Here is a 57,671-nt window from a genome sequence, read left to right as displayed (position 1 = left end):
AAGGCCGTGCTGGTGCTGGGCATCGACGCCATCGGCCATCTGGCGCTGGGACTCAAACTGATCGAGGAGCTGTCGCAGGCGTCGCCCGACTCCGTCAGCGCCCACGTGGAAATGGAAAAGGCCGTGCTGGCCGGGATGGTGGCGCAGCAGGTGGCCACCAGCGCCGGCAGCCTGCAAGCCGAGCAAGCCGTCGTCTGCTCCATGCTGCACACGCTGGGACGCATGATGGTGACGTTCTACATGACGGACTTCTGGGCGCGCATGCAGGCGCATGCGGGTCCCGGCAACGAGGCGGCCGCCGCGCGCGAAATCCTCGGCCTGTCGCTGCCGGAAGTGGGCTATGCCACGGCCGCCCACTGGGGCTTGCCGCAGCACCTCATCAACGGCATGCGTCCGATGGACCCGTCGCCCGACAACGCGCCCCTCAGCGGCGCCGACTGGATGGCAGGCCTGTCGACGATGGCGGCGCGCTGCGCCGACTCGCTGTGGCATGACGATGCGGCCGGCACGGCGCAGGTGCACGCGCTGATCGACGACTATGCGGGCACCCTGGGCATCACAGCCACCGACCTGGTGGTGGCGGTAGACAAGGCGAAAATGATGGCGGCGGCCGACCTGTCGATCGCGCCCCTGTCAAAACCGGCCGAACGGCGCGCGCGCCAGCTGGCCTCGACGCGCATGCGCGCCGAGGGCAACCGCGTATTGATCGGCGGTCTGGCCGACCTGCGCAGCGCCATCGGCAGCGCCAACCCGGGCCAGATGGTCTCGATGGCGCTCGAAACGCTGCACCAGGGCTTTGACTTTTCGCGCTCGGTGGCGTTCGTGCGCAACCACAGGGATCATTTGTACTCGGCACGCATCAGCATGGGCGAAGGCATGGCCGACCTGCAGGACCTGATGGTGTTTGGCGACGCGTATGAGCCGAACGTGTTCCACGCGGCCCTCAATAGCGACCGCGTGATCTTCATCGACAATGCGCGCGACCCGAAATTTGCCGCCAAGCTGCCGCAATGGTGGAAAGCGACCCTGTCGGAAGCGCGCAGCTTCGTCGTGCTGCCCCTGTCGGCCAACGGCCACCCCACGGGATTTTTGTACGGCGACTGGGACGACAGCTTCCCGCCAATCCAGCTGAACCAGACGGAATTCAACCTGATCAACGATATCCGGGCGTTATTGGTGCAGTCGGTGGAGATGCGCCATCAACTGGAGTTGGTGGCGAACAAGGTAGCGTGACAGAAAACGCCAACGATGTTGTCGGATTACGCGGGGCGATGCCCCGCTAATCCGACCTACACATGGCGTGGGTCGTATGTCGGATTAGGGCCGAAGGCCCGTAATCCGACAACATTCAACTTACTTCAACTTCGGCGTCGAAACAGACACATCACCGCACTGCGCGCGGTGCATCAGGGCGTGGTCGATCAGTACCAGCGCCAGCATGGCTTCGGCGATCGGCGTGGCGCGGATGCCCACGCAAGGGTCGTGCCGGCCGAAGGTTTCCACCATCACGGGATTACCCTCCTTATCGATCGAGCGGCGCGGCGTGCGGATCGACGAGGTCGGCTTGATGGCGATCGAGACTTTGACATCCTGTCCCGTCGAGATGCCACCGAGCACGCCGCCCGCGTTATTGCCAATAAAACCTTCCGGCGTCAGCTCGTCGCCGTGTTCGGAACCCTTTTGCGCCACGGAGTCGAAGCCGGCGCCAATTTCCACGCCCTTGACGGCATTGATACCCATCATGGCGTAAGCGATGTCGGCGTCGAGCTTGTCGTAGATGGGCTGGCCCAGGCCCAACGGTACGTTTTGCGCAATCACGTCGATACGCGCACCGATGGAATCGCCGTCGCGGCGCAATTGATCCATCGCTTCTTCCATGCGCGCGATCAGGTCCGCGTCGCCGCTGGCGGCAAAGAACGGGTTCGCATGCACGTGTTCCCAGGACTGGAATGGCACGGCAATGTCGCCCAACTGGCTCATGCAACCCTTGAAGGTGGTGCCGTACTGCTGCAGCAGCCACTTCTTGGCGATGGCCGCCGCGCCCACCACGGGCGCCGTCAGGCGCGCCGAGGAACGCCCGCCGCCGCGCGGGTCGCGCACGCCGTATTTATGCCAGTAGGTGTAGTCGGCGTGGCCGGGGCGGAAGCTTTCCGCGATATTGCCGTAATCCTTGCTGCGCTGGTCTTCATTGCGGATCAACAGCGCGATGGGCGTACCCGTCGTCACGCCCTGGTACACGCCCGAGAGAATTTCCACCGTATCCGATTCCTGGCGCTGCGTCACGTGACGCGACGTGCCCGGTTTGCGGCGGTCCAGCTCGGGCTGGATATCGGCTTCCGACAGGACCAATCCCGGCGGACAGCCATCGATCACGCAGCCGATGGCCGGGCCATGCGATTCGCCGAAAGTGGTAACAGTAAACAGTTTGCCAAAAGAATTGCCGGACATAATAGGAAGTGTGAAAGACTGGAAAACTCAATTCTACCAGCCTGCGGGGCCTGCCATGCCGCTAATGCCGCAGCAAGGCCCGATATTCCCGCCCGCTTATCAGCATTTTTAAATCCCGCCTATTTTTTCATATAAAAATACCAAATATGAGTTGCAATCATGCAATACAAGAAATATTGCTCTGCAGAATAGGCTTAAAAAAACATTTTGCTTATTAAATAGCTATATACTTGGACGAAAGTGCGTGGTTGCCAAACCCGATTTGGGCTGCGCCGAGAGCACGTCAAAAAATGCCCAGGGCTAGGCGTCGTTGCCGAAGACAGTACGCAAGTACGGCAAGGCAACGCAACAACGCCATGGGCTTTTTGTGACGCGCTCGTAAAAATATCGAGTCATCCTGGAGAAGCTATACATGCCCGCACCGATCATCCCCCTTGACAGCAACAAGGACGATCACGACGACCTGGTATTCCTCGATGAGCAACCAGCGGCGCCGCTGGCCGTCGCACCGCGCAGCGTCTGGCGGGTGATGATCATCGACGACGATGAAGACGTCCACTCCACCACCACTTTCGCCCTGGGCAACCTGGAAATGCAGCACCGTCCGCTGGAATTCGTGCATGCATATTCGGCCGGCCAGGCGCGCGAACTGCTCAAGCATGAAGACGACATCGCCGTCATCCTGCTCGATGTGGTGATGGAACAGGACGACGCGGGCCTGCACCTGGTGCGCTACATCCGCGAAACCCTCAAAATGACGGATGTGCGCATCATCCTGCGCACGGGCCAGCCAGGCTATGCGCCGGAAATCGACGCCATCCGCGATTTCGACATCAACGACTACAAGACCAAGTCCGAACTGACGCGCATCAAGCTATTTACCACGGTGACGGCAGCCATCCGCTCGTACGAGCAGATACGTTCGATCAGCAACAGCCGGCGCGGCCTGGACCGGATCGTCCACGCCAGCACGCAGCTGATGGCGTTGCACGGCGTGCAAAACTTCTCGGCCGGCGTACTGGCGCAAATCGCCGACCTGCTGGGCATCCGCGCCGACGGCGTGCTGTGCGTGCAGGACTTGCAGGACAGCGGCGCCAGGGAACTGCTCGTCTCGGCCTGCACGGGCAGCTTTTCCAGCCTGCCACACAGCGCCCTGTGCGGCCTGCAAAACCCCCGCGTAATGGCAGCCATCGAGCACACACTGGCGCAGCGGCGCAATGTGTACGCGCACGACTATGCCACCCTGTACTTCGCGGGCAAGGCCAGCCGCGACGCGGCCGCCTACCTGGTCCTGCCACGCCCCCTCACCGCCATCGATGAAAGCCTGCTGGAAGTGTTTTGCAGCAACGTCGCCGTGGGCCTGGACAACGTCGAGCTGGTATCGCACCTGCACAATGCCGCCTTCTACGACCAGTTGTCGAAGCTGCCCAACCGCACGCGCCTGGTGGAAATCCTCGACGCCACCCTGGCCGGCCCCGCGCGCGACGACGCCACCCTGGCGCTGGTCGACCTCGACCACTTTGCCGAGACCAACGACGCCCTGGGGCACCAGTTCGGCGACACCCTGCTGGTCGCCGTGGCGGGCCGCTTGCAAACCCAGCTGGGGCCGCAATTGACGGTGGCACGCCTGGGCGGCGACATCTTTTGCGTGCTGGGCGACTCGTCGCAAGTCAATCCGGCCAACATCCTGGCCCTGTTCCAGGCGCCCTTCAGCATCGATGGCCAGGATGTGCAACTGTCCGCCACCCTGGGCCTGGTGCGGCTGGGCGAACATGCGGGCACAGGCGCCGATGCACTGAAGGATGCCGATATCGCCTTGAAACGGGCAAAAAGCCAGCAGCGCGCCGGCCACTTCTATTTCTCGCGCAGCATGGGCATCGAAATCCGCGAACGGGTGCGCATGATGCACGCGCTGCGCACGGCCTTCAGCCAGGGCCAGCTGTTTGTCGTCTACCAGCCGCAGATCGACCTGACCACGCGCCGCCCCGTGGGCGCCGAAGCGCTGCTGCGCTGGCAGACGCCGGACGGCAAATTCATCTCGCCCGACCGCTTCATCCCGATTGCCGAATATTCGGGCATCATCATCGATCTGGGCGAATGGGTGCTGCGCACCGCTTGTCGCGAACTGGTGCTGCTGCGCGAGCAGGGCCACCGCAACTTCGTCATGTCCGTCAACGTGTCGCAAGTACAGTTCCGCCACCCCCTGTTTTTGGAAATGCTGCGCGCAGCGCTGGAAGAGACGCAGGCACCACCCGAGTTCATCGAGCTGGAAATCACGGAATCGATGGCCATGGAAGAACCGGACATGCTGATCAAGATGTTGTGGCAGATCAAGCAGACGGGCGTCAGCATCGCCATCGACGACTTCGGCACGGGCTTCTCCTCGCTGTCGTACCTGCAGCGGCTGCAAGTCGACCGCCTGAAAATCGACCGTGCCTTCGTCACCGAGATCACCGGTTCCGCGCGCGGCAGCAGCATCGCCGAAATGGTCATCCAGCTGGGCCGCAACCTGGGCCTGACCGTGATCGCCGAAGGCGTGGAAGACGAGCGCCAGGCGCAGATACTGCAGGCGCTGGGCTGCCCGATGGCGCAAGGCTTCCTGTTTGCCCGCCCCATGACAGCCACGGCGCTGGACACCTGGCTGAACAACGAGGCGCTGCAAGGGGCGGCGTAGGCGGCGCCACCCGCTTCTGCAATGCAAAACGCCGGCTGTGCCGGCGTTGTTATTACTGCATTGCGATCAATCAGTCGGTCGTTTCAGCCGGCCAGTCGCGGATATACGCCTTGAGCATCTGGTTTTCAAAGCTTTGCGCTTCGAGCACGGCGCGCGCGACGTCGTAAAAGGAGATGACGCCCAGCAAGGTCTTGGCGTTCATGACGGGCAGGTAGCGCGCGTGCTTTTCCAGCATGATGCGGCGCACTTCATTGACTTCCGTATCCGGGGTGACGGTGATCGGGTGGTCGTCCATGTGCTTGCGCACGGTGCCGCCGCCGATCTGGCCCGCGTTTTCATGCAAAGCGTTCAACACTTCGCGGAAGGTCAGCATGCCGACCAAGTCGCCAAATTCCATGACCACCAGCGAACCGATGTCTTTTTCAGCCATGGTATTGGCCGCGTCAAGCAGGGGCTGGTCAGGCGTGACCGTGTAGAGGATGTTGCCCTTGACTTGGAGAATTTCAGATACTTTCATATTGGCCGTCCTGTCCGCGTGATTAGTATTTTAGTTATTCTAGCCCTTACTGCGACTGTAGCCTATGCCTGCGGAAAAATCCAGCCTTGCGCGCAATCAAATCGAAGGGGATTGCGCGCAACTTTTCATCACGCCCTGCGGCGAAACCAGCCGGCGATCGACAAGCGCTGGCGCGCCGTCGGCAATACCTCGTGCAACATCTCACCCGACAGGAACATGGCCATGCGCCCCGCTTCGGGCGCGATATCCACGCTGGGGCCGCCATCGGGGTACAAACGCAGCGCGCCGCCGTGTTCGGGCAGCCAGTCGTCGTTCAAGTACAGCACGACGGACACGGTGCGCTTGTCGTCGTCGCGGAAACGGTCCAGATGGGCCCGGTAAAAGGCGCCCGGCGCGTACAGGGCGAAATGGCTTTCATACTCGTCCAGCCCCAGGAACAACTCACGGTTGAGTACCTGGCGCAAGGCTTCCATATGTTCCAGATAGCGGTCGCAGGCCTCTGAACGGCCCGCTTCCAGCCATGCGATATGGTCGCCGCGGATATCGGGCTGCAGCAGGGGTGCATGCCCGCTGCCCACGCCGGCGCCTTTCATCTTGCCGCTGAGCATGGATTGCACGCATTCGGCGGCCAGCTGGCGGCTGAGTTCAAGAGAAATGAAATGCTCTTGCATGAGCCAGCCTGCGCGGCACAGGCCGTCGACGATAGATGGTCCGGGCACGGCAAGGGAGCCGTCGAACGATATTGCGGGCATAGAATCTTTCCTGGTGGACATGCATGAGAGTGCGCCTGAAGCCCAGGATTTCGTTCGTTTGCAGCTGCTTCCTGGCGGTGCGGCGCACGCGCGAAGGTCGAACAGCCCGAATATCACTGACACGGCATCGTACCACCGCCACGCGGAGCCGGTCACTTTTTTCGACTTCAAGTGACACGCGCCGCCCGCCAGCACGGCGCCATGCGCCCTGCACGCGAGCCCTTTTACTCAGCGGCAAATCAGGTTACGATCTTGCCACTATAAAACTTGGCGGAGACACCATGAGCGGCCCGAAATACCCCGGTTTCGATACTTTATCCCTGCATGCGGGCGCTGCGCCCGACCCGGCCACGGGCGCGCGCGCCACACCCATCCATTTCACGTCCTCGTTTGCCTTCAAGAGTTCGGAGCATGCGGCCTCGCTGTTCAACATGGAGCGGGCTGGCCACGTGTACTCGCGCATTTCGAATCCCACCAACGCCGTACTGGAAGAGCGCATCGCCGCCCTCGAAGGGGGCGTGGCCGGCATCTCCACAGCCAGCGGCCAGGCCGCCATGCACCTTGGTTTATGTACCATCGCCGGCGCCGGCTCGCACATCGTCGCTTCGCGCGCCCTGTACGGCGGCTCGCACAACCTGCTGGCCTATACCTTGAAACGCTTCGGCATCGAGACGACGTTTGTCGACCCGCGCGACGTGGATGCCTGGCGCGCCGCCATCCGCCCGAATACGAAAGTGCTGTTCGGCGAAACGCTGGGCAATCCCGGCCTCGACGTGCTGAATATTCCGACGATTGCCGCCCTGGCGCACGAACACCAGCTGCCGCTGATGCTCGATTCGACCTTTACCACGCCGTATTTGCTGCGCCCCTTCGAGCATGGCGCCGACCTGGTATTCCACTCGGCCACCAAGTTTTTATGCGGGCACGGCACGGCCGTCGGCGGCTTGCTGGTCGATGGCGGCACCTTCGACTGGCAGACGGCCTACGACAAGACGGGCCGTTTTTCCGAACTGTGCGAACCGTATGACGGCTTTCACGGCATGGTCTTCGCCGAGGAATCGACGGTGGCGCCGTTCGCCCTGCGCGCGCGGCGCGAAGGCTTGCGCGATTTCGGCGCCGTCATGAGCCCGCACAATGCCTTCGCCATCCTGCAAGGCATCGAAACCCTGGGCTTGCGCATGGACCGCCACGTGGCCAATACGCGCAAAATCATCGACTTTTTGCTGGCCAATCCGGCCGTGGATGCCGTGTCCTACCCCGAACTGCCATCGCACCCCGATTACGCACTGGCGAAAACCCTGCTGCCGAAAGGCGCGGGCGGCGTCTTCACCTTCCGCCTGCGCGGCGACCGCGCGGCGGGACAGCGCTTTGTCGACAGCCTCAAGATCTTCTCGCACCTGGCCAACGTGGGCGACGCCAAGTCGCTCGTCATCCACCCCGCCTCCACCACGCATTTCCGCGTGCCCGACGATCAGCTGGCGCAGGCCGGCATCACGCAAGGCACCATGCGCTTGTCGGTGGGACTGGAAGACGCGGACGACCTGATCGAAGACCTGGCCCGTGGCCTGAAACTGTCGCAGAAAGGCGCCTGACATGTTATTCACCATCGAGCACACCACGGCCTACTGCTACACGGGTGGCAAACCATTCAACCCGAGCCAGCCCACGGCCGTCTTCATCCACGGCGCGCAGAACGACCATTCCGTGTGGGTCCTGCAAACGCGCTATTTCGCCCACCATGGCTGGAACGTGCTGGCCGTCGACTTGCCCGGCCACGGGCGTAGCCTGGGTGCGGCAAAGGATAATGTCGCAGAACTGGCGCGCTGGATCCTGGCCGTGCTGGATGCGGCTGGCGCGGCCAAGGCCATGCTGATCGGCCACAGCATGGGTTCATTGATCGCGCTGGAAGCGGCATTCCTCGGGCCAGAGCGCGTCAGCCACCTGGCCATGCTCGGTTCGACCTACCCAATGAAAGTCTCGCCGGCGCTACTGGAAGCGGCGCTCAAGGATGAACAGGCGGCCATCGACATGGTCAATATCTGGTCGCACTCGTCGATCGCGCAAAAGCCGTCGTTCCCCGGCCCGGGCTTTTATGCCATGGGTGGCGCGCGGCGCTTGAAACAGCGCATCGCCGCCCTCAACCCCGATCACGTATTTCATACAGATTTTTTTGCCTGCAATGCCTACGCGAACGGCGAAATCGCCGCCGCTTCGGTACACTGCCCGACTTTATTCATTTTCGGCGCGCGCGACATGATGACGCCGCCCAAGTCGACCAAGCTGCTGAAAGCGACAATAGCGCATGGCACGGTGGTGCAGGTCGACAGCGGACACGAATTGATGGCCGAGCAGCCCGACGCCGTGCTCGACGCGCTGTTTGCGTTTGCGCAAACAGCAGCGGCATAAGCACCCGCCACACGGACTTTTTTAGGATAGACGGATGATGTTGTTGCATACCCTGCTTGAAGAATTGACTGGCCGCGGCAGCGGCACGGAAGCGGAGCGGCACGAACGCTATACATGGCTGGAACAGCTGCGCTTCACTAACCCGCTGGCGGACGATGGCGGCCCCATGGCCGGCATTCCGTACTACCAATGGTGCCGGCTGCCGCAGGCGCTCGTCGTGGCGGGCCAGCACACGGACTTGCTGGTCGGCACCACCAGCGCCCAGTACCTGGTCTTCGAGGGCCGCCACGCGGCAGCGTTTGCGGCCGAACTGGGCCTGCAATACGACGCCAACAACCGCATCGACCGCCCCGGTGGCCTCGACGAGCTGCTCGATGCCTATGAAGAAGAGGCCGACGGCAGCTGGACCACCCTGCCGAATGAACCGCCAGCGCCACCGCTGGCCGGCTGGGACGACGTGTACTTCCGCGTGCGCGACCTGAGCGACGGCAGGGCCATCCAGAGCGTGACTACCATCGCCTACGAGAGCAGCCGCTTCCCTGGCTACACCCTGCTGGGCACGACCATGGTGGGCGTCGGCGCCATCGTCCACGACGACGAGACGGCGCAGTATATGCAGCAAATCTTCGCCGACTGGGCCATCCAGCGCGAATGCGCCGATGCCTGTCTGCCAGCATTCGCACCCTGGCCCCATACACCGCGCCAGCTGCCGCCCGAGACGTTCGGCACTGCGTTCGACTTTAGCCGCAACCTCGCTTACCTCGACGCCCTGCTGGCAGCCTATGTCCGCGCGCAGGCGCAAGACGACGGTGGTGATGCCGCCTACTGGGCGTGCGCGGCCGCCAGCACGGCCTATCAGGTGTTCTCGCTGCGCTACACGGCAGGCTTGCCCTTGCCTGACGTGGAAACGGCGCTGGAAGCGGCCGTCGCCGCCTGCGAAACGGCGCGCGCGGCCCTGGCCGAGGCCTACGATGACGACGCCTTGCCGGCCTTTGATTTCGAACAATTGACGGACTATGCGCGCACCCTGCAACTGCTGGGCGCGACCCTGCTGTTCGGCCGCCACGATCTGTCCAAGCGCCTGGCCGCCCTGCAAACGGCCTTCGATGGCGAAGATGGCGTGTACGAGGCGCTGTTGTCCGCCATCGATCCGCAGCGTGCCGCCGTCGACGAGTGGTATTTCGCCGAGCCCTATACCGCCCTGTTCGACTGCCTGGACGCAGACGATCCCGCGCAGCAGCTCGAGCACCTGCGGCAATACCTGGCCAGCTGGCATGGCGCGCTGGTGCACGAAGACTGGTTCAACGGCCATTTGCGCGCGCACGGCATGGGCGGTTTTTACGGCCTGTGGGCCTTCGAGGCGGCCGCCGTGGCCAAGCAGCTTGGGCTCGATCGCGGCGCGCTGGTCCACTGGGTCATGCCACCATCGCCTTGAATACCCCCGTTCACTTTTAGATAAATATCCATGATCAATACCGCAGCCCTGTTCAGCACCGCCGTCTTGCCCGGCCAGGCCGATTTCGACACCGACACGATTACCGGCCTGGCCGAATGGCGGCTGGACATGCCCATGCTGTTCAAGCTGCTCGTCGGCGCCGGCGCGCAAGCTGTCGCCTGGCCCATCTACGGCGATGGCGAAGACTGCGCCTGCGTGCTTGCCGCGCCGATGGCGCAGGTGCAGGCCAGCTGGCAAGCCTTGTCCGCGCTGATGGACAAGCCGCGCGACGCGGCCGCCATCGTCGCGCGCGGCGTCATCAGCACCCTGCTGGCGGGCAGCCAGGCGTGGCTGATCCTCGATTGCGTGCAGATGGTCCCGCACGATATCGGCACACCGGACTACGCGGCCGCGCTCGAGGCCCTGCGCGCCGAGGCGCAAGCCTTGCACTCTGCCCTGCAGCGTGGTGACAGGGAAGCGCTGGCGCCCCTGCTGGCCGCCGGTTCTGCAGCGCCAGCGACCGGCTACTGGTCTGCGTCCGCCAGCGCGCAGCTGGCCGATGTCGAGGAACTCGGCGCGGACGAACTGCCTTTCCTGCAAGGCCTGGAAGTGGTGGGATGGGAGGAAGATGCGCTGTGCTATGAAGTGAGCGCCGCCGGCGAACCGGAGGTCACCGGCCTGGTCACGCCTTATGGCCGCTGGATCGTGCCGCTGTCGCGGCGCTATGTCGACCTGGGCGTTTACTATGCGGACGATGGCTGGATCACCTTTGCCACGGCGGACGCCCCCGATGCACACGGCATGCTGGATCTGAACGGCACAGTGGTGCTGCCGCCTGCCCCCGGCGCCCTGTACGTGATCAGCCCCCACCTGCTGCAGCAGATCGACACGGACGGCGCCAGCCGCTTGTTGCGCCTGCCCGATGGCGCGCTGCTGATCGACAGGGTGGGTAACATGTGCGAGCGCGAAGATGGCTTGATCGACATCGAGCGCCAGACAGACAATGACGACGAACGCAATGTCTGCGGCGTGCTCGACAAGACGGGCAAGGTCGTGGTGCCGCTCGTCTACAGCTCCGTGCAGGATTTCGGCACGAAGAAAAAAATCGCCATCGTCAGCCAGCGCATCGATGGCCGCTTCCTGTTTGGCCTGGTCGATAGCCAGGGCGAGCTGCTGGCGCCATGCCAGTACGAAGCCATCGACTGCGCCACCACCTCGTCGCCGCCCAAGCTGCGCAAGAACCTGATCTTTGCCATCGATGCGCAGGGACTGGCCTGCATGCTGACCCTGGATGGCAAGCAGGCGTTTACGCCACTGTATCCACCCGCCCACCATCTGCGCGGCGTGGCCGTGCAAAGCGATTTTTTATATGTGGTCAAGGATGGCATGGCCTGGAGCATGGATTTCACGGGCCAGCTGCTGGAACAGTTCGACACCGTGGACAACTTCAAGGCGGCCATCACGGCCCAGTTGAGCGAGGCCATGGGCCTGAGCAAGAAAAAGCCCGTCAGGCGCCGCAGCTTTACGCCGGCGCAAATCCTGGCAAAGGCCGAGCGCGAGCAGTTGCACACCATGGCCGCCCTGCTCTTGCAAGGCGATGCGGAACTGGCCGCGCGCTGCGTGGACGTGACGCTGGAAGAACTGGCGGAAGACGACCCGGAAGAAGAATACGAAGGCGACACGCCCGAGGCGGCGTGTTTCTTCCTGCTCTGGTCCACCGCCGCCCATGTGCAGGGCCACGGCACCACCCTGGACTGGAAATCGGTCGATGAAGTGCCGCGCATCGCCCAGCATATCGGCCTGCCCGCGCTGCGGGACTTCCGCTGGACGGAGCGGGAAGATGGCGACGCGATGGCCGAGGGCCTGGCCGCCATCGCCGCCCACCTGGCGCCGCATCAGCTGCGCCTGGTGAACATGCACGGCGGCGAAGACACGTATTACCTGGGCGTGGTGCGCGCGTCCGATGCGGCGGCGTTCAACAAGTTGGCGCTGCAGGCGGCCTTGCGGCCCGTAGTGTACTAAGAGTAAGGGCCGCTCAGTTGCATTTGACGGCCCCGAAATGCTGCGCCAGGGTCAGGCCCAGTCCCTGCTCGACGGCGTTTTCCACCTGCGCCGCCAGGGCGGCCGCCTCGACGGCGGCCTTGATGTCGCGTTCATTGGTGGAGCCGGCCGGATAACCGGAATTGACGCGCATGCCGCCGAAGACGAATAAACGGTAGACATCGGCCAGGCTGATGCGGTTGACATTGCCCAGCAAGACCCAGTGGTCGGAACTGTCGGCCACGCGCTTGCCCCACTGCACGCGCACGGCGCCCTCCACATTGACCCGTCCCACCCAGCCCTGCTGCACCATTTTGTCGAGCAGGGTTTCCATCTCTTCGAAGCCCAGGCGCGTGCTGCGGCGAATTTCAGCCGCGCCCACCAGGGCCGAGTCGGCGCAGTGGCAGGCCTGGTGCAGCACTTTCAAGATGGCGACGGCATCGACGAATTCGCTGCCCGGCGCCGCCTCGTACCACCAGCGCTCGTATTTCACGACGGGCAAGGCGGCCACCAGCAAGGCGCCCACCAGGGTGATCATCCAGCTCAGGTAAATCCACACGAGAAACAGCGGCAAGGCGGCCAGCGCGCCATAGATGCGCGAATAGGTGGGGAACTCCTGGATGAATTCACCGAAACCGCGCTTGGCTACCTCGAACGCCAGCGCTGCCAGCAAGCCGCCCCAGGCCGCGTCGCGCCAGTCCACGTCGCGGTTCGGCACGGCGATGTACAGCAAGGTAAACGCCAGCATGGTCAGGCCGATCGACACTAGCGTATAAAACACGGCGCCGAGGAAAGGCACGGCACCCACCACGCCGCTGGTGGCCATGAAGAGGCGCGACGTCACCGTCAGCGACACGCCCACCAGCAGCGGCCCCAGGGTGACGATGGCCCAGTAGACGAGCAGGCGCTTGGTCCAGCGGCGTTCCTGGCGCACGCGCCAGATGCGGTTGAAGACGCGTTCGATCAAGCCCATCATGCCTACCGAGGTGACGATCAGGGCACCGGCGCCGATGGCCGACAGGCGCGTGGCTTTCGAGGCAAATGTCGTCAGGTAGTCGAGGATGGTGTTCGAAATCCCCTTGGGCATCACGCTTTGCACGAAATAATCTTCCAGCGCGTGGCGGAAGGTATTAAACAGGGGGAAAGTGGTGAAGATGGCCAGGGCCAAGGTGAGCAGCGGCACCAGCGCAAACACGGTGGCGAAGGTCAGGCTGCCGGCCACTTGCGGCAGGCTTTCCTCGCGCACGCGGCGGCGCGCGAACTGCAGCAGGTCGCGCGTTTCGGACCACGTCAGGCCGCGCACAATGTCGGCACCGATGTGCAAGGTGCGCCACAGGTATTGAAAGATGGGGAGTATATATTTTGAAAGCATGTGCAAAATCAGAACGGCGCCATGACAGCAGTCGTATCAGGCTGTAAAGCGCCCTATAATACCAATTATGAAGCCAACCAATCTGATTATTCTCGTATTGTTTTATTCACGCCATGGCGCCACGCGCCAGCTGGCCGAGCTGATAGCCCAGGGAGTGGAAAGCGTGCCTGGCTGCGACGCGCGCCTGCGCACCGTGCCCGCCGTCTCCACGGTGACGGAAGCGACGGCGCCGGAAGTCCCGCCCGATGGCGCTCCTTATGTGGAACTGGAAGACTTACAGGAATGCGCGGGCCTGGCCCTGGGGTCGCCCACGCGCTTCGGCAACATGGCCGCCGCCATGAAGTACTTCTGGGATGGCACGGCCAGCGACTGGCTGGCCGGCAGCCTGTCCGGCAAGCCCGCCTGCGTGTTCACGTCCACGGGCAGCCTGCACGGCGGCCAGGAATCGACCCTGCTGTCGATGATGATCCCCCTCTTCCACCACGGCATGCTGGTCATGGGCTTGCCCTACACGCATCCCGAACTGATGACGACGTCCACGGGCGGCTCGCCGTATGGCGCCACGCACTGGTCAGGCATCGACGGCGACAAGGCGCTCAGCGACGATGAAAAACGCCTGGCCATCGCCCTGGGCCGGCGCCTGGCGGAAAACGCCGCGAAACTGGCAGGCGCATGATGCACGGCACACTGCACAAGTATTTTCACTGGGGCGCCATCGCCAGTCTCGTCACCCTGATCTTCTGGTGCCTGCTGTGGGAAACCGTCGTCGCGCCGCTGCAGCCGGGCGGCTCCTGGGTCGTGCTGAAGGCAGCGCCCCTGTTCATTCCCCTGTACGGCGTCATCAAGCGCGACGTCTACACCCTGCAATGGTCGTCGATGGTAATCCTGCTGTATTTTACAGAGGGCGTGGTGCGCGGCTACAGCGACACGAACGCCACCTCGGCCCTGATGGCCTGGGGCGAGGCGGCCATCGTCTGCATCTATTTTTTCTGCGCCGTGCTGTATCTGCGTCCTTACAAAAAGGCCGCCAAGCGCATGGCCAAAGAGCTGCTGGAAAAAGTGAATAAAGTGAGCATCAAGAAATGAGCGACAAGCAAATGACTGACCAAGCCGACTTCCTCGCCGCCTGCCGCGACCTGCTGGGCGACACCTATGTACTCACCCTGGACGCCGACATGGCGCCCTTCCTCACCGACTGGCGCGACAGGTTTACCGGCAAGGCCCTGGCCGTGCTGCGCCCCGCCACGGTGGAGCAAGTAGCAGGCGTGCTGCGCGCCTGCGCGCTATGGCAGATTCCCGTCGTGCCGCAAGGCGGCAATACGGGCCTGGTGCTGGGCAGCATCCCGGACGCTGCCGGCACGGCCATCGTGCTGTCGCTGGCGCGCCTGAACAGCATCCGCGCGCTCGACCCCGTCAACCGCACCATCACGGTGGACGCGGGCTGCATCCTGCAAACCATCCAGGAAGCGGCCAGCGCCGCCGGCTGTCTGTTCCCCCTGTCGCTGGCGGCCGAGGGCAGTTGCACCATCGGCGGCAACCTGGCGACGAATGCGGGTGGCACGGCCGTGCTGCGCTACGGCAATACGCGCGAGCTGTGCCTGGGCCTGGAAGTGGTCACGCCGCAAGGCGAAATCTGGAGCGGCTTGCGCGGTTTGCGCAAGGACAATACCGGCTACGACTTGCGCGACCTGTACATCGGCGCCGAAGGCACCCTGGGCGTGATCACGGGCGCGGTCATGAAGCTGTATCCGCAGCCGAAAGCCTGCCTCACGGCGCTGGCCGCCATGCCCTCAGCCGCCCACGCCCTGCGCTTATTAAGCCTGATGCAGGACCATTGCGGTGCCAGCCTGACGGGTTTTGAATTGATGTCGCGCTATTGTTTGCAACTGGTGGCGCAGCAGTTCCCCCAGCTGCCGCGCCCATTTACCTCCCCGCATGGCCAGTACGTGTTGCTGGAGCTGTCCAGCAGCCAGTCCGAGGCGCATGCCGTGGAATTGCTGGAAGCGAGCATCGGCGCGGCCCTGGAAGACGAGCTGATCCAGGACGCCGTCGTTGCCAGTTCCGTGGCCCAGTCCGAAGGCCTGTGGCAGCTGCGCGAGCACATTCCGCTGGCGCAGGCGCAGGCGGGCAAGAACATCAAACACGATATCTCGCTGCCGATTTCCCGCATCGCCGATTTCATCGCCGTCACGGACGCGGCCCTGGAAACGGCCTTCCCCGGCTGCCAGTTGGTGTGCTTCGGCCACCTGGGCGACGGCAACCTGCATTACAACGTGGCGCCGCCGCCCGGCATGACGGACACGATTTTTCTGTCCAACCAGGATGCCATCAACCGCATCGTGCACGACCAGGTCCACGGCTTTGGCGGCTCGATATCGGCCGAACACGGCATCGGCACGCTGAAAAAGGACGACCTGGCCCGCTACAAGTCGCCGCTGGAACTGCAGCTGATGCGCGCCATCAAGCAAGCGCTGGACCCGCAGAACATCATGAATCCGGGGAAAATCCTGTGAAATCGCCATCCCTCCTGCTCTGCGCCATGGCCTTGCTGGCCGGCCCCGCCAATGCGCAGGACATCTACAAATGCGTGCAGGATGGCCAGACCAGCTACAGTGCCACTCCCTGCGCGGGTGGCCAACTGCAGATCCTCGAAATCCCCTCGCCTCCGCCTGCCGTCGACAAGGGCGCTGCCACGCGCCAGGAACGTGTGGCCAGCCAGCTGGAGGCGGCACGCAAGAAGCAGGAAAATCTGGCAGACCAGGCGCGCGAACGGGCCGCCAGGCAGAAGGAAACGCATGACAAGCATTGCGCCCAGCTGCGCCTGGAGCAAAAATGGGCGGCGCAGGACGCCGTCGGCGCCGGCGACAAGAACCGCGACGCGGCACAACTGAAAGCGCGGCGCGCTGGCGAACGCCTGGCCGTCGAATGTCTGCATTGAGTGCGCCGCTGGCCAGCCCGGCGACGACGCGCCTGCTGTCGCGCTGGCTGCTGCTGGGCGAATGGCGCGCGCACCCCGTGCGCGCCTTCGTCGCCATCCTGGCCATCGCCATCGGCGTGTCCTTGGGCTTTGCCATCCACCTGATCAACGCGGCCGCCTTCAATGAATTTTCCACGGCCGTCAAAAGCCTGTCCGGCCAGGCCGACGTGCAGGTGGCCGGACGCGAAGCGCTGTTCGACGAAGCCATCTACCCGTGGCTGGCGCAGCGCGACGGCGTGGCCATGGCCTCGCCCGTGCTGGAGCTGCAGGCCGCGGTGGCCGGCAAGACTGACGGCGGCCCGCTGCACATCCTGGCGCTCGACGTCTTCCGCGCCGGCTTCATCTCGCCCGACCTGATCGGCGCGCCCGCCGATGGCCAGCCGTTCGACACGCTGGCCGACGACGCCCTCTTCCTGTCGCCTGCGGCCTTGCGCTGGCTGAATGTGGCGCAAGGCGACAAGATTGCCCTGCAATCGGGCACGGGTACGGTGCCCTTGCGCGTGGCCGGTTCACTGCAGCGCGCGCGCGCCGGCCAGCGCATCGCCGTGATGGATATCGGCGCGGCGCAGTGGCGCTTCAACAAACTGGGCAAGCTGTCGCGCATCGATCTGAAACTGCGCCAGGGCGTCAACCGCGACGCCTTCCAGGCGGATCTCGCGCGCGCACTGGAAGCCCAATACCCGGGGCGTTTCCAGGTGGGTCAGCCGAATGACGAAAACCAGAATAGCCGCAACAATAACCTCAGCCGCGCCTACCGGGTCAACCTGACGGTACTCGCCCTGGTGGCCCTGTTTACGGGCGCCTTTTTGGTATTTTCCACGCAGGCCCTGTCCGTCATCCGCCGCCGCGGCCAGTTCGCGCTGCTGCGCGTGCTGGGCATGGAGCGGGGACAATTGCTGCGCCAGGTGCTGCTGGAAGGCGCCAGCCTGGGCGTGCTCGGCGCCGCGCTCGGCATCGCCGGCGGTTATGCCATGGCCGCTGTCGCCCTGCGCTTCTTCGGCGGCGACCTGGGCGCCGGCTATTTCGCGGGCGTGCAGCCGCAAGTGCAATTCACGCCCGTCGCCGCCTTCGTCTACTTTGCGCTGGGCCTGGGCGTGGCCTTGCTGGGCTGTGCGGCGCCAGCGCTGGAAGCGGCGCGCGCGGCCCCCGCCATCGCCCTGAAATCGGGCAGCGAAGAAGTCGTGACGACGCGCCTGGCGAAAACCTGGCCCGCGCTGGCTTGTCTGCTGCTGGCCGGCGCCTTGACCTTGCTGCCGCCCGTCTTCGAGCTGCCCCTGTTCGGTTATCTGTCCATCGCCCTGCTGCTGATCGGCGCCATCGCCCTGATGCCGCAGCTGGCGTCCGTGGTCTTCCGTTTCCTGCAGCACGCCTGGCTGCGCACGCGGACCAGCGCGCACGCGCCCGTGCGCAGCCTGACCCTGGCCCGCCTGGCGAATGCCTCGGGCCAGGCCGGCATCGCGCTCGGCGGCGTGTTGTCGAGCTTTAGCCTGATGGTGGCGATGGCCATCATGGTGTCGAGTTTCCGCGTCTCCGTCGATGACTGGCTGCTGCAGATCTTGCCGGCCGACGTGTATGCGCGCACGGCCGCCAGCGGCGGGACGGCGGGCCTGAATCCACGCGAACAGGCGAGCATCACCGCCCTGCCCGGCGTGGCCAGGGCGGATTTCCAGCGCCTGCGCTCGCTGTCGCTGGCACCCGACCGACCGAATGTAGTGCTGCTGGCGCGCCCCGTCAACCTGGCCGATCCGGAAAAAAGCATGGTGCTGGTGGGTGACACCCTGCCCGTGCCAGATGGCGCGAAACCCGTGTGGCTGTCCGAGGCGGCGGCCGACCTGTACAGCGTCAAACCTGGCCAGCAGATCGCCCTGCCGCTGGCCGGCGCTCTGCACAAGTTCTTTGTCGCCGGCATCTGGCGCGACTATGCGCGCTCTTCCGGCGCCATCCAGATGCCGCTGGACGACTACCGCGCGCTGACCGGCGACCATGACGTGAGCGATGCGGCCCTGTGGCTGGACAAGGACGCCACGGGCGAGCAGCTGCAGCAGCGCCTGAAGGCCCTGCCGTTTGGCGCCAGCCTGGAAGTGTCGAATCCCTCGGCCATCCGTGCCCTGAGCCTGCAAATCTTCGACCGCAGCTTCGCCGTCACGTATTTACTGGAAGCGATTGCCATCGTCATCGGCCTGTTCGGCGTGGCCGCCACATTTTCCGCGCAGACCCTGGCGCGCGCGCGCGAATTCGGCATGCTGCGCCACGTGGGCGTGACGCGCGGGCAGATTTTGTCCATCCTCGCGCTGGAAGGCGGCGCGCTGACGGCGCTGGGCATCGCCACCGGTTTTGTTCTGGGCCTCTTGATCAGCTTTGTGCTGGTCTTCATCGTCAACCCGCAATCGTTCCACTGGACCATGCAACTGCACCTGCCGTGGCCCTTGATCGCCAGCGTGGCCGCCGCCCTGCTGACGGCAGCCGCGCTGACTGCCCTCATCGCGGGCCGCCAGGCGCTGTCCGCTGGCCCCATCCGCGCCGTCAGGGAGGACTGGTAATGCGCCGTGTGACTTGTTTATTGTTGTTCTGCAGCGCCGCCGCCATCGCCGCGCCGCCCGCCTTTGCCCCCGTCACGCCGCTGCCTGCCGGGCAAAGCCTGCGCCTGCCCCACGACTTCGGCGCCCATCCCGCATACAAGACGGAATGGTGGTATGCCACCGGATGGGTCAAAACCAGCGCTGGCGAGCAGCTGGGCTACCAGGTAACCTTCTTTCGCAGCGCCACGGCGGCCGATGCCGACAACCCCAGTGCCTTCGCGCCGAAGCAGCTGATCATCGGCCATGCGGCCCTGTCCGACCCGAAGGTCGGCAAGCTGCTGCATGACGAGAAAAGCGCGCGCGAGGGTTTCGGCCTGGCCTACGCCAAGGTGGGCAACACGGATGTGAAACTCGACGACTGGCGCATGCAGCGGCAAGCGGACGGCAGCTACCAGGTCAGCCTGGCTGCGCGAGACTTTACACTGCAGCTGACCCTGTCCCCCACGCAGCCCGTGCTGCTGCAGGGTGACGGCGGCTACTCGCGCAAGGGCGCGCGGCCCGCGCAAAGCAGTTACTATTACAGCGAGCCGCAGCTTGCTACCCGTGGCACGATCACGCGCGCGGGCGGCAAGGCGGAAGCGGTGACGGGCACCACCTGGCTCGATCACGAGTGGTCCAGCCAGGTGCTCGATGCGGATGCCAGCGGCTGGAACTGGATAGGCGCCAACCTCGCTGACGGCGGCGCCCTGATGGCCTTCCAGATCCGCAGCAAGACAGGTGCTAAACTATGGGCGCACGCGACATGGCGCGATGCTTCCGGCAAGATAACGCAGTTCGCTCCCGGCGAGGTCGATTTCACGCCCACGCAGCTGTGGCGTTCGCCCCGTACGCAGGCCCAATACCCGGTCGCCACCGAGATCCGCACTGGCCCCACGCGCTGGCAGATCAAGCCGCTGCAAGCGGACCAGGAACTCGATTCGCGCCGCTCGACGGGCGCCGTGTACTGGGAAGGCGCAGTGACGGTGGAGCGCGATGGCCAGCCGGTGGGCCGCGCCTACCTGGAAATGACGGGCTATGTCCAGCCGATGAAGTTGTAAGTACTACCGAATATGTAAATCAAAGCGAAAAACAATGACAACCAGCACAGAAACAGGCAGCACCAGTACCACCGCAACCGCACCGTCCCCGGACACCGGCACCAGCCGCGAACTGAAAAAAGGCAGCCTGGCCGCCTTCAAGGGATTGATGCCCTTTTTGACGCCATACCGCAAGCAGTTCTTCCTGGCCGGTATCGCACTGGTGGTGGCAGCCGCCTCCACCCTGGCCATTCCTGCCGCCTTCAAGCAGATGATCGACCTGGGTTTCGGCGGCGCGGCCGGCTCGAGCAGCATCCAGCACGTCGACCTGGTGTTCCTCGCCCTGTTCGGCGTGGCGTCCATCCTGGCGCTGGCCACGGCGGCGCGCTTCTATACGGTGTCGTGGCTGGGCGAGCGCGTCACGGCCGACATCCGCAGCGCCGTGTACCGCCACGTCGTCACGCAAAGCCCCGCATTCTTTGAAACCACGCAGACGGGTGAAGTCCTGTCGCGCATCACCACCGACACGACACTGATACAGGCCGTGGTCGGCACCAGCATCTCCATGGCGCTGCGCAATGTGCTGCTGTTCCTGGGCGGCCTGGTGATGCTGTTCGTCACCAGCGCAAAACTGGCCGGCATCATCATCGGCCTCTTGATTCTCGTCGTCGTGCCCATCATCGTGTTTGGCCGCAAGGTACGCAAGCTGTCGCGCGATTCGCAGGACCGCATCGCCGACGCTTCTGCCATGGCCGGCGAAATCCTCAACGCCATGCCCACCGTACAGGCGTTTACGCACGAGAAAATCGAATCGAAACGCTTTGGCGACTCCGTCGAAGGCGCTTTCATGACGGCCATGCGCCGCATCCGCGCCCGCGCCCTCTTGACCATGATCGCCATCTTGCTGGTCTTCGGCACCATCGTGTTTGTGCTGTGGCTGGGCGCGCGCGCCGTGCTGGAAGGATCGATGACGGGCGGAGATTTAGGCCAGTTCATCCTGTACGCCTCCATCGTGGCCGGCGCCATCGGTGCTTTGTCTGAAGTCATGGGCGAAGCGCAGCGCGCCGCCGGCGCCACCGAGCGCCTGCTGGAATTGATGGCCGTCAAATCGGAAATCGAGTCGCCTGTCACGCCCTTGCCGCTGCCGGCGCGCGCGGCAAACGGCGCTTCGCTGTCGCTGGACGATGTCATGTTCTCGTATCCGTCGCGCCCGGACACCCACGCGCTGGACCACGTCAGCCTCGATATCCGTGCCGGCGAAACGGTGGCCGTCGTCGGCCCTTCCGGCGCCGGCAAGACCACGCTGTTCCAGCTATTCCTGCGCTTTTATGACCCGCAAAGCGGCAGCATCCGCCTCGATGGCGTGGACATCAAGCAGCTAGACCTGCACACCCTGCGCGATGCCATCGGCATCGTGCCGCAGGATACCGTGATCTTCTCGGCCGACGCCATGGAAAACATCCGCTACGGCCGCGCCGGCGCCAGCGACGAGGAAGTCATCGCTGCCGCGAAAATGGCGGCCGCCCACGAATTCATCGAACGCCTGCCGAACGGTTACAAATCGTTCCTCGGCGAACGCGGCGTGCGCCTGTCCGGCGGCCAGCGCCAGCGCATCGCCATCGCCCGCGCCCTGCTGAAAAACCCGCCCCTGCTGCTGCTCGACGAAGCGACCAGCGCGCTGGACGCGGAATCGGAACGCCTGGTGCAAAAGGCGCTGGAAGCGGCCATGGTGGGCCGCACCACGGTCATCATCGCGCACCGCCTGGCCACCGTCCAGCGGGCCGACCGCATCATCGTCATGGAAGACGGCAAGATCGTCGAGACGGGCACACATGCGTCGTTGGTTGCGCTCGGGGGCATCTATGCGAACCTTGCCGCACTGCAATTCCATCACGTACAGCTCAATCCAGCAGAATAATCATGAACGCACTTTTTCACGCCAACCTTGGCATCACCGATTTCTGGACCTTTTTACTGGGGACCATCTTCATCGTCATCCTGCCCGGTCCCAATTCCATGTACGTGCTGTCGGTGGCCGCCCAGCGCGGCGTGCGGCCCGCCTACCAGGGCGCCTTCGGCATTTTCGCGGGCGACCTGATATTGATGGTGTTGTCGGCCTGCGGCGTGGCCTCCCTGCTGAAAGCCAGCCCGGCCCTGTTCTACGTGGTGAAATATATCGGTGCGGCTTACCTGGGCTGGATCGGCCTGCAAATGCTGATCGGTTGCTGGCGCAAGCTGCGCGCGCCCGCGCCGGCCGACGGTGAGGCGGCAGCCGCACCGGCGCCCGTCAAGGAAAGCGATCCATTCCGCAAGGCCTTGATCATCAGCCTGATGAATCCGAAAGCCATTTTGTTCTTCATTTCCTTCTTCATCCAGTTCGTCGACCCGGCCTTTTCAAAGCCCGTGCTGTCCTTCATCGGCCTGGGCCTGATCTGCCAGGTGATCAGTTTTAGCTATCTGACGGCCATCATCTTTGTCGGCGCGCGCCTGGCCGAGACATTCCGCCGCCGTCGCCGCCTGTCGGCCGGCATGGGCGGCGGCGTGGGCGCCATGTTCATCGGCTTTGGCGCGAAACTGGCCACAGCTACCCTGTAAGGAACTACTGTGAACGAGCTTGAGTTGCGCCAGCGCTGCCATACCGTCCTGCCGGGCCACCGCCAGCCCACGCCGGCGGCCACTTTCGCCGCCATGGCCGCCTGGTGCGACGTCAACGACATTGCGCACGATACCTATGGCGAAGGCGCGCTGATCGAGCAATTCGAAAACAAGATCGCCAGCCTGCTCGGCTTCGAGGCTGCCGTGTTCTGCATCACGGGCACCATGACGCAGGTGACGGCCCTGCGCCTGGCGTGCCAGGACCGGGGTTCTTCGCTGGTGGCGCTGCATCCCACGTCGCACATCCTGCGCCACGAGCGGGGCAACCATGCATTGCTGGAGCACTTCAAGGGCTTGATGATCGGCGACCCGCACCGTCCGTGGACGGTGGACGACTTGCGCGCCGTGCCCGATGCGCTGGGCGCGGTGCAGGTCGAACTGCCGATGCGCGAAATCGGCGGCCAGTGCCCGTCCTGGGATGAGTTGAGCCAGATCAAGCGGCACTGCCGCGAGCACAACATCCACCTGCACATGGATGGCGCGCGCCTGTGGGAAGCGCAAGCCGGTTTTGGCCAGCCCCTGCCCGCCATCTGCGACGGCTTTGATTCCGTGTATGTCTCGCTGTACAAGGGCATCGGCGGCCTCGGTGGCGCCATGCTGGCCGGCAGCAGCAGCTTTATCGAACGGGCGCGCGCGTGGTTCCACCGCCAGGGCGGCAACATCGTGCACCGCACACCCTACGTAGTGGCCGCCGCCATGCAGTTCGACGCGCGCCTTGCCGCCATGCCCCGCTATTTCGCACGCACGCAGTGGCTGTACGCGCTGCTGCGCGACTTTCCGAGCATCGCCGTCAATCCCGCCAGCCCGCAAGCGAACATGCTGCATCTGCACCTGCCCGTCTCGCGCGAGCGGGCCATCGCCATCCGCAACCAGGTGGCGCAAGACCACGGCATCTGGCTGTTTGCCCGCGCCAGCCACGCCGCCCTGCCAGGGCACAGCGTGGTGGAGTGGTATGTGGGGGATCAGTTGCTGGAACTGCCGGACGATAGCGTGCGGCTGGCCTTGACCTTATTGGATCAGGCGATGCGCGCCAGGGAATGATCATGGTAGGTCGGGTTAGCGCGCAGCGCGTAACCCGACAACTTCCGAAAACCCATCAAAAGCCGGGGTCAGACCCGAAGGGTCTGACCCCATGCACCCCAAAAAAAAAGCGCCCGAAGGCGCTTTTTTCCTTTCATGGCGGCCGGGTTGGCCGCCACTACCTGCTTAGAACTTGTAGTTATAAGCGAGACCGATCAACTGCATGCGGGTCTTGAACAGGCCCTTGGTGGTTTCACCGTTGCCGGTGCAGCCAGGGGTCACCGGCGAGCAGTTATTCTTGTAGTTGACGTCAGCATCCTTGAAGTCGATATAGCTGTAAGCCAGGTCCAGCGAGGAATTGGCGTTCAGCTTCCAGTTCGCGCCGATCGAGTACTGCATGCGGTCGCTGTCCGGCAAGGCTGGATGACGCAGCTCGGCGCTGCGCACTGGGGCTTGGTCGTGCGCTATACCGGCGCGCAGCAACAGGCTCTCGCTATACTTGTAGTTGGTGCCCAGCGAGACGCGGTAAGTGTCTTTCCAGTTCTGACGAATGCGCTCGGCGCCTTCGGCTGTCGGCGGAAACTGGATATCCAGGTTCTCCAGGCGCGAGGTGCGGGTCCAGGTGACGTCGCCCATCAAGGCCCAACGATCATCCATCTGGTGGAAGGCGTTGACCGACAGGGTTTCCGGCGTGCGCAATTCGACCAGCGCCTTGGAGTTGACCTTGCCCGATGCGGCGCTGATGAAGCCATTCACGGCCGCATTATTCGACACTTGCGAGAAGTCCCAGATCGTGTCGCCTTTCAGCTTGTGCGAAATCGACGAACGGTAAGAAATGCCGAAACGCGTGCCTTCATTGAGCTGGTACAGATAGCCGAGGTTGAAGCCGAAGCCCCAATCGTTTCCATCCATCTTTGCATGACCATCGTTGAGCACGCCCATCAGGGTGGTCTTCGCGGCACCAGCGGCGGCGAGCCCCTGCTTCAGGGCGATATTATTCAGAAATACAGCCGATGCTTTAGCTGTCTCAGGATTCTGGTTCAGGGTATACACGGTCCCCGCCACATCCACTCCCTGACCCAGTTCCGCCTTCATGTATTCCGCCGTGATGCCGAAACCAAACGAGTGGTGCTGGTCCAGCTTGAAAGATACGGAAGGATTCAGGGCGATGGCTTCGAGCTTGATGTTGGTGATCGCATAGCGGCCATACCAGTCATTGCCATAGTCGAGCTTGGCGCCATACGGCACGAACAGACCGGCGCCGACGGTCCATTGATCATTGATCTTTTTGCTTGCATACAGGGCCGGCGCAACCACGGCATCCGGGGCGTAATCTTTCGCCCCAGTAAAAGGCTGGCGATTTCCCTTGGAGAACGCCTTCGAACCCGTATCCTGGTAGGTCGAATGCGGCACGACGATGGTGCCGCCGCCGACGAACTGCGTGCCTTCCAGGCGCGACAGGCCGGCCGGGTTGTAGAAAATGGTCGACGCGTCGGCCGCTTCGGCGCCGCTGGCATCAGCCGTGCCTTGGGCGGAAACACTTTGCGAGCCAAAACGGTAGCCGGAAGCCTGGGCGGTGGAAGCGAAGCCGGCGCATGCGACGGCGATCAGGAGGGGCAGATATTTATATTTCAAGTTAGTCTCTCTTTATTATATGAAGTGTCTTCGTCACATTGTCTCGGGTAGCTCAAGCTGACCCGTCTTGCACTGTTCTTGCCGCCGTGAACTCCCTCACTGACGGCATGAGCGAAGCATATAATATTTTTAAAAAAAAAGCGAACGTTCGCTCTTTTTATGAAACAGCGTTGTTTTCCTCGCCAATCACGGGGCTGTACGGGGGCAGCACGGGCGCTGGGAGCGGTATCAGAAAGCGCTGCTGCATCAGCGCCAGCATCTGTTCGGCCGGCACGGGGCGCGAAATGAAATAGCCTTGCACTTCGTTGCATTGCAGCGCGCGCAGGATGTCGAGCTGCTCGCGCGTCTCCACCCCTTCGGCCACCACGCTCATGCCCAGCGCATGCGCCATCGACAGGATGGCGCGCACGAAGACCTCGCCCTGCTCCGAACGGCCCAGCTCCATGGTGAAGGCGCGGTCGATCTTCAAGCCATCCATGGCGAACTTCTGCAGCTGCGACAGCGAAGAATAGCCGGTGCCGAAATCGTCGACCAGCAGGCGCACGCCCAGCGCGCGGATGGCCGACAACTGCTCCACGGCGCAGTTCTGTTCATCCATCATGGCCGATTCGGTGATTTCCACCTCGATCAGCCGCGCATCGATGCGGTGGCGCGCCAGCGCGGACGCCAGTACCTGGTGCACATCGCCACGGCCGAATTGGCGCGCCGAGACGTTGATGGAGACGGGCACCAGCTCCAGCCCGCTGGCCTGCCAGCGCGCCATCTGCAGGCATACCTTTTCGATGACGACTTCGCCCAGCTGCGAAATCAGGCCGCTGCTCTCGGCCACGGGAATGAATTCCAGCGGCGGCACCATGCCGTGCTGCGGATGCTGCCAGCGCACCAGCGCCTCCATGCTGCACAGCTGGCCGCTCATGGCGTCGACCCGCGGCTGGTAGACGACGAGGAACTGGTCCTGCTCCAGCGCCGTCACCAGGCTTTGCTCCAGTTCGCGGCGGTTGCGGATGGTTTCAAACAATTCGGGCTGGAAGAAGCGGTGATGGCCCTTGCCCGCCACTTTCACGGCGTACATGGCGATATCGGCATTCTTCAGCAGCACTTCCGTTTCGGCGCCATCGCGCGGATACAGACTGATGCCGATCGAAGCACCCATCTTGTGGCGTTCGCTGCCCAGGTAAAACGGTTCGTCGAAGGCGATGGCGATGCGCTGCGCCACCTGTTCTGCACGGCTGTCGTCTTCCACCGGGTCGAGCACGACGACGAATTCATCGCCGCCCAGGCGCACCACGTGATCGCCCGGCCGCAGCACACCCTTCAGGCGCAAGGAGGCGGCGCGCAGCACCTTGTCGCCCTCGGCGTGGCCCTGCGTGTCGTTGATATCCTTAAAACCATCGAGGTCGATGAACAGCAGCGCCAGCATCTGCCGCGCAATGGCGGCGCGCCCCAGGGCGCCGGGCAGGAATTGCTGCAGCCAGTAGCGGTTGGGCAATCCCGTCAAGCCATCTTCATTGGCCATGCGGCGCAAGTCGCGCTCATGCTCCTTGGCCGTGCTGATATCTTGCAGCGTGACGGCCAGGCGGTCGCCGCTGCGCACCAGGCGCCGGCGTATCCAGCGCAACTTGAACGGATTGCCTTCCGGCAGCTCGATCTCTTCCTCGGAAAAACCGGAGACCATGGCGGCCCGATAGTTATGGATCAGGTCGCGGAAATACGCCTCGTGGGCACGCGACTGCAGGCGCATGCCCAGCAGCTGCTCGCGGCGCACGCCGAAGTAGCCGGCGCCCGGCTCGTTGCAGTCGACGATCTCGAAATCGAGGATGCTGCCATCCGCGCCGCGCAGGGCGGCAATGATGTAAAAGCCGTCGCTCGTGCCTTCGGTAGCCATGCGGTAAGCGTTGCGCACGCCTTCGGACTGGTGGTGGCGCCACGCCAGGCGCAGCGACAGCACGGTGGCGACGGCGGCAAAGGCCAGCAGCAGCACGGTGACGGCCAGCGCGATACCGATATAAATGGTGCGCGTTTCCTCGTAAGGGTGCAGCATTTCGCCGTCCGACAGGCCGACGACGGCCGTAAACGGATACGCTTTCAGCGCCTGCCAGCCGACATAGCGGCTTTGCTTGTCGGAAAAAGCGATCCTGCCGCCCGAATGCATGGCGCCGCTGTCCGTTTCCAGGAAGCTGGTATCGAGAAACGGCGTGCCCTCGCCACTCGGGGTCGGCAGCACGCGCGAACCGAGGCGCGTGCTGAACAGCTCACCCTCTTCGCCCACCATGGCGGATATGCCGAACTTGCCGAAACTGACGCTGTTGTAGAATTCGGAAAAATAGCTGGAATGGATGGAAATCAGCAGCACGCCGTCAAAATTGCCATCCTCGTCTTCCAGCCGGCGCGTGAAATGCACCAGACTTTCGTCGGCGCCCGGGGTTGCCGGGGCAGCCTCTATGGCCCTCCCCAGCGCGATGCGCAGCGCGCTGGAATTGCTGCGCCAGTGGCGCAGCAGGAAATCGCTGCGCTCGTCGACCCGCAGGCGCTGCAGCGGCGCCGTGGCCGTCACGGGGTGGCCCTTGCGGTCGAGGATAGCGACGATGGCAAATTGCGGCAAGGCATACATGCCCTGCGTCTTCAATTGATCGAGGCGCAGCTGGCCGTGCGAATTCTCCCACTCATACTTGAGCTGCAAGGTCAGCTGGTCCATCTGCTCCAGGGTGCGCAGCAGGTACTGGCCATACGCTTTCGACAGCGAAGCCACGCTGTCGAGTGCCTGCTGCTGCGCCACCTTCTTTTCCGCCTCCAGCTGCAGCAAGGTGGCCGTCCACAGTACCGCGCACAAGACCAGCCCCAACAAGGGCCAGGCCAGGATCAGGCGCAGATTGGCCTTGAGAAAATCGGCCCTGCTCATCTCCACCATGGCGGCGTTATTATTATTTACAAATTGTCGCAAGAACATGGTGCAGCATCTGCCGTTTCTATGTATTTCTTTAAGGACACACAAATTACCACAGAGTCATGTTTGCAGGTGAAACGGCAGTGCATTTATGTGTGCGGACGGCAGCCCGCCTGTCGCGCCTGCGTTACAATCACCATCCTTACCGTTGGAGAAATACATGCAGCAATATCAAGATTTGATCAAGACCGTGCTCGAAACGGGCCGCTGGCAAGACAACCGCACGGGCATCCGCACCCTGAGCGTGCCGGGTGCCATGATGCGTTTCGACTTGGCCAACGGCAACTTCCCTGCCGTGACAACCAAGAAACTGGCTTTCAAATCCGTGATCGGCGAATTGTGCGCCTTCCTGCGCGCCTCGCGCAACGCAGCCGAGTTCCGCGCGCTGGGCTGCAAGGTATGGGACCAGAACGCCAACGAAAATGCGCAATGGCTGGCCAACCCCTACCGCGAAGGCGAGGATGACCTGGGCCCCGTGTATGGCGTGCAATGGCGGTCATGGCCTGCCTACAAGTTGCTCGATGCCGCCAAGCCGGCGCAAATTGCCGACGCGCAAGCCAACGGTTTTACCTTGATCGCCCCCCTCGTCGAGGATGGCGTGCAAAAAGTGCTGCTGTACAAGGCGGTCGACCAGTTGCGCGAGTGCCTCGATACCATCATGCATAACCCGGGCAGCCGGCGCATCCTGTTCCACGGCTGGAACCCGGCCGTGCTGGACGCCGTCGCCCTGCCCGCCTGCCATTTGCTGTATCAGTTCATCCCGAACGCCAGCACGCGCGAAATTTCCCTGTGTTTATATGTACGCAGCAACGATATCGGCCTGGGCACACCCTTCAACATCGCCGAAGGCGCGGCCTTGCTGCACCTGGTGGCGCGCCTGACGGGCTACACGCCGCGCTGGTTCACGTATTTCATCGGCGACGCGCACATCTATGAAAACCACCTCGACATGGTGGAAGAGCAACTCAAACGCACGCCCTTCCCCGCGCCGCGTTTCGTCATTTCCGAGCGCGTGCCCGACTACGCGAAAACGGGCAAGTACGAGCCGGAATGGCTGGAAAAGATCGAACCGTCGGATTTCTCGCTGGAAGGCTATGAACACCATGCGCCCATCAAGGCGGCGATGGCCGTCTGATGGCGGTCGCACCGCTGGCCGCCCTGCACCGCAAGCTGTTTGACGAAACGGACGGCAGCAAGTTCGCCCGGCTGAAGGAGCGGCTGCTGAAAAAGCATGCCGCGGACGAGCGGCTGGCCGTGCTCGATATCCTGACGGCGTATGCGCGTGATGGGCAACTGCTGCACTGGCGCACCTTTTTGATGAGCGATATCGTGCATCTGGTGGAAGGCAGTCACCACGCGGCCTTTTTCGCCTGGGCACTGGAGCAGCCCACACTGGCGTACTGGGGCGTCGATGGCTTGCTGAAAAGTATAGGCGTGGAGGCGTATGCGCCGCTGGTGGCGCTGGCAGCGTCCAGCGCCACCAGCCTGGAAGTGCGCGCCAAGGCGATCAAGAGCCTGGCCGTGTTCAGCCGCCAGCCGTTTGACCAGGGCTTGCCGTCCGATCCCGGCCACTGGAAGGCAGAGCAGCTGCGACTCAGCGCCGTGCTCGCCTGGCAAGCGGACGGCTACCCTGACGGTGCAGGCTACAAGGCGCCCGCCACGCATGAGACGTTGACCCAGCCGCTGTCGCGCCTGGAAATGGCAGCCACCTTCCTGGAGCGAAAACTGGCGCTGCGACGCCAGCGCGAACAGGACCTGGCGCAACCGTCGAACTGGCTGACGGTCGCCAGCGCCGAGGACATGGCCGAGATCGACGCGCACTGGGTATTGCCGGAGATATACCGCCGCTTCCTGGAATGGTATTCGCCGCTGCGCGTGCATGTCGACGGCAAGCGCTTTCCCCAGGGCCTGCACCTGTACGGCGCGGCGCAGCTGGTGAAGGCCCAGCACGGCTACTCATTCGATGCCGTGCACCATCACACCATCGCGGCCTGGCCGCCGAAGCTGGTGGTCATTGCCGACGCGGGTGGCGACCCGTACTGCGTGCACCTGGAAGAACGAAGCATCGACGGCGACTTGCCCGTGTACCGCGCCGAACATGGCGCGGGCGTATGGCGCTTCGAGCTCCATACGGACGATTTTATCGCTTTCCTGCACGAGATCGCGCTGGCGGCCTAGCCTGCTTCGCCTCCCGGACCGCCGGGGCCTGGGCCGCCTGGCCCGCGTCCGCCCGGCGGACCGAAGCGCGGTTCACGTTCGCCCTCTTTCGCCGCCGACGTGGCGCCGCCCAGGCGGTATGACAGACCCACATAAATCATGCGCCCATCGAAGCGGCGCGTGCTCGTCTCGCGCAAGGAAGCGCTGTTGATGACGGTTTCCATCTTGTTGCTGCTGAACACATCGGTCACATTCATGACCAGGCTCAGCTGCGGCGTCAGCGTGTGGCGCCAACTCATATTCAAGGTGTTGTTCGGCGAGCGGTAGCCCTGCCCCGACAGCATCTTGCCTTGCATTTGCAGGGCCAGCTGCAGCTGGTTAGCCGGATTGATCTGGTAATTGAGGCGCGCGCGGCCGCTCAGGGCATTCGCCGTGCGCGTGCTGCGGTTGCCCAGGTCGTCGGAACTCGTCTGCTGGCTGCGTGCCAGATTACCGCTCGTGTTCAGAGTCAAGGATGGCGTCAGCTTGCCGCTGACACTGAACTCCAGGCCGCTCGAATGGCTGCCTTGACCGTTTTCCCGCGTCGTCAGCAGCACATTGTCGCTGATGAAGTAGCGGTAATCGACGATGGCGTCCGTGTCGCGCCGGTGGTAGGCGCGCAAGCTGCTTTCCAGGCCAAACAGCTTGGTTTCATAGCCGATCTCGAACGAGTCCGTCTGCGTGGGTTTCAGCTTGGGATTGCCGGCCGACACATTGAACTCGTCGCGGTAGACCACGTAAGGGTTCAGGTCGCCCGCATTCGGGCGGCGGATGCGGTGCGCATAGCTGAAGCGCAAATTGCTCTCGTCGCTGACCTTATAGGTGGCGAACAGGCTGGGAATGTAGTTGACGTAATTGTTGCTGGCTTCGCTGCCGCTGGTGATCTGGCGCACGTTCAAGTCCGTGTATTCAGCACGCAAGCCGGCCAGCGCCCCCCAGCGCTCGCTCAGGCGCATCTGGTAAGAGCCGTACAGCGCAATGGTGCGCTCGTCAAGCTCGAAACGGTTGCTGCGCATGGGATTGACAGTTTCCGCCAGGCTGGCCGGATGGATATCCGTATATAAAGTGTCGAAGCTGCTCTGGTTATCGGCCACCTTGTAGCCCAGCTTGGCAACGCCGCCCGCCAGCGGACGCTCATAGTCGCCGCTGAAGTCGACGAGGCGGTTGCCCGTCTCGCTGTGCTGGCGCGCGCGGCTGTCGAAAGCATTCACGGGCACGACCGCGTAGCTGTTGGCGTAATCGCTGTCGCTCTCGTTGGTCGACGATGACACGCGCAGGTCGATCTTCAACGTTTCACCCGGCAACTCGCCCTTGTGGTCATAGCGCGCGCCCCAGCTGGTGTTGCGGCTGTCGCCATTGCGCACGGTGCTGCGCTCATAGTCGCCGATGATGCTGCCCGTGCTGTCGCCATTGAGGTAGCGGTCGAGCGAGCGCTGGTCGTTGCTGCGGCCGTTATACGACACGCTGGCGGCCAGGGTGTCATTCGTATTCAGGTTGTAATTGACGGTGCCGTGCAAGCCCAGCGAGTCATTCAAGCCATTGCTGCTGGCGTGCTGGCTGCTGGGCGCAAAGGCACCCGTGTCGCGCTCCAGGCGCTCGCGGCTGACCTCGCCCACGGAATTGCGGCCGTCGTGGCGCACATTGACGCCTCCCTGGTAGCCCCACGGGCCTTCGTTGTAGGTGCCGGACACGGCGCTGTTGTAGCGCCCCGCAATGCCCGCATTCGCATTCACGGTGGCAAAGCCGCCCGGTTTGCGGTTGCGCCGCATCACCAGGTTCAGGATCGGGCCGCCACCGGCTTCGTTGCCGAACTGGGCACCGGGATTATTGATCACTTCCACCGATTCAATATCGTCGGCCGCCATGGCATTCAAGGTGGCGCCGCGCGAGTCGCCCTGCAGCATGGCCGATGGCTTGCCATCGATCAATATCTGCACATTGCTGCTGCCGCGCAAGGAAACGCTGCCATCGGGGTCGACGGCCACCGACGGCACATTGTTCAAGGCATCGGCCGCCGTGCCGTTGCTGCTGCCCACGTCGGACTTGACGTCGTAGACTTGCCGGTCGATGCGGCCCGTGGGACGTTCGGCCGTCACGCTGACGGAAGGGGTATCGGCGGCCGCCGCCTTGACCGGTGCCGGCTTGACGACGGTGTCGCCGGTCACAGTTTGCGCCTGGACAGCGGTGCCGGCAACCAGCAGGCTACTACCCGCCAGACAGTGGAAAAGGATTTTATGCATTTGGCTAAAAAATAATCGAGACGCTACGGATGAGGCGCTACGCCGCAGCGTGAGGGCACAGTTAAAGCATGCCACGAGTCCCGGGGCCAAAGCAAATACGAGCCATTGTTTTTACTTCAATTTACAAATCTCTTCCCCTTGTGGTCGTACAGCCTCATTCAAAGAGCTTTACGCTACCGCTACGCTACCTCAGCAAGCCATTGCCACGCGCCAATTTCAGCCAACCCGGATATTCCGTCATCAACAAGTCATACAGTTCCGCATCGCTGTGCTCGTCGGGCGAGCTGACGGAAAAGTAATTGGCGTTGTCGACCAGCCGGCCCTGCAATTCGTCGAGTTTTTCCAGGAAGGGAAAGTCTGAATCGGCAAAGGCGGCGAGGAACTTGCTTTTCGATTTGCGCCCCTTGCCGATGCCCATGAATTGCCAGAAGATGGGCTCGTTACTGGCCCAGCGCAATTGTTTCTCCGTTGTCGCCTGGTCGCTCGTGCCGCCATCGGTGACGAACATCACGTACACGGGCAGCTCGGCGGCGACGGGCCGCATGCGCTCCCCACCGGCCGCGTCGGGGAAATAAAACGCGCGGATGGCTTGCATGGCGGCGCCATAGCGCGTGTCGCCTTCCAGCGGGTGACGGGCGATAGCCTGTCCCACGTAGGTATTGCAGTTGCTCAAGGCCATGGGTGCCGGATGGTGGACATTCTTGCCGAACAAGAAAACATCGATCTCGCCATCGTCGTCGAACTTGCATCCCAACGCCAGGATGCGCTCGGCAAAGCGCTGCACCAGCCCCTCCTTGTACAGCCGTCCCATGGAGCCGGAAATATCCAGGCATAAACAGACCTTGGCACGGTGGTCAAGCAAGCCCACTTTTTGCAGGGACACGCCGGCCTGCTTGACCAGGCTGACCAGTTGCGGCGCCTCGCGTTCGACGCGCTTTTCCAGGTTGATCTTCGCCTGCTGAATTGCCGAAGCCGCGGCAGGCGCGGCAGAGGTGGCAGGAGAGGCCTGGTCGACTTCGCCGCCGAAATGGCGCACCAGCGCATCGAGGCCACCATTGAAACCCTGGCCCACGGCCATGCAGCGCCAGCCGCCATCCTTGCGGTAGAGTTCAAGCAGCATGACGGCTTTTTCTTGCGCAAAATCAGACCCGGCAAAGGTAAAGCGGGTCAGTTCGCGCCCGCCCGCCTGCAGGCGCACATGGCCAGATTGCAGCAGCGACATCACGCCGCCGCCATCGATGGACGCCGTCACGACAAGGCGGTCGATGCCGGCCGGCAAACGCGCCAGTTGCAAGGCAAACGCGGCCATGTCGCCACCGCTGCCGGCACGCGCTTCCACGCCGCCGCACGGCGTGCGCGGCTGGTTGAAAAAGGTCATGTAGCGCTCGTCGGACAGTTTGCCGCTGGCGTCGAGCCCGAAGCACGCCACATCGAGCGCCAGTCCCTGCGCGGCGACGCCGATGTCCAGCACGCCATCGGGAACGAGATTGGCCAGCGGCAAGCGCTGACCCTTGGCCAGAGTCTCCATCAGTGCCTCCTATGCAATGTAGCGGCGCGGATTGTCCGCATTGAAATCATCTTCATCTTCCTTGTCCTCGCCCTTGAAGACGACGGGACCGTTGAAGGCCAGCTGCAGGTTCTCGCCCTGCCAGCTCAGCCACGGCGTCGCTTCGCTGCCGGGCTCCGACGTCTTGCCGGACGGCTCGAGGATGATGCTGTCGGGCGTGATGCGCGCCATGCCGATCACATAGGTGTAGACCGTGTCGTCTTCGGCCGCCTTGGACAGGCGGAAATCGAACGCGCACTCGACGATCTGCTCGCCGTATTGCATGACCATTTTCGGGCGCATGGATGCCACCGGGACGGCGCCGTTGGCCAGCGCCGAATACACGCTGAAGACCAGGCCCACCGTGCCGCCGTAATGTTGCGCCAGCGCAGGATTGACTTCCACCGTTTCCGTGGCCGGTTCCTTGCCCGCCGCACCGGCCACATCGCCCAGATGGCGCACATACGGCATGACGTCGAAGCTGCCGGCCGTGTCCGGCGCCTGGATGAAGCGCATCTGGCCATTCGGCAAGAGGATGCCAACGCGCAAATCGAGATCGTCGTTATCGTCATCGCCATCGCCGTTATCGAGCCAGGTAGCCTTCACGGTGAGCTTGCTCGGTGCGCCCGCGCCTTTTTCCAGCGACACCTTGTGCGTCTGGCCCGCCTTGGTCAGCGAGATTTTCGACAAGGAAATCTTCGGCGTCGCAGGTTCGGGAGCGGCCTGCGCCACTACACCGCCGAAATGCGCGACCAGCGCGTCGAGCCCGCCATTAAAACCCTGGCCCACGGCCATGAAGCGCCAGCCGCCATCCTTGCGGTAGAACTCGCCCAGCATGACGGCTTTTTCTTGCGCAAAATCAGCGCCCGCATACGCGTAGCGCGCCAGTTCGCGACCGCCGTCGAGCAAGCGCAGGTAACCGTTGCCCAGCTGCGACATGGTGGCCGCGCCATCGATGGCGGCCGTGACGACCAGGCGTTCGATGGAGGCCGGCAAGCGGTCGAGCTGGTAGCTGAAACCGGCTGCATCGCCGGACGGCGCCGAGGTTTCCACGCCGCCGCACGGCGTGCGCGGCTGGTTGAAGAACGTCATGTAGCGGTCGTCGGACAGCTTGTCGTTGGTGTCGAGGCCGAAACAGGCAAAGTCCAGCGGCACGCCAGCGCTGGCAAGACCCAGTTGCACGACATTGCCCGTGACGAGGCCGGACAGCGCCAGGCGCTGCCCCTTGATCAGGTTTTCCATGGGATTATGTATTCAGGTGTGGGAGCTTCGGACAACGGCTCAGGGCAAGGCGCGTCGTCCGAAGACAGTACGAATAGTACGGCGAGGCGGCGCAACGCCGCCATGGGCCGTTTTCCGGAGCTCTTAAGCGTTAATACCAAAAGAACGGGCCAGGGGGCCCAGGCCGCCTTTGAAACCCTGGCCGATGGCCTTGAATTTCCATTCGCTGCCGGCGCGGTAGATTTCGCCGAAGATCATGGCCGCTTCCGTCGAGCCGTCTTCCGACAGGTCGTAGCGGGCGATTTCCGTGCCGTTGTCGCCGTTCAGGCAGCGGATGTAGGCTTTGCCGACCATGCCGAAGTTTTGCTTGCGGTTTTCCGCGTCGTGAATCGTGACGGCCACGGCGATCTTGTCGATGTCGGCCGGCACGTTGGCCAGGTCGACGGCGACTTTCTCATCATCGCCATCGCCGCCGCCCGTGGTGTTATCGCCCGCGTGGACGATGGAGCCGTCCGCCGACTTCAGGTTGTTATAAAAAATGAAATCGGCATCCGAACGGGCCTTGCCATCCGTTTTCAGCAGGAAGGCGCTGCCGTCCAGGTCGAATGCGGCACCATCGGTGGCGCGCGGGTCCCAGCCCAGGCCAATCACGATTTTCTTCAAGCCAGGAGCTTCCTTGCTCAGGTTGACATTGCCGCCTTTTTGCAAACTGATCGCCATGGTAATTCCTCTTTAATGTGGGGGTTGCATTCGGTGTTTCAGGTCACGTCGCCGGCACGCCGGCTTGATGAGCCATGAGCCTACCATAAAGTTCCTGCTTGCCAGCTGCGCACTGTTGAAAATAATGCCATACAGGAAATACCATGCCGCGGCCCGGATGCGCAAAATGACGGATAATGCTGCTCGACAAAAATTTTCACCATCCTGTACCAGGCTTGTCCTTGAACAATACAACGATACGACTCGACTGCATCCCCGGCACCTTGTGCGATGCGCGCCTGTGGTCGCGCCTAGCGACTGCGCTGGGCGAGGCCTTTCATGTGCAGCACGTGCCCTTGCATCAGGCGCGCACGCGCGCACAGATGCAATCGATGATTGCCAGCCACAGCGCTCCGCAAGCCCATCTGGTGGGCTTTTCGCTGGGCGCCTACCTGGCGCTCGAACACGCGCTGGCGCACCCGCAACGCGTGAAGTCCCTCACTTTGATCGCCAATTCGGCCCAAGGTTTGCTGCCGGCGGAAGTCGAAGCGCGCCAGCGCATCGTCGCCATGCTCGAGCGCAATGCCTATGCGGGCATCACGCGCCAGCGCCTGCGCGAACTGCTGCATCCATCGCACCTGGACGATGTCACCATCACGGGTCTGATCCAGCAAATGGGGCTGGACCTGGGCAAGGACGTGCTGCTGGCGCAATTTCTCACCACCATAGAGCGCCCCGATCTGATGGCGCGCTTGCCCGAACTCGCTTTTCCCGTACTGATCGTGGGCGCCGAAGACGACAAGCTCGTCCATCCCGACGATCTGCGCGCCATGGCCGCCCGCCTGCCGCAATCCACCCTGCACTTACTGAAAGACAACACCGGCCACATGATTCCGCTGGAAGCGCCAGGCCCACTGGCCACCGCCATGCGTGCGCATCTGGAGGCAATGGGCAATTTCAACGATAATGACGGGCATCGGGCCATGCCCCCACCACTTTCACAGAACCCATGAGCCATTTGACCATCATCGTCGCCACCGACCAGCAAGGCGGCATCGGCATCGACAACACCCTGCCGTGGAAATTGCCGGAAGACCTCGCGCATTTCAAGCGCCTGACGACGGGCCACCCCATCCTCATGGGCCGCAAGACCTTCGATTCCATCGGCCGTCCGCTGCCGAACCGCCGCAACATCGTCATCACGCGCAATCCGGACTGGCGCCATGACGGCGTGGAAGCGGTGTCGTCAGTGGAAGCTGCCATCGCCCTGCTGGACGGCGCCGAAGGCTATGTCATCGGCGGCGCCGAGATCTACCAGCAGGCATTGCCCTTGACACAGCGTTTGATCATCACGGAAATCGGCCAGACTTTCGATTGCGACGCGTTTTTCCCTGCCGTGGATCATGCAGTGTGGCAAGAAACCGCGCGCGAAGCGCAGGTCTCGGAGAAATCCGGCCTGCCTTACGCCTTTGTCACGCTGCAACGCAAAGCCTGATAAGGTTGATATAAGGTTGACATTGCGTGGGCAGAATGTTGCTGTAATACCCCTGTCACACCTTTGCGTCACGCTAGCGCAAGCGTGTGACGCTTTGCTACGATATTTTTTTCCCGCAGACGCCGCATTTCTGCGAGAATCCCGTTCTTATTTTTTTTCTGCGGCTGCCGGGTTGCACTACCGCCTGGCTGTCGCGCCCTAGTCCGCCCCTTCACATATGTCAGGGGCGGCTTGCTTTTTTGGAGACATGCATGAAATTTCGTTTCCCCATCGTCATCATTGACGAGGATTTCCGTTCTGAAAATACGTCCGGCCTGGGCATTCGCGCCCTTGCCGCCGCAATGGAAAAAGAAGGCATGGAAGTGCTGGGCGTGACCAGCTACGGCGATTTGTCGCAATTTGCCCAACAACAATCGCGCGCGTCAGCCTTCGTGCTGTCGATCGACGATGAAGAATTCGGCGCCGGTTCCATCGAGGAAACCGATCACGCCTTGAAATCGCTGCGCGCCTTTGTCGAAGAAATCCGCTACAAGAACGCGGACATCCCGATTTATCTGTACGGCGAAACGCGCACCTCGCGCCATATCCCCAACGATATCCTGCGCGAACTGCATGGTTTCATCCACATGTTCGAAGATACGCCGGAATTCGTCGCGCGCCACATCATCCGCGAAGCGAAGTCCTACCTGGACGGCCTGTCGCCGCCCTTCTTCCGCGCGCTGGTGCACTACGCCAACGACGGTTCCTACTCATGGCACTGCCCTGGCCACTCGGGTGGCGTGGCCTTCCTGAAGTCGCCGATCGGCCAGATGTTCCACCAGTTCTTCGGTGAAAACATGCTGCGCGCCGACGTCTGCAACGCCGTCGAAGAACTGGGCCAGCTGCTCGACCATACGGGCCCTGTTGCCGCGTCCGAGCGCAATGCGGCGCGCATCTTCAATGCCGACCATTGCTATTTTGTCACCAACGGTACCTCGACCTCGAACAAGATGGTGTGGCACTCCACCGTGGCGCCGGGCGACATCGTCGTCGTCGACCGCAATTGCCACAAGTCGATCTTGCATTCGATCATCATGTGCGGCGCCATTCCCGTGTTCCTGATGCCGACGCGCAATCACCTGGGCATCATCGGTCCTATCCCGCTGCATGAATTCACGCCGGAAAGCATTGCCCGCAAGATCGAGGCGAATCCGTTCGCGCGCGAAGCGAAGAACAAGAAGCCGCGCATTTTGACCATCACGCAATCGACCTACGATGGCGTGATCTACAACGTGGAAACCCTGCGCGAAATGCTGGACGGCAAGATCGACACCCTGCACTTCGATGAAGCCTGGCTGCCGCACGCCACCTTCCACGATTTCTACAAGAATATGCACGCCATCGGCAAGGACCGTCCGCGCGCCAAGGAATCGATGATCTTCTCGACCCAGTCCACGCACAAATTGCTCGCCGGCCTGTCGCAGGCCTCGCAAATCCTCGTGCGCGAATCGGACACGGTCAAGCTGGACCAGGACGCCTTCAACGAAGCTTACCTGATGCACACCTCGACTTCGCCGCAATACTCGATCATCGCCTCGTGCGACGTGGCCGCGGCCATGATGGAAGCGCCGGGCGGCACCGCCCTGGTGGAAGAATCGATCATGGAAGCGCTCGATTTCCGCCGCGCCATGAAGAAGATCGACCAGGAATGGGGCCAGGACTGGTGGTTCCAGGTGTGGGGGCCGGACAGCTTCAACGACGAAGGCATGGGCCAGCAGGAAGACTGGATGATACGCGCCGAGGATGACTGGCACGGCTTCGGCGACCTGGCTCCCGGCTTCAACATGCTCGATCCGATCAAGGCGACCATCGTCAACCCGGGCCTGTCGCTGGACGGCCAGTTCGGCGAAACGGGCATCCCCGCGTCCATCGTCACCAAATACCTGGCCGAGCACGGCGTCATCATTGAAAAATGCGGCCTGTACTCGTTCTTCATCATGTTTACCATCGGCATCACCAAGGGCCGCTGGAATACCTTGCTGACGGCCTTGCAGCAATTCAAGGACGACTACGACAAGAACCAGCCGATGTGGCGCATCCTGCCGGAATTTGCGGCGGCCAACCCACGCTATGAAAAAATGGGCTTGCGCGACCTGTGCCAGCAAATCCACGATTTCTACAAGGCTTACGACGTGGCGCGTCTGACGACGGAAATGTATTTGTCGGACATGATCCCGGCCATGAAGCCGTCGGACGCGTTCGCCAAGATGGCGCACCGCGAAATCGAGCGCGTGGCCATCGACGAACTCGAAGGACGCATCACGTCCATCCTGCTGACGCCATATCCACCGGGCATTCCGCTCTTGATCCCGGGGGAGCGCTTCAACAAGACCATCGTCGACTACCTGCGCTTCGCGCGCGACTTCAACGAGCGCTTCCCAGGCTTCGAGACGGATGTGCATGGTCTCGTGAAACGCGAAGTCGATGGCAAGCGTGGCTATTTCGTCGATTGCGTGAAGTTGGACGATAACGTCTAAAAACGTCGTCGTTCCATAAATTACGACTACGGCCATGAACGCCGCCTGATGCAGATCAGGCGGCGTTTTTCATTCTGGGCCACCGCGCACGCTTGCACCAGATCAAACGACGGGGATATCGGGCTTCTCAAATGGGTGGCCATTTCGCGACGACAGGCGAGCAGGCGGCTTGTCAAGGCAGGCGCAAGGCTCATGCCGTCCAAGCGCAGGAGCGGAGCGGCTTAGTATGGCGAACGGCGTTTCGCCGATAGCGTAAAAACCATCATTTCCGGAGCCGAGGGTTTCATTGTCAAGATGAGCGTTCAAACAAGCTTAATTGGCAGGAATGATTACGTCGCTTATACGCCACAGTGCACGTGCTCGATAAAAAGTAATTTCCATTTTCAAAAAGCAAACTTCGCCCTAGTTCGGCAAAAACATCCTCAATGGCACGTCAACACCCATTAAAAACAAACCTGACCAACATGTAGCCAGTTAATTGGAAACAGGATTCTGGCAAACAAGCCCTACACTGAACGGGCTAGATTTTGATTGCCTGAAAGAAACCAAATGACTCACCCTACTTTGCGCCGTGTGCTGGCCATCACCCTACTCAGCCTGCTTGCCGCCTGCGGTGGAGGCGGCGACAGCAAGACCGGCGCCGCCCAGAACCCGGACATCTCGGCAGTGCCGCCAGCGACCGCCGGCCCCGGCACCACGCCGGGCGACACCATTGCGCCGCCGCCTCTGACCATGCCGCCGGCCAAGCAGACAGCCACATTTACGCGCCAGGAAGCATCGCGTTTCCTGGGCCGTGCCACGTTCGGGCCGGACACGGCGGCCATCGAGGCGCTGGCTGCCAGCGATAGCGAAGCCTGGCTCCGCGCACAGTTCTCCAAGCCGCAAACCCTGCACCGCAAATATATCGATGCCATGTTGGCAGCGCAGGCCGCCGGCGGGCAAAAAGTGGGTTCTACGGGGGTGTATGAAACCTTCTGGCAGCAGGGCATCCGTGGCGAGGACCAATTGCGCCAACGCATGGCCTTTGCCCTGTCCGAGATTTTCGTTATTTCCATGCAGAATGATTCCGTACGGCCGCAGGTGCGGGGCGTGGCCAGTTACTACGACATGCTGGGCCAGCATGCTTTTGGCAACTTCCGCGACCTGCTGGAAGGCGTGGCCCTGCATCCGATGATGGGGCTGTACCTGTCCCACCTGCGCAACCAGAAGGAATCGGCCACCCGCACGGCCGATGAAAACTTCGCCCGCGAAGTGATGCAACTGTTTACCATCGGCCTGTACCAGCTGAATGCGGATGGCAGCCTGAAACTGTCCGGCGGCAAGCCCATCGACACCTACACGCGCGACGACGTGGCGGGCCTGGCTCGCGTCTTTACGGGCTGGAGCTGGGCCGGTCCGGACCAGAGCGCCACGCGCTTCTATGGCAGCACGGCCGATCCCGACCGCGACTGGAAGCCGATGCAGAACTACGCGGCCTATCATTCCAGCGGCGACAAGCGTTTTTTGGGCCAGAGCATCTCCGGCGCCAGCAGCGGCCAGGCCGACCTGAAACTGGCGCTCGATACCCTGTTCAATCATCCCAATGCGGGACCGTTCTTTGCCCGCCAGCTGATCCAGCGCCTGGTCAGCAGCAATCCCAGCCCCGCCTACGTGGGCCGCGTGGCCGCCGCGTTTGCAAACAACGGCAGCGGCGTGCGCGGCGACATGCAAGCCGTCATCCGTGCAGTGCTGCTCGACCCGGAGGCGCTGGCCCCAAGCGGCAGCACCTTGCGCACAGGCAAGCTGCGCGAGCCACTGCTGCGCCTGGCTGGCTGGATGCGCGCCTTCGATGCCAAGCCAGCTGGCGGCCGCTACAGCCTGTATTACCTCGACGACCCTTTGAGCGGGCTAGGCCAGAGTCCCTTGAATCCGCCTTCCGTATTCAGTTTTTTCCGCCCCGCCTATACGCCGCCCAATTCCGCCCTTGCCAGCGCCGGCCTGGTGGCGCCGGAACTGCAAATTACGGCTGAACCGTCGGTGACGGGCTACCTGAACTTCATGCAAGAAGCCATCAATAGCGGTGTGGGCGAGAGCCGTGAAGTCAAGCCCGACTACACGCGTGAACTGGCGCTGGCCAGCGACTCGGGTGCCCTGCTCGACCGCATCGACCTGCTCCTGATGCATGGCGGCATGCCCGCCAAGCTGCGCGGACAGATCCTGACCGCCGTCAATGGCATCAGCATCCCCACAGCGACGGCAAGTAATGCCACGCAAGTTGCCAGCGCCAAGGCCAACCGCGTCAAACTGGCCATTTTCCTGACCATGGCCTCGCCGGCCTACCTGGTGCAAAAGTAAGAGCGATCACATGCAAAATTTCCCCTTTTCCCGCCGCCGTTTCCTCGGTTCCATGCTGAGCCTGGCCGGTACCACGGCCGCCCCCTTTGCCATGAACCTGGCCGCCATGGGCAACGCCGCCGCGCAATCGGCCGACGACTACAAGGCCATGGTCTGCCTGTTCATGGCAGGCGGAAACGACGCCTTCAACACGGTGCTGGCCACCGATCCGACCTCATGGAATGAATACTCGCGCCTGCGCAACACGGGCGGTGCCGATTCCATCCATCTGCCCGGCGTGGGCGAGACGGGCGGCGTCTTGCCGGTCGTGCCCGCTACCGTGCAAATGGGCCGCGCCTTTGCCCTGCATCCCCAGCTGGCGCCGCTGAAAAACCTGTTCGACAATGGCCGCGCCGCCATCGTGGCCAATGTGGGTACCTTGATCCAGCCCGCCACTCTGGCGCAGTACAAGGCAGGCAGCGTGGCCTTGCCACCCAAGCTGTTCTCGCACAACGACCAGCAATCGACGTGGCAATCGGGTTCACCGGAAGGCGCCAGTGTGGGCTGGGGCGGCCGGGTGGCCGACGTGGCCGGCTCGCTCAATACGAATGCCATGTTCACGGCCATTTCCGCCGCGGGCAACACCGTCTTCCTCAGCGGGCGCCAGGTGCGCCAGTTCCAGGTGGGCCAGGCAGGTGCCGTGTCCATTCGCGGCCTGAGCGGCAGCCTGTATGGCAGCACGGGCGGCGCGGGCGCGCTGCAAGCCATCATCAACGATGCAGGCAGCGACCTGATCGAACAGGAACACGTGGCCGTAGTGCAACGCGCCATTTCCAGCCAGAGCATGCTGAGCGGCGCCATGCTGGCGGCCGGCGCAGGCGGCGTGCCCAATCCGCCGCCCTATGTCAACCCGAACACGGGCGCGTCCGGCATCAACCAGCTGGCCGTGCAATTGCAGACCGTGGCGCGCATCATCGGCGGGCGCGGCGCCCTGGGGGCGAAACGGCAAGTATTTTATGTGACACTGGGCAGTTTCGACACGCATGACCGCCAAAAAGAACTGCACGGCGACCTGATGGCGCGCCTGGCGCACGCGCTGGCGTATTTCGACGCCACCCTGGCGGCCCTGCAGGGCGCCGACGTGCGGCGCCAGGTAACGACCTTTACGGCGTCTGACTTCGGCCGCACCTTCAGCAGCAACGGCGACGGCACGGATCACGGCTGGGGTGCGCACCACTTTGTCGTGGGCGGCGCCGTGAAAGGCCGCGACATCTACGGCACCTTCCCCGTCACGGGCCTCGGCCATGCGCTGGACGTGGGTTCCGGCGCCCTGCTGCCGACCACCTCCGTCGACCAGTACGGCGCCACCCTGGCCAAGTGGTTCGGCGTGGCCGACAGCCAGCTGGCCGAGGTGTTCCCGAATATCGGCAACTTCAGCCAGCGCGACTTGGGTTTCATGACAGTAACTTAACCGTTCACGGCGATGCTCAAGGTGACGACGTAGCCCTGCGTGGCATTGCCCGTCACCGTGGCCATTTGCAAGCTGGTGCCGTCGCTGAAAACGTTGTCGATGGCATAGTTGATCTGCGCCAGGTTGCGCACGCTGGCCGTGTAGGATTCGTTCAGCGTTGCCATCGGGAAGGTGAATTACGAGGTCTTGATGCGGTTCGCCGCGCTGGCCGCCTTGGCCAGGCTGGGATAGACCTCGACGTGAACGTGCGGCATGCGTCCCGCATAGCAGCCGGGAAAGATGGTGATGAAGCCGACGTTGCCAGCGCTGTCCGTTTATCACCGTGCCAGTGCTGGCCCCGCTACTCGCGGCGGCACTGCTGGCGTCCGAGCCGCCGCCGCAGCCGATCAAAGGCAAGGTGGCGGCGCCGGCCAGCAGGCAGCGCAGGACTTGCCGCCGCTCCGCCGTCTGCCGCATCATTTCAAGGTCGGATGCCAGGCCGTGATCAGGTAATTCCATACAGGCAGGGCACAGGAACAGCGCCTGTGTCGCATGTCGCGAGAGCGCCTGCAAGCTGCTGCCCGGACGCAAGGCATGGATGCGCATGCTGACTCTCCCTCTGGTCGCGCATGCCGTTTACTGGAAGCGCTGGGGATGGCGCGGGCCGGGGCGGCTGTCGTGCTGCTGCGCCTGCTTGCGCTGCTCGGGCGTCAGCACGGCCAGCAATTGCTGCTCCAGCCGCGCCTGCAGCAAGCTGATCGTCGCCATGGCTTGCGCCGCCGTGCTTGCCAGCGCGCTGGCCTTCGCATCGTCGTAGGCGCTGGACGCGGCCAGTTCGCGCAGCTGCGCATGCGCCTTGAAGGCGATTTTTTCCTGCTCCCGCAGCAAGGGCGCCTGGGCGTAGGTGGCAGCAAAAACCTTGTCCTGCTGCGCTTCGCTCAAGTCGATGCCGCGCAGGAACGGCGGCAAGCCTGGCGCGTCGGGTCCGCCTGGCGCGTGGCCAAAGCCGGGCGGCGGCCCTGGCATGGCGCGTGGCGGCGGGCCGTCCGGTGCAGAGTCGTGCTGGGCCAGTGCCAGCAGCGGCATGCTGCAGGCGGACAGCAGCAACAGGGATACGGCAATACTCAGGTATTTCATCGGGCTTTCCTTTCGTGGCGATCAGCCTTGATTGTCGGCGTCTGGCATGTAAAGCAACGTTAGGGCCGCGTAAAAGCGAGTAAAGGAAGGTCCGGGAATGTAAGCAGACGTATGTAAAAGCGGGTAAAACCGCCGTGAACAGCCCCCTTTGACTGCTATCATCGGGCGATATTCACCCGAAAAAGCACAGGCATGAGCAAGGTTTTGTTAATCGATGACGACGTGGAACTGGTCGGCATGTTCCAGGAATACCTGACGCAGGAAGGTTTTGACGCCCGCGCCGTGCATGACGGCGAAAGCGGCGCGGCCGAGGCGCTGACGGGCCTGTACGCCATCGCCGTCCTCGACGTCATGATGCCGCGCATGAATGGCCTGGAAACCCTGCGCCGCATCCGCGCCGGCAGCAACCTGCCCATCTTGATGCTGACGGCGCGCGGCGACGATACGGACCGTATCGTGGGCTTGGAACTGGGCGCCGACGATTATGTGACCAAGCCGTGCACGCCGCGCGAACTGACGGCGCGCATCCGCGCCATCCTGCGCCGTTCGCAAGCGGCGCCGCACGACAGCTCGGGCCTGGCACCGCTGGCCGTGGGCCAGTTGACGATGTGGCCGGAACAGCGGCGCGTTTCCTGGGCCGGCGCGCACCTGGAGCTGACGAGCACGGAATTCAATCTGCTGGAAGTGCTGGTGCGCCATGCGGGCAAGCCCGTGAGCAAAAATCAATTGTCCGAACTGGGCCTGGGCCGGCCCATGGCCCGCTTCGACCGCAATATCGACGTGCACTTGAGCAGCCTGCGACGCAAGCTGGGCAGCCTGGCCGACGGCCGCTCCTGCCTGCAGACCGTGTACCGTCTCGGCTACCAGCTGATCAAGGAGTAAGCGTGGGCCGTCTGTTCTGGAAGTTTTTTCTGTGCATCATGCTGGCGCAAGTAACGGCCACCATCGGCATCGGCGGCACCTTCTGGCTGAAAAACCGGGCCGCGCAGCAGGAGCGGGTCCTCGACATCGACACCAGCCCGCCCGCACAGCTCGCCATCGAAGCGGCGAGCGCCACGCTGGAAGCGGGCGGCAGCAAGGCCTTGCAGCAATTTCTCGGCAAGATGGAGCGCATGCGCGTATTTGCCATCGATGCGCAGGGGCAAGAATTGATGGGCCGCAAGGTCCATCCGGCCATACTCGGCAAGGCGCGCGCGCTGCTGGCGCAAGGCTCGCCACATGCCGTGGTGCGCGAGGTCAGCGGCAGCGACGGCGTGCGTTACCTGCTGTTCCTGCCCTCATCCGTACGCTTTCGCACTGCCGAGGCGGGCGCCGCGCCCGGCATTCCGCCGCCGCACCCCGACTTCCAGCGCGGCCCGCCCGGCGACATGGGCGGCATGCCACCCGGCCCGCGCATGGACAGTCCCTACCGCACCTTCATTCCCCTGGCCGCCGCCATCGCCGCCAGCTTGCTGTTCTCCTTCTTGCTGGCCTGGTATTTTGCGCGTCCCATCCGCGACCTGCGGCAAGCGTTCGAGGCCGCCTCGCACGGCGACCTGGCGCCGCGTTTTCACGCCAGCGGCAAGCGCGGCGATGAATTGACGGACCTGGGCCGCGATTTCGACCGCATGACGGGCCGTTTGCGCAGCCTCATGGAGAGCCAGACGCGCTTGCTGCATGATGTCTCGCACGAACTGCGCTCGCCATTGGCGCGCTTGCAAGCGGCCATCGGCCTGGCGCACCAGCAGCCGGAAAAGATGGATGCCTCGATGCAGCGCATCGAGCGCGAAAGCGAGCGCATGGATAAGCTGATCGGCGAACTGCTGACCCTGTCGCGGCTGGAGGCGGGCGCCGACTCGCCCCTCAGCGAAGACGTCGGCATCGCCGACCTGTTGCACGACATTATGGAAGACGCCCGCTACGAAGCGAAGGCGCGCCAGGTAGGCATAGCCCTCGCGGGCGACGCGGCCATCGCCGACGCCGCTGTCACGGGGCGGCCGGAACTGCTGGCGCGCGCCGTGGAAAACGTGGTGCGCAATGCTGTCAAGCACAGCCCAGATGGCGGCACGGTGGAAGTGAATTTGTCGCGCCAGCATGATTGGCTTCGCATCGCCGTGCTGGACCGGGGCCCCGGCGTGGCCAGCGCCGACCTGGCCAACATCTTTCAACCGTTCTTCCGCGCCAGCCCTACCCAGCACAGCACGGACGGCCATGGCCTCGGCCTGGCCATCGCCCAGCACGTCATCAGTGCCCACGGCGGGCGCATCGGGGCCAGCTTGCGCACCGGTGGCGGGCTGTGCGTGGAAATGCTGTTGCCCGTCAAAACGCCAGGCTGACTTGTCGGCGAGCCTGGCGTTTTTTTTCGCGCGGATGTGTTGTTACGCCTGCGTATCGATGATGCTGCCCAAGGTCGACGCGGCGGCTTTAGCTGGACTGGCCGCCGTATCGGCGCTGCTGGCCGTCTGCGTCTCTTGTTGCGCAGCCTGTTGCGCAGCGGCCGCCTGCAACTGGGCAATTTGCGCCTGCAAGGCCTGGATTTGCTGCGCCAGCTGCTGTTGCAGCTTTTGCGACGCGTCCGTCTGCGTGCCCTTTTGCGATTCCGTCAATTGCTTTTGCGCCGCAGTGATCTGCTTTTGCAGCGCCGCGATCTGCGAACTGCTGCCCGAACTGGCGCTACTGGCCGCGCCGACTGTGCCGACTGTGCCGACTGCACTGCCTGAACCGATTGCCGCTACCATGATGCCTCCCGAATGTTTCGATACCAAGGTTAACGGCAGGCATGGGCGCGGATGTAGTGCGGCGGATGTAAAGGCAGGTAAAGACCACCGCCGGCACGCACTCTTGCTCTTCGGCACAAAAAACTGGCACACTGACGCTACTCCAGCCAGACCCTGATCGGATCGCCATGCCCCTGCTGCCCGCCCTGCCCGACCTCGTGCCCCGCCAGCGCTGCGGCGTGATCGAGTTTCCCGTCCACCACATGCGTGGCGGCACGTCAACAGGCCTGGTCTTGCATGCGTCCTGCGTGCCGGCCGACCCGGCGCTACGCGAGGAATTGCTGCACCATCTGATGGGCGTTCCCCTGTCCGGCCGACTGCCGGGTAACCGGCAAATCACGGGCCTGGGACGTGGTGCTCCCACCAGCAATAAGGTCTTCCTCGTCGAGGTGGAACAGCATGCAGGCCAGCCGCGCCTGGTCAGCACCCTGGCGCAGCTGGCCGCCGAGCACGGGGATATCGACTGGAGCGTGAACTGCGGCAATATGTCGTCTGCACTGCAACTGTGGGGCCTGGACAGCGGCGTGATCGAGGCGCTGGCCATCGGCGCGCACGATATCGATATCCGCAACACCAACACGGGCGTCGTCACCACCTCGCGCATGGCGCGCGAACTCGATGGCAGCTTTACGGCCACGGACATTCCCGGCGTGCCCGGCAGCTTCCCCCGCGTCGACCTGTTCCTGCAGCAACCGGCAGGCGCCAAGACGGGCAAATTATTACCAACAGGCAAGGCGCAGGATACGGTGCACGGCTACGACGTCTCGTGTGTGGACGTGGCCGTGCCCATGGTCATCGCGCAAGCGAGCCAGTTCGGCAAGACGGCGCAGGAAGCAATACGCGAACTGGAGGCGGACACGGCTTTCATGCAGGCCATCCGCCAGGTGTGGAGCGCGGCGGGCCTGCTGATGGGCTTGCGGCGACGCGATGGCGAGTTGATGACATTGGAAGAACTGGAACGCAGCGAAACCATCCCCAAGTTCTGCATCGTGGGTCCTGCAGCGGGAGAGGAAAATATTGCGGTACGTTACTTTACGCCGCAGGCGGGCCATGCCTCGCTGGCCGTCTCGGGCGGCTGCTGCCTGGCGGCGGCTTGTCTGATACCGGGCACGGTGGCGCATGCGCTGGCGCGCGGCGTGCCGCCCGTCGGGCAGGCGGCTGCAGAGATTGAACTGGGCATAGCAAACCCGGCCGGCATCCTGGGCACCACCATCGTGGCGCGCCAGGCAGGAGACGCCATCGCCATCGACAGCGCGGCCTACCGGCGCAGCACGCAAATCTTGCTGCGCGGCCATGTTCCCCTGTACCAGCCGTCAGCCGCACTGAAAGCGTGGCTGCTGAAGCAGTTTTAAAGCAAGACCCGGCAATCAGGTCTTGGGCAGGGTCACGCCGACCTGGCCCTGGTATTTGCCGCCACGGTCCTTGTACGACGTTTCGCATACTTCATCGGACTCGAAGAACAGCACTTGCGCCACGCCTTCGTTGGCGTAGATTTTCGCCGGCAATGGTGTCGTATTCGAAAATTCCAGGGTCACGAAACCTTCCCATTCCGGTTCGAACGGGGTGACGTTGACGATGATGCCGCAGCGCGCATAGGTGCTCTTGCCCAGGCAAATCGTCAATACATTGCGGGGAATGCGGAAATACTCGACCGTGCGGGCCAAGGCGAACGAGTTCGGCGGGATGATGCAATAGCCCTTGCCCGACACGTCGACGAAGTTATTCGCGTCAAAATCCTTGGGATCGACGATGGTGGTGTTGATGTTGGTAAACAGCTTGAACTCGTCGGCGCAGCGGATGTCATAGCCATAGCTGGAGGTACCGTAGGATACGATGCGGTTGCCGTCGCGTTCCTTGACCTGACCCGGTTCGAACGGCTCGATCATGCCCGTTGTTTCCGCCATGCGGCGTATCCATTTATCGCTTTTAATCGTCATCGCAGGGGGTTCTTTCTAGAATATCAGAATGGCGGGGGCCGCACGCCTGCTGCAGGCACGGCCCGAATGGCAGGATTTTACGCGAAAACCCGCCACTTTTGGCCCCCCTCCCCTGAAAATCCTTGGCGTCAGCCTATTGTTTCGCCAGCAATGCAGTGATCATCTCGCGCACCACTTGCGCCGTCAGTTCCGGGTTTTCCATGGGAAACAGATGGCCGCCCGGTACCTGGCGGAAAAACTTGCCGACCAGCTTGCGCGTGGCCTTCAAGCCCGCCTGGCGGCATTCCACCGATTCCGTGCCGCCGATAAAGCCGATGGGAACTGGGAAACCATCCTTGACGAGGCTGCCGATGTGATGTGGCAAGCTGCGGTAGACATCCGTTTCCACTTCGCGCGTAAAGCGCAGCTGCACCCCGTCCGGATGAGGGGCCAGGCCGCTGTCGATGTAGTCACGCAAGACTTGCGGCGCCCAGATGGCGAACATGTCCTTGGCGGCAAAGTGGGCATACGCGGCTTGCGCATCGGGCCACTGCTTGCGCCGCCGGGCGGAAAACCGCGACGGAGAAAACCGCTCGCCCAGCGCCGTATTGCGCGCCAGGCGCACCAGCAAGGCGCGCCAGCCGGCCACCACGGGCGAATCGAGCAAGACCACGCAGCGCACCAGGTCGGGCCGCTGCTTGGCCACCATCACGCTGAGCATGCCGCCCAGCGAATGGCCGACGAGGATCACGGGCGCGCTGTAGCGGCGCTCCAGGTCATCGATATACTCGCGCACCAGCTCGGGCCAGCCCGTACTGACAGGGTAGGCGGGGTCGTGCGCATGCATGTCGAGCGCCTGCACGGCGTAATGCTGGCCCAGCAAGGCGAACAGCTTGCGGTAGGTGCCGGCCGGATAACTGTTGGCGTGGGCAAAATGCAGTTGCGGGAGGGTCATCGTGGGACGGTGCCGGTGAATGCGATAGGCAATTGTAATGGCATGCCGGCACGACGTATCAGAGGAAGGCCTCTAATTGCCGGGGCGCCAGGGCCATGCCCGGCACGAAGGAGGCCAGCACCGCGCCCAGCTCGGCGCTTGATTCCACCACGCAAAAGGCGTCGTCAAATGGGTGGTGACGGTTCATGTGGTTGCGCACGACGATGCATTCCAGCCCGGCCGCGTTGGCGGCGCGCAAGCCGCGCGGCGAGTCTTCCACGGCCACGCACTGGGCGGCGGCCAGGCCCAGGCGCTGCAAACCCAGCCGATAGCCGTCGGGCGCCGGCTTGCTTTCCCCATACATTTCACGCGTCAGCACGAAGTCGAAGTGCTGCAACATGCCCGTGGCCGCATGGCTGATCTGGAAATGCTGTGCATAGGCGCTCGTCACCACGCCCATGGCCGCATGCGGGCGCAGCGCCGCCAGCACTTGCCCGATGCCGGGCATGGCCAGCTGGCGCGCCTGGCGCAGGCGTTGCGCAAACAGCACGGTGCGTTCGGCGCGCAGGCGCTCGACCAGTTCGATGGCGTGGCCCTGCCCCAGCAGCACATGCCAGGCGCCGTAGTTATTGTCCAGAAACCAGTCAAAGAATTGCTTCGGCGTCAAGTCTATGCCGTAGGGCAAAAGCAAGTCGCGGTTGCTTTCGTAAAACAGCTGCTCGGTGTTGACCAGCACGCCATCGTTGTCCCACAGCACGCCCTGGATGGTTTTCATGGCTTGTTGTCGTTTAAAAACTTACTTGAAGAAGATGTCGTAAGACAACTTGACGATCAGCAGCACCAGCAGCACCAGGAACAGGATGCGCACGAAGGCGGCGCCGCGGCGCACGGCGATCCAGGTGCCTGTCAGGGCGCCCAGGATGTTGCACACCGCCATCGGTGCGGCCACGGCGTACACCACGTGGCCGGCGGGAATGAAGAAAGCCAGCGCGGCGACGTTGGTGGCGATATTCACCAATTTCGAGCAGGCCGAGGCGAGGATGAAATCGAAGCCGAAGACGCGGATGAAGAGGAAAATCAAAAAACTGCCCGTGCCTGGGCCGAACAGGCCGTCATAAAAGCCGATGGCGCCGCCGATGACGATGGCGAGGATGCGTTCACGCGGGCCGATGGGGCGCGCTTCGCGCGTCGTGCCGAAATCCTTCTTGATGAAGGTGTAGATGGCCATGATGATGATCAACACCAGCACCATCGGGCGCACCACCTGCTGCGGCACATACGACACGGCGGCCGCGCCGATGAAGGACATGATAAAGGCGCTGGCCACGGCGGGCAGCACCAGCAGCCAGGGAATGTTGACCTTGCCGACAAACGAGCGGGCGGCAAACGTGGTGCCGCACGCGGACGCCAGTTTATTCGTGCCCAGCAAGGAGGTCGAGGCCATGTTCGGCATCAGGTTGAACAGGGCCGGCAGCTGTATCAGCCCGCCCCCGCCCACGGCGGCATCGATCAAGCCGGCAAAGAAGGCAAATAAACACAGCAGTGAGATGGTCAGCATGATAGGCAATGAGGAATGGGCGACAGCGGCAGTATAGGCGCCGTGGATTTTTCAGGATGCAACTTGATATTGCGGAAAACGCAATCAGGCGTAACGCTTGACGGAATGCGCCCCATGCGCTCTACTGGACTCTTTTGCCTGGAGCCACGCGATGTCGATGAAACTGATGTGGGAAATCCGCGCCTTTTGCACCGTGGTGGAAAAGCGCAGCTTCATCCACGCGGCGCGCATGCTGGGACGCTCGCCGTCGGCCGTCACGCGCGCCATCCAGTTCCTCGAAGACGCCATCGGCGCCGAGCTCATCTTGCGCACGCAAAAGCAGTTCACCCTGACGACGGCTGGCGAAACGTATTACGCGTCGGCCAAGCACTTGCTGGAAACGCAGGCCGAGGCAGAAGACCAATTGGCGGAATTGAGCAACTCGCCACAAGGCTGGGTGCGCCTATCGGCGCCGGAAATCCTGTCGCTGGGCTTTCTGCCGAAAGTGGTGGCGCAGTTTTCGCGCGACTACCCGAATGTATCTGTCGATATCCATTTCTCCGACAAATCGATCGACCCCATCCAGGAAAAGCTGGACTTTGCCATCCGCGGCGCCTTCCCCCAGTCCAGCGAGCTGATCGGCTATCCCCTGTGGAATTACCGCCGCTACATGTACGCTTCGCCCGACTATATAGAACGCATGGGCGCGCCCGACGAACCGGAAGAGCTGGCCGGCCACGACATCATCATGCACTCGGCCCCGCGCATTCTGCGCGACTGGCATTTCGTCTCGGCTACGCGCAACGTGCGCTATCAGGTGCAACCGCGTTTCCGCTTCACTTCCGGCATCGCCACTTTCCAGGCTGCCCTGGAAGGCGCCGGCATCGTGCGCCTGGCCAGCTGGCTGGCGGAACCCGCCGTAGCCGCCGGCAGCTTGCGCCGGGTCTGCACGGCGTACCGGTTGACGTCGTCAAAGGAGCTGGACCCCAGCATCCACGCCGTGTACGGCACCTCGCGCATGGCCAAGGGGGCGCGGCTGTTTCTCGAATATGTGCGGCAGCGGGGGCTGGAAATACCGGATGAACGCATAAGTTAGCGTCTATTTGGCGACGATGGCATCGCCATACACGGCGAACTGCGCGCATGGATAAGCGCAGCTGGAATGACTCACTCCGGACTCTTCCGGCGATGATTTCCCGAGCCTGGCAGCGCTAGTGGCCATGCCAGTAGCGCGGCCGGCTAGCCCGATACAGCGTCACGCCGATACCGTCGCCAAACGCCAGCACCACCGCCCCTTCCACATCCGTACGCAGCCGCGCAATCCCCATCTCGCCATAGCGGGCATACACCTGCGCCTTCGGGTGCTTATAGCGATTGCGGTGCCCGACCTGGAAAATCGCCAGGGTCGGATGGACGGCGTTCAAGAACGCCGGCGTGGACGAGGTGCCGCTGCCGTGATGGGGCGCCAGCAGCACATCGGCCGCCAGTTCACTCTCCGCTGAACGTGCCAGCAATTGCGCTTCCTGCGCCGCTTCAATATCACCGGCCAGCAAAATGGCATGCTGGCCTGCCGTGATTTTCACGCTGCAACTGCGGGCGTTTGGTTTCAGCGATATATCGTCGTGGCTGGCCGGCAGCGGGTGCAGCATGGCGAAATGTACGCCTTCCCAAGTCCAGCTCTGGCCCGCCATGCAGTGCAAATACGGGCGCCGGGCTTGCCGCCGGACCTCGACGGCCGGGTGTCCATCGAATAGCGACGAGGCCAGCCAGCCCACTTGCACACTCTCCAGCAGCGACACGGCGCCGCCCGCGTGATCGAGGTCGCTGTGGGAAATGATGATGCCATCGAGCGTGCCTATGCCGCGTGCGCGCAAGTACGGCACGATGACCCGGCTGGCACCATCGGAATCGAGGCTGTAGGCAGGTCCCGTGTCGTACAGCAGGCGGTGATTGTGCGTTTCCACCAGCACGGCCATGCCTTGTCCCACGTCAAAGGCCGTGATCCACATGCGGCCCGGCGGCGGACTGGATGGCAAGGCCGTCAGCAGCGGCAGCCAGCCCAGCATGCCGGCCCAGCGGTGCGGCCATCCGCGTGGCGCCAGCAGCCATGCCGTGCCAAACAATGCCCAGCAAAAACTCCACATTGGCGGCGCGGGCGCCGTCCACACGGCAAAACGGCGCGCGCCCAGCCAGTCCAGCACTTGCGCCAGCATTTGCACGATGGCGTGCGCCAGCAGCAACAGCCAGTCACACAGAGGCGCGGGCAGCAGGCTGCCGGCCAAGGACAAAGGCGTGACGACGAGGCTAATGACGGGAATGGCCAGCGCGTTGGCCACTGGGCTGACCAATGAGACTTGCGAGAACAGCAGCATCGTCAAGGGCACCAGCCCCACCGTCACCACATACTGCGTGTGGGCACCCAACGCCACGGCGGCGCGCAAACGGCGCCAGCGTCCAGCCTGCAGCGGCATGGGCGCCTTGGTGCGCCCCGCCGTCGCATACAGTATGGTGGCGACGGCGCCAAACGACAGCCAGAAACCGGGCCACAGCACGGCCCACGGGTCGAGCAGCACGACCACGCCCAGCGCCAGGCATAGGATATGGACGATGCTGGTGATGCGTCCCAGCCACAGGGCCAGCGCCACTACCAGCAACATATACAGGGTGCGCTGCGCGGGCACGCCGAAGCCGGCCAGCAGCACATAGAAAAATGCCGCCAGCGCGCCAGCCAGCGCCGCCACCTTTTGCGCCGGCATCAGCAAAGGCAGTTGCCGCTCCGTGAAAAACGAGCGCCGCCACAGCGCACCTGCGCCCAGGGCGAACAGGCCCGCGATCATGGTGATATGCAAGCCTGAAATCGAAATCAGATGGCTCACGCCAGTGCGATTGAACACTTGCCAGTCCGACTGGGGGATGGCGCGCTGGTCGCCCACCACCAGCGCCACGATCACGCCCGCATATTGCTTGCCATCCAGGCTGCGCAGTATGCGGGCGCGCAGCGCCGCGCGGCTGGCTTCCACCACGTTGCCGAAACCGGGCACGAAGGCCGCCAGGCGCACGTTCGGCGTATCCGCGCGCGGCTGCGGCCGCACATAGCCGGTAGCGCGCACGCCCTGCTCCAGCAGCCACGCCTCGTAGTCAAAACCCATGGGGTTCGCGTTGCCGTGCGGGCGCTGCAGACGCACCGTCAGGCGCCAGCGCTCGCCCGGCTGCACGTCGCCCACCTCGTTCGTCACTGCATCGCGAAAACCCGCGTACCAGGACAGGGCGATCAGGGGCGGCACCTTCGCCCCCCCAGCTTTTTCCACGGCAAAATTGAAGCGCACGCCCTGCTCGAAGCGGTACGGCAGGCTGGCCACCGTGCCCGTGACGATGATGTCCTGCCCTTCATCGGCCAGCGCCAGCTGCGGCACCAGGGCCACGTGGGCCAGCCAGGCGGCCCAATAAAAGCCCAGTCCCACGCCGGCGGCAAGCGCAACAGCAGAGCGCCAGCGCGCGTGACGGCGCAGCAGCCATGCCATCAGCAGCGCCGCGCCAGCGATCACCCACAGCAGCGCGCCCGCATGCGGCGGCAAGCTGGCCTGCGTCTGCAGCCAGGCGGCGCCGGCGGCAAAGCCGAGTATCAGGGTACGCATGGGAGCTCGCGGCGAAAAGGGCTCAGTTACTGTGATCGTTTTCGACTCTTTGCCACCTGATCTGACGCAATAGTGCGTGGATAAGAACACTCATGCACGCCATCCGGCACCACCACTGGGGAAACTTTCCGCATGCTAATATGACCATCCGTCGCCCTGGCGCCACGACTTTACGGACCTTGCATGACCCCACTGACAGCGGCCGAAACCTATTTACAGGATTTTCATCAACGGCAAGTCGGCGTGACCAGCGCCGCGTTTGCCCATTTGCAGGCCAGTTCCCCTGCCGGCATCTGGGCCTCGTCCTATGACGTGCTGACCAGCCTGGTACCGTCTGTGGATACGCCGTTGAGCGTACTCGACCTGGCCTGCGGCGACGGCCATCTGCTGGGCCTGCTGGCAGCGCGGCAACAGGCGCAGCTGCAACTGCTCGGCGTCGACATGAGCGAGGCGGAACTGGCCGCCGCGCGCGCCGTCCTGCCCGCCTCAGTTTGGCTGCAGCAGGGGCGCGGGCAGGCGCTCGATGTGCCGGACGCGAGCATCGACTGCCTCGTCTCTCACATGGCGCTGATGCTGATGGACGACATTGAACAGGTCATGCGGGAAATCCGCCGCGTGCTGCGCCCCGACGGCCAGTTTGCGGCCATCGTCGCCCGCACTTTCCTGTTGGGCGAAGTCAACGACGTTTTCATGCGCGTGTTCAAGCCCATAGCCAGCGACGCGCTGCCGCCGCTGCGTTTCGGCGACCGGCGCACAGGGTCGGAAACGGGCTGGCGCGAACTGCTCGATGCCGGTTTCGCAGACGTTGCATTCGACGACATCGATGTCCCATGGACACCCACGCCGGGCGAACTGTGGGCCGCCCTGCTCGACACGTATGACATCGACCGCCTGGACCATGACGCCAGACAGCTCCTGCACGGCGCATTCATGGAGGCCGTGGCGCATCTGCAAGCCGGCGATGGCAAGATCGCCACCGGCTGGGGCCTGCGCCTGGTGCGCGCGCGTGCCGCCTGAACATGCAAGCGCCAAGGCGAGCCACCACCACCCGCCGCCATCGACGGTATAATCGGCCTCGCTTATTTCAACACCCAGGCACGACATGACTTCCTCCGCACTTCCTCCCGACACTTCCACCGACATTTCCGACAGCACCGAAGACAATAACGACGCCACCCTGGTCGCGGAACTGGGGGAACTGGCCGAGCATATCCGCCTGGTCAAGATGGAAGGCCGCGTCTTCGTGCGCTTTTCCGGCCTGGTCAAGGCGGGTGGCTTGCATGTGCCATATGCGCTGGTGCCGGCACAGGGCGTGCTGGCGCGGCCGGCCAAGTGGCGCAAGATGGACCGCGAGTCCAAGCTGGCCCTGGTGCGCGAACGCGCCAGCGCGGCCGTCTTCGAGGAGCTGCGCCAGCATGTGGTCGATTTCGTCGCCGATATCGCGGGCCTGAGCGAGGATGTGGACACGGACCCGATGGTCTTCCTGCACACGCTGGCCGACATGCAGACGTCGGAGCCGGCCGGCATGGTCTTCGACCGCATCCGCCAGCGCTTCAATCACGCCATCGAGCGCCAGCTGGAAGAGCAGCACGCGGCGCGCACGCGCCAGA

The 57,671-nt window shown here is 63.4% G+C and carries 46 protein-coding genes (2 of these 46 running past the window's edge); 28 read left to right on the top strand and 18 right to left on the bottom strand.

Annotated elements, in window-relative coordinates; all coding sequences use genetic code 11:
* Positions 1 to 1,233: the 3' portion of an HDOD domain-containing protein gene (locus tag ACQ4WL_RS03940; RefSeq protein WP_436508204.1), read on the top strand. It extends 264 nt beyond the left edge of the window; the window shows 1,233 of its 1,497 coding nt (coding positions 265–1,497); its start codon lies off the left edge, out of view; it ends in the stop codon at positions 1,231 to 1,233.
* A gap of 120 nt (positions 1,234 to 1,353) precedes the next feature.
* Here the strand turns inward: ACQ4WL_RS03940 and aroC are convergent, their stop codons facing one another.
* Positions 1,354 to 2,448, bottom strand: coding sequence for a chorismate synthase (aroC, locus tag ACQ4WL_RS03935; protein WP_436508202.1), 1,095 nt, complete (start codon positions 2,446 to 2,448; stop codon positions 1,354 to 1,356).
* Positions 2,449 to 2,860: 412 nt separating this feature from the next.
* Between aroC and ACQ4WL_RS03930 the strand changes: the two genes are divergently transcribed.
* Positions 2,861 to 5,122 carry a putative bifunctional diguanylate cyclase/phosphodiesterase gene (locus ACQ4WL_RS03930; protein WP_436508201.1) on the top strand — a complete coding sequence of 754 codons (2,262 nt, stop codon included), beginning with the start codon at positions 2,861 to 2,863 and terminating at the stop codon, positions 5,120 to 5,122.
* 70 nt (positions 5,123 to 5,192) lie between these two features.
* Here the strand turns inward: ACQ4WL_RS03930 and ACQ4WL_RS03925 are convergent, their stop codons facing one another.
* Together ACQ4WL_RS03925 and ACQ4WL_RS03920 are read right to left on the bottom strand one after the other, a co-directional pair.
* The gene (locus ACQ4WL_RS03925; RefSeq protein ID WP_010398828.1) at positions 5,193 to 5,639 is read right to left on the bottom strand and encodes a CBS domain-containing protein; all 447 of its coding nucleotides are present in this window, start codon (positions 5,637 to 5,639) and stop codon (positions 5,193 to 5,195) included.
* 128 nt (positions 5,640 to 5,767) lie between these two features.
* The gene (locus ACQ4WL_RS03920) at positions 5,768 to 6,391 is read right to left on the bottom strand and encodes a 2OG-Fe(II) oxygenase (protein WP_436508200.1); all 624 of its coding nucleotides are present in this window, start codon (positions 6,389 to 6,391) and stop codon (positions 5,768 to 5,770) included.
* Between the two features lie 281 nt (positions 6,392 to 6,672).
* On the opposite strand from ACQ4WL_RS03920, the gene ACQ4WL_RS03915 reads away from it, so the two are divergent.
* The 4 genes from ACQ4WL_RS03915 to ACQ4WL_RS03900 are packed head-to-tail and all read left to right on the top strand — an operon-like array spanning position 6,673 to position 12,254.
* Positions 6,673 to 7,983 (top strand): O-acetylhomoserine aminocarboxypropyltransferase, encoded by a 1,311-nt coding sequence (locus tag ACQ4WL_RS03915; RefSeq protein WP_436508198.1) that lies wholly within the window; start codon positions 6,673 to 6,675, stop codon positions 7,981 to 7,983.
* 1 nt (position 7,984) lies between these two features.
* A complete protein-coding gene (locus ACQ4WL_RS03910) occupies positions 7,985 to 8,797 on the top strand; it encodes an alpha/beta fold hydrolase (RefSeq protein WP_436508197.1) in 813 nt (270 codons plus the stop codon).
* Between the two features lie 34 nt (positions 8,798 to 8,831).
* Positions 8,832 to 10,232, top strand: coding sequence for a PoNe immunity protein domain-containing protein (locus ACQ4WL_RS03905; RefSeq protein WP_436508196.1), 1,401 nt, complete (start codon positions 8,832 to 8,834; stop codon positions 10,230 to 10,232).
* A 30-nt stretch (positions 10,233 to 10,262) separates the two neighbouring features.
* The gene (locus ACQ4WL_RS03900) at positions 10,263 to 12,254 is read left to right on the top strand and encodes a DUF6630 family protein (RefSeq protein WP_436508194.1); all 1,992 of its coding nucleotides are present in this window, start codon (positions 10,263 to 10,265) and stop codon (positions 12,252 to 12,254) included.
* 13 nt (positions 12,255 to 12,267) lie between these two features.
* On the opposite strand, the gene ACQ4WL_RS03895 is transcribed toward ACQ4WL_RS03900, so the two are convergent.
* On the bottom strand, positions 12,268 to 13,644 hold the full coding sequence (locus ACQ4WL_RS03895; protein WP_436508192.1) for a YihY family inner membrane protein: 1,377 nt from the start codon (positions 13,642 to 13,644) through the stop codon (positions 12,268 to 12,270).
* Positions 13,645 to 13,711: 67 nt separating this feature from the next.
* Between ACQ4WL_RS03895 and wrbA the strand changes: the two genes are divergently transcribed.
* Genes wrbA through ACQ4WL_RS03850 form a run of 9 tightly spaced genes read left to right on the top strand, consistent with a single transcriptional unit; the run spans position 13,712 to position 23,912 of the window.
* On the top strand, positions 13,712 to 14,320 hold the full coding sequence (gene wrbA / locus ACQ4WL_RS03890; protein ID WP_251348423.1) for an NAD(P)H:quinone oxidoreductase: 609 nt from the start codon (positions 13,712 to 13,714) through the stop codon (positions 14,318 to 14,320).
* Complete coding sequence (locus ACQ4WL_RS03885; RefSeq protein WP_436508191.1) at positions 14,317 to 14,730, top strand: DUF2069 domain-containing protein; 414 nt, start codon at positions 14,317 to 14,319, stop codon at positions 14,728 to 14,730. The genes wrbA and ACQ4WL_RS03885 overlap by 4 nt, the downstream gene beginning before the upstream one ends.
* Positions 14,731 to 14,741: 11 nt before the next feature.
* On the top strand, positions 14,742 to 16,157 hold the full coding sequence (locus ACQ4WL_RS03880) for an FAD-binding oxidoreductase (RefSeq protein ID WP_436508190.1): 1,416 nt from the start codon (positions 14,742 to 14,744) through the stop codon (positions 16,155 to 16,157).
* The gene (locus ACQ4WL_RS03875; protein WP_436508189.1) at positions 16,154 to 16,582 is read left to right on the top strand and encodes a DUF4124 domain-containing protein; all 429 of its coding nucleotides are present in this window, start codon (positions 16,154 to 16,156) and stop codon (positions 16,580 to 16,582) included. Before ACQ4WL_RS03880 ends, ACQ4WL_RS03875 begins: the two co-directional genes overlap by 4 nt.
* Positions 16,570 to 19,161 carry an FtsX-like permease family protein gene (locus ACQ4WL_RS03870; protein WP_436508187.1) on the top strand — a complete coding sequence of 864 codons (2,592 nt, stop codon included), beginning with the start codon at positions 16,570 to 16,572 and terminating at the stop codon, positions 19,159 to 19,161. Before ACQ4WL_RS03875 ends, ACQ4WL_RS03870 begins: the two co-directional genes overlap by 13 nt.
* Complete coding sequence (locus ACQ4WL_RS03865; RefSeq protein ID WP_436508185.1) at positions 19,161 to 20,237, top strand: lipocalin-like domain-containing protein; 1,077 nt, start codon at positions 19,161 to 19,163, stop codon at positions 20,235 to 20,237. The genes ACQ4WL_RS03870 and ACQ4WL_RS03865 overlap by 1 nt, the downstream gene beginning before the upstream one ends.
* A 34-nt stretch (positions 20,238 to 20,271) precedes the next feature.
* Positions 20,272 to 22,134 carry an ABC transporter transmembrane domain-containing protein gene (locus ACQ4WL_RS03860; RefSeq protein ID WP_436508183.1) on the top strand — a complete coding sequence of 621 codons (1,863 nt, stop codon included), beginning with the start codon at positions 20,272 to 20,274 and terminating at the stop codon, positions 22,132 to 22,134.
* A gap of 2 nt (positions 22,135 to 22,136) precedes the next feature.
* The gene (gene leuE / locus ACQ4WL_RS03855; protein ID WP_436508182.1) at positions 22,137 to 22,811 is read left to right on the top strand and encodes a leucine efflux protein LeuE; all 675 of its coding nucleotides are present in this window, start codon (positions 22,137 to 22,139) and stop codon (positions 22,809 to 22,811) included.
* A 9-nt stretch (positions 22,812 to 22,820) separates the two neighbouring features.
* A complete protein-coding gene (locus ACQ4WL_RS03850; RefSeq protein WP_436508181.1) occupies positions 22,821 to 23,912 on the top strand; it encodes a threonine aldolase family protein in 1,092 nt (363 codons plus the stop codon).
* Positions 23,913 to 24,077: 165 nt separating this feature from the next.
* Here ACQ4WL_RS03850 and ACQ4WL_RS03845 read toward each other — a convergent pair whose 3' ends face one another.
* Positions 24,078 to 25,526, bottom strand: coding sequence for an OmpP1/FadL family transporter (locus ACQ4WL_RS03845; protein ID WP_436508180.1), 1,449 nt, complete (start codon positions 25,524 to 25,526; stop codon positions 24,078 to 24,080).
* 157 nt (positions 25,527 to 25,683) lie between these two features.
* Complete coding sequence (locus ACQ4WL_RS03840; RefSeq protein WP_436508178.1) at positions 25,684 to 28,473, bottom strand: bifunctional diguanylate cyclase/phosphodiesterase; 2,790 nt, start codon at positions 28,471 to 28,473, stop codon at positions 25,684 to 25,686.
* Between the two features lie 157 nt (positions 28,474 to 28,630).
* On the opposite strand from ACQ4WL_RS03840, the gene ACQ4WL_RS03835 reads away from it, so the two are divergent.
* Together ACQ4WL_RS03835 and ACQ4WL_RS03830 are read left to right on the top strand one after the other, a co-directional pair.
* A complete protein-coding gene (locus ACQ4WL_RS03835; RefSeq protein ID WP_436508176.1) occupies positions 28,631 to 29,605 on the top strand; it encodes a thymidylate synthase in 975 nt (324 codons plus the stop codon).
* Positions 29,605 to 30,648, top strand: coding sequence for an SMI1/KNR4 family protein (locus ACQ4WL_RS03830; RefSeq protein WP_436508175.1), 1,044 nt, complete (start codon positions 29,605 to 29,607; stop codon positions 30,646 to 30,648). Before ACQ4WL_RS03835 ends, ACQ4WL_RS03830 begins: the two co-directional genes overlap by 1 nt.
* Here ACQ4WL_RS03830 and ACQ4WL_RS03825 read toward each other — a convergent pair.
* The 4 genes from ACQ4WL_RS03825 to ACQ4WL_RS03810 all read right to left on the bottom strand — a co-directional run bounded on the left by ACQ4WL_RS03825 (position 30,645) and on the right by ACQ4WL_RS03810 (position 36,393).
* On the bottom strand, positions 30,645 to 32,831 hold the full coding sequence (locus ACQ4WL_RS03825; protein WP_436508174.1) for a TonB-dependent receptor domain-containing protein: 2,187 nt from the start codon (positions 32,829 to 32,831) through the stop codon (positions 30,645 to 30,647). The two genes, ACQ4WL_RS03830 and ACQ4WL_RS03825, sit on opposite strands and share 4 nt — an antisense overlap.
* 259 nt (positions 32,832 to 33,090) lie before the next feature.
* The gene (locus ACQ4WL_RS03820; protein WP_436508173.1) at positions 33,091 to 34,434 is read right to left on the bottom strand and encodes a VWA domain-containing protein; all 1,344 of its coding nucleotides are present in this window, start codon (positions 34,432 to 34,434) and stop codon (positions 33,091 to 33,093) included.
* A 9-nt stretch (positions 34,435 to 34,443) separates the two neighbouring features.
* Positions 34,444 to 35,694 (bottom strand): TerD family protein, encoded by a 1,251-nt coding sequence (locus tag ACQ4WL_RS03815; RefSeq protein ID WP_436508171.1) that lies wholly within the window; start codon positions 35,692 to 35,694, stop codon positions 34,444 to 34,446.
* A 123-nt stretch (positions 35,695 to 35,817) separates the two neighbouring features.
* Positions 35,818 to 36,393, bottom strand: a complete 576-nt coding sequence (locus ACQ4WL_RS03810; protein WP_436477931.1) for a TerD family protein — start codon at positions 36,391 to 36,393, stop codon at positions 35,818 to 35,820.
* 176 nt (positions 36,394 to 36,569) lie between these two features.
* Between ACQ4WL_RS03810 and ACQ4WL_RS03805 the strand changes: the two genes are divergently transcribed.
* From ACQ4WL_RS03805 to ACQ4WL_RS03785, 5 genes are all read left to right on the top strand, one after another.
* Complete coding sequence (locus ACQ4WL_RS03805) at positions 36,570 to 37,385, top strand: alpha/beta fold hydrolase (RefSeq protein WP_436508170.1); 816 nt, start codon at positions 36,570 to 36,572, stop codon at positions 37,383 to 37,385.
* Positions 37,382 to 37,867 carry a dihydrofolate reductase gene (locus ACQ4WL_RS03800; RefSeq protein ID WP_436508169.1) on the top strand — a complete coding sequence of 162 codons (486 nt, stop codon included), beginning with the start codon at positions 37,382 to 37,384 and terminating at the stop codon, positions 37,865 to 37,867. Before ACQ4WL_RS03805 ends, ACQ4WL_RS03800 begins: the two co-directional genes overlap by 4 nt.
* 251 nt (positions 37,868 to 38,118) lie before the next feature.
* The gene (locus ACQ4WL_RS03795; RefSeq protein ID WP_436508168.1) at positions 38,119 to 40,383 is read left to right on the top strand and encodes an Orn/Lys/Arg family decarboxylase; all 2,265 of its coding nucleotides are present in this window, start codon (positions 38,119 to 38,121) and stop codon (positions 40,381 to 40,383) included.
* A gap of 549 nt (positions 40,384 to 40,932) precedes the next feature.
* Entirely contained in the window at positions 40,933 to 42,717 is a 1,785-nt protein-coding gene (locus tag ACQ4WL_RS03790) for a DUF1800 domain-containing protein (RefSeq protein ID WP_436508166.1), read from the top strand.
* A 10-nt stretch (positions 42,718 to 42,727) separates the two neighbouring features.
* Positions 42,728 to 44,167: a DUF1501 domain-containing protein gene (locus tag ACQ4WL_RS03785; protein ID WP_436508165.1), complete on the top strand. Its 1,440-nt coding sequence runs from the start codon at positions 42,728 to 42,730 to the stop codon at positions 44,165 to 44,167.
* Here the strand turns inward: ACQ4WL_RS03785 and ACQ4WL_RS03780 are convergent.
* Together ACQ4WL_RS03780 and ACQ4WL_RS03775 are read right to left on the bottom strand one after the other, a co-directional pair.
* On the bottom strand, positions 44,164 to 44,331 hold the full coding sequence (locus ACQ4WL_RS03780) for a hypothetical protein (protein ID WP_436508164.1): 168 nt from the start codon (positions 44,329 to 44,331) through the stop codon (positions 44,164 to 44,166). The genes ACQ4WL_RS03785 and ACQ4WL_RS03780 overlap by 4 nt on opposite strands.
* Positions 44,332 to 44,782: 451 nt before the next feature.
* Positions 44,783 to 45,283: a Spy/CpxP family protein refolding chaperone gene (locus tag ACQ4WL_RS03775; RefSeq protein WP_436508162.1), complete on the bottom strand. Its 501-nt coding sequence runs from the start codon at positions 45,281 to 45,283 to the stop codon at positions 44,783 to 44,785.
* A 192-nt stretch (positions 45,284 to 45,475) separates the two neighbouring features.
* Here ACQ4WL_RS03775 and ACQ4WL_RS03770 point away from each other — a divergent pair, with 192 nt between their 5' ends.
* Together ACQ4WL_RS03770 and ACQ4WL_RS03765 are read left to right on the top strand one after the other, a co-directional pair.
* Positions 45,476 to 46,165, top strand: a complete 690-nt coding sequence (locus tag ACQ4WL_RS03770; protein ID WP_436508161.1) for a response regulator transcription factor — start codon at positions 45,476 to 45,478, stop codon at positions 46,163 to 46,165.
* Positions 46,166 to 46,167: 2 nt separating this feature from the next.
* On the top strand, positions 46,168 to 47,598 hold the full coding sequence (locus ACQ4WL_RS03765) for a HAMP domain-containing sensor histidine kinase (RefSeq protein ID WP_436508160.1): 1,431 nt from the start codon (positions 46,168 to 46,170) through the stop codon (positions 47,596 to 47,598).
* A 42-nt stretch (positions 47,599 to 47,640) separates the two neighbouring features.
* Here the strand turns inward: ACQ4WL_RS03765 and ACQ4WL_RS03760 are convergent, their stop codons facing one another.
* On the bottom strand, positions 47,641 to 48,000 hold the full coding sequence (locus ACQ4WL_RS03760) for a FlxA-like family protein (protein ID WP_436508159.1): 360 nt from the start codon (positions 47,998 to 48,000) through the stop codon (positions 47,641 to 47,643).
* A gap of 167 nt (positions 48,001 to 48,167) precedes the next feature.
* On the opposite strand from ACQ4WL_RS03760, the gene ACQ4WL_RS03755 reads away from it, so the two are divergent.
* Positions 48,168 to 49,391, top strand: coding sequence for a PrpF domain-containing protein (locus tag ACQ4WL_RS03755; protein WP_436508158.1), 1,224 nt, complete (start codon positions 48,168 to 48,170; stop codon positions 49,389 to 49,391).
* A gap of 15 nt (positions 49,392 to 49,406) precedes the next feature.
* Here the strand turns inward: ACQ4WL_RS03755 and dcd are convergent, their stop codons facing one another.
* From dcd to ACQ4WL_RS03735, 4 genes are all read right to left on the bottom strand, one after another.
* The gene (gene dcd / locus ACQ4WL_RS03750) at positions 49,407 to 49,976 is read right to left on the bottom strand and encodes a dCTP deaminase (protein ID WP_035819543.1); all 570 of its coding nucleotides are present in this window, start codon (positions 49,974 to 49,976) and stop codon (positions 49,407 to 49,409) included.
* Between the two features lie 133 nt (positions 49,977 to 50,109).
* Entirely contained in the window at positions 50,110 to 50,910 is an 801-nt protein-coding gene (locus ACQ4WL_RS03745) for an alpha/beta fold hydrolase (RefSeq protein WP_436508156.1), read from the bottom strand.
* 58 nt (positions 50,911 to 50,968) lie between these two features.
* Positions 50,969 to 51,664 carry an HAD family hydrolase gene (locus ACQ4WL_RS03740; protein ID WP_436508155.1) on the bottom strand — a complete coding sequence of 232 codons (696 nt, stop codon included), beginning with the start codon at positions 51,662 to 51,664 and terminating at the stop codon, positions 50,969 to 50,971.
* Positions 51,665 to 51,685: 21 nt separating this feature from the next.
* Positions 51,686 to 52,447 (bottom strand): sulfite exporter TauE/SafE family protein, encoded by a 762-nt coding sequence (locus ACQ4WL_RS03735; protein WP_436508154.1) that lies wholly within the window; start codon positions 52,445 to 52,447, stop codon positions 51,686 to 51,688.
* A 151-nt stretch (positions 52,448 to 52,598) separates the two neighbouring features.
* On the opposite strand from ACQ4WL_RS03735, the gene ACQ4WL_RS03730 reads away from it, so the two are divergent.
* Positions 52,599 to 53,522, top strand: coding sequence for a LysR family transcriptional regulator (locus tag ACQ4WL_RS03730; protein ID WP_436508153.1), 924 nt, complete (start codon positions 52,599 to 52,601; stop codon positions 53,520 to 53,522).
* Between the two features lie 115 nt (positions 53,523 to 53,637).
* Here the strand turns inward: ACQ4WL_RS03730 and ACQ4WL_RS03725 are convergent, their stop codons facing one another.
* A complete protein-coding gene (locus ACQ4WL_RS03725; protein WP_436508152.1) occupies positions 53,638 to 56,061 on the bottom strand; it encodes a DNA internalization-related competence protein ComEC/Rec2 in 2,424 nt (807 codons plus the stop codon).
* 183 nt (positions 56,062 to 56,244) lie between these two features.
* Between ACQ4WL_RS03725 and ACQ4WL_RS03720 the strand changes: the two genes are divergently transcribed.
* Entirely contained in the window at positions 56,245 to 57,078 is an 834-nt protein-coding gene (locus ACQ4WL_RS03720; protein WP_436508151.1) for a class I SAM-dependent methyltransferase, read from the top strand.
* An 85-nt stretch (positions 57,079 to 57,163) separates the two neighbouring features.
* Positions 57,164 to 57,671, top strand: the 5' portion of a protein-coding gene (locus ACQ4WL_RS03715; protein ID WP_436508150.1) for a helicase-related protein. The gene runs 1,481 nt beyond the window's last position; the window shows 508 of its 1,989 coding nt (coding positions 1–508); its start codon is at positions 57,164 to 57,166; its stop codon lies off the right edge, out of view.

It is taken from the genome of Janthinobacterium kochi, assembly GCF_051380715.1.
Taxonomy (GTDB): Bacteria; Pseudomonadota; Gammaproteobacteria; order Burkholderiales; family Burkholderiaceae_D; genus Janthinobacterium.
This window is presented reverse-complemented; position numbering and strand designations above follow the sequence as displayed.

Excerpts from the sequence above, each read along its gene's own strand:
- aroC (WP_436508202.1), bottom strand. The coding sequence starts at position 2,448 with ATGTCCGGCAATTCTTTTGGCAAACTGTTTACTGTTACCACTTTCGGC.
- ACQ4WL_RS03930 (WP_436508201.1), top strand. The coding sequence starts at position 2,861 with ATGCCCGCACCGATCATCCCCCTTGACAGCAACAAGGACGATCACGAC.
- ACQ4WL_RS03925 (WP_010398828.1), bottom strand. The coding sequence starts at position 5,639 with ATGAAAGTATCTGAAATTCTCCAAGTCAAGGGCAACATCCTCTACACG.
- ACQ4WL_RS03920 (WP_436508200.1), bottom strand. The coding sequence starts at position 6,391 with ATGCCCGCAATATCGTTCGACGGCTCCCTTGCCGTGCCCGGACCATCT.
- ACQ4WL_RS03915 (WP_436508198.1), top strand. The coding sequence starts at position 6,673 with ATGAGCGGCCCGAAATACCCCGGTTTCGATACTTTATCCCTGCATGCG.
- ACQ4WL_RS03910 (WP_436508197.1), top strand. The coding sequence starts at position 7,985 with ATGTTATTCACCATCGAGCACACCACGGCCTACTGCTACACGGGTGGC.
- ACQ4WL_RS03905 (WP_436508196.1), top strand. The coding sequence starts at position 8,832 with ATGATGTTGTTGCATACCCTGCTTGAAGAATTGACTGGCCGCGGCAGC.
- ACQ4WL_RS03900 (WP_436508194.1), top strand. The coding sequence starts at position 10,263 with ATGATCAATACCGCAGCCCTGTTCAGCACCGCCGTCTTGCCCGGCCAG.
- ACQ4WL_RS03895 (WP_436508192.1), bottom strand. The coding sequence starts at position 13,644 with ATGCTTTCAAAATATATACTCCCCATCTTTCAATACCTGTGGCGCACC.
- wrbA (WP_251348423.1), top strand. The coding sequence starts at position 13,712 with ATGAAGCCAACCAATCTGATTATTCTCGTATTGTTTTATTCACGCCAT.
- ACQ4WL_RS03885 (WP_436508191.1), top strand. The coding sequence starts at position 14,317 with ATGATGCACGGCACACTGCACAAGTATTTTCACTGGGGCGCCATCGCC.
- ACQ4WL_RS03880 (WP_436508190.1), top strand. The coding sequence starts at position 14,742 with ATGACTGACCAAGCCGACTTCCTCGCCGCCTGCCGCGACCTGCTGGGC.
- ACQ4WL_RS03870 (WP_436508187.1), top strand. The coding sequence starts at position 16,570 with ATGTCTGCATTGAGTGCGCCGCTGGCCAGCCCGGCGACGACGCGCCTG.
- ACQ4WL_RS03865 (WP_436508185.1), top strand. The coding sequence starts at position 19,161 with ATGCGCCGTGTGACTTGTTTATTGTTGTTCTGCAGCGCCGCCGCCATC.
- ACQ4WL_RS03860 (WP_436508183.1), top strand. The coding sequence starts at position 20,272 with ATGACAACCAGCACAGAAACAGGCAGCACCAGTACCACCGCAACCGCA.
- leuE (WP_436508182.1), top strand. The coding sequence starts at position 22,137 with ATGAACGCACTTTTTCACGCCAACCTTGGCATCACCGATTTCTGGACC.
- ACQ4WL_RS03840 (WP_436508178.1), bottom strand. The coding sequence starts at position 28,473 with ATGTTCTTGCGACAATTTGTAAATAATAATAACGCCGCCATGGTGGAG.
- ACQ4WL_RS03835 (WP_436508176.1), top strand. The coding sequence starts at position 28,631 with ATGCAGCAATATCAAGATTTGATCAAGACCGTGCTCGAAACGGGCCGC.
- ACQ4WL_RS03830 (WP_436508175.1), top strand. The coding sequence starts at position 29,605 with ATGGCGGTCGCACCGCTGGCCGCCCTGCACCGCAAGCTGTTTGACGAA.
- ACQ4WL_RS03820 (WP_436508173.1), bottom strand. The coding sequence starts at position 34,434 with ATGGAGACTCTGGCCAAGGGTCAGCGCTTGCCGCTGGCCAATCTCGTT.
- ACQ4WL_RS03815 (WP_436508171.1), bottom strand. The coding sequence starts at position 35,694 with ATGGAAAACCTGATCAAGGGGCAGCGCCTGGCGCTGTCCGGCCTCGTC.
- ACQ4WL_RS03810 (WP_436477931.1), bottom strand. The coding sequence starts at position 36,393 with ATGGCGATCAGTTTGCAAAAAGGCGGCAATGTCAACCTGAGCAAGGAA.
- ACQ4WL_RS03805 (WP_436508170.1), top strand. The coding sequence starts at position 36,570 with ATGCTGCTCGACAAAAATTTTCACCATCCTGTACCAGGCTTGTCCTTG.
- ACQ4WL_RS03800 (WP_436508169.1), top strand. The coding sequence starts at position 37,382 with ATGAGCCATTTGACCATCATCGTCGCCACCGACCAGCAAGGCGGCATC.
- ACQ4WL_RS03795 (WP_436508168.1), top strand. The coding sequence starts at position 38,119 with ATGAAATTTCGTTTCCCCATCGTCATCATTGACGAGGATTTCCGTTCT.
- ACQ4WL_RS03790 (WP_436508166.1), top strand. The coding sequence starts at position 40,933 with ATGACTCACCCTACTTTGCGCCGTGTGCTGGCCATCACCCTACTCAGC.
- ACQ4WL_RS03785 (WP_436508165.1), top strand. The coding sequence starts at position 42,728 with ATGCAAAATTTCCCCTTTTCCCGCCGCCGTTTCCTCGGTTCCATGCTG.
- ACQ4WL_RS03780 (WP_436508164.1), bottom strand. The coding sequence starts at position 44,331 with ATGGCAACGCTGAACGAATCCTACACGGCCAGCGTGCGCAACCTGGCG.
- ACQ4WL_RS03775 (WP_436508162.1), bottom strand. The coding sequence starts at position 45,283 with ATGAAATACCTGAGTATTGCCGTATCCCTGTTGCTGCTGTCCGCCTGC.
- ACQ4WL_RS03770 (WP_436508161.1), top strand. The coding sequence starts at position 45,476 with ATGAGCAAGGTTTTGTTAATCGATGACGACGTGGAACTGGTCGGCATG.
- ACQ4WL_RS03760 (WP_436508159.1), bottom strand. The coding sequence starts at position 48,000 with ATGGTAGCGGCAATCGGTTCAGGCAGTGCAGTCGGCACAGTCGGCACA.
- ACQ4WL_RS03755 (WP_436508158.1), top strand. The coding sequence starts at position 48,168 with ATGCCCCTGCTGCCCGCCCTGCCCGACCTCGTGCCCCGCCAGCGCTGC.
- dcd (WP_035819543.1), bottom strand. The coding sequence starts at position 49,976 with ATGACGATTAAAAGCGATAAATGGATACGCCGCATGGCGGAAACAACG.
- ACQ4WL_RS03745 (WP_436508156.1), bottom strand. The coding sequence starts at position 50,910 with ATGACCCTCCCGCAACTGCATTTTGCCCACGCCAACAGTTATCCGGCC.
- ACQ4WL_RS03740 (WP_436508155.1), bottom strand. The coding sequence starts at position 51,664 with ATGAAAACCATCCAGGGCGTGCTGTGGGACAACGATGGCGTGCTGGTC.
- ACQ4WL_RS03735 (WP_436508154.1), bottom strand. The coding sequence starts at position 52,447 with ATGCTGACCATCTCACTGCTGTGTTTATTTGCCTTCTTTGCCGGCTTG.
- ACQ4WL_RS03730 (WP_436508153.1), top strand. The coding sequence starts at position 52,599 with ATGTCGATGAAACTGATGTGGGAAATCCGCGCCTTTTGCACCGTGGTG.
- ACQ4WL_RS03725 (WP_436508152.1), bottom strand. The coding sequence starts at position 56,061 with ATGCGTACCCTGATACTCGGCTTTGCCGCCGGCGCCGCCTGGCTGCAG.
- ACQ4WL_RS03720 (WP_436508151.1), top strand. The coding sequence starts at position 56,245 with ATGACCCCACTGACAGCGGCCGAAACCTATTTACAGGATTTTCATCAA.